At 47.9% G+C, this 57,348-nt stretch carries 57 protein-coding genes and 1 pseudogene (1 of these 58 running past the window's edge); 28 read left to right on the forward strand and 30 right to left on the reverse strand.

Annotated features, from left to right (window positions below; genetic code table 11):
* Positions 1–244 precede the first annotated feature (244 nt).
* Together AC2VDX_RS06895 and AC2VDX_RS06900 are read right to left on the reverse strand one after the other, a co-directional pair.
* Positions 245–5,059, reverse strand: a complete 4,815-nt coding sequence (locus tag AC2VDX_RS06895; protein ID WP_378177914.1) for an ATP-binding protein — start codon at positions 5,057–5,059, stop codon at positions 245–247.
* Positions 5,060–5,110: 51 nt separating this feature from the next.
* Positions 5,111–5,260, reverse strand: a complete 150-nt coding sequence (locus tag AC2VDX_RS06900) for a response regulator (RefSeq protein ID WP_378177911.1) — start codon at positions 5,258–5,260, stop codon at positions 5,111–5,113.
* 188 nt (positions 5,261–5,448) lie between these two features.
* Between AC2VDX_RS06900 and AC2VDX_RS06905 the strand changes: the two genes are divergently transcribed.
* A complete protein-coding gene (locus AC2VDX_RS06905) occupies positions 5,449–6,135 on the forward strand; it encodes a ComF family protein (protein WP_378177908.1) in 687 nt (228 codons plus the stop codon).
* Between the two features lie 261 nt (positions 6,136–6,396).
* On the opposite strand, the gene AC2VDX_RS06910 is transcribed toward AC2VDX_RS06905, so the two are convergent.
* Complete coding sequence (locus AC2VDX_RS06910) at positions 6,397–6,765, reverse strand: EamA family transporter (RefSeq protein WP_378177905.1); 369 nt, start codon at positions 6,763–6,765, stop codon at positions 6,397–6,399.
* 116 nt (positions 6,766–6,881) lie between these two features.
* Between AC2VDX_RS06910 and AC2VDX_RS06915 the strand changes: the two genes are divergently transcribed.
* Both AC2VDX_RS06915 and obgE read left to right on the forward strand, forming a co-directional pair.
* A complete protein-coding gene (locus tag AC2VDX_RS06915) occupies positions 6,882–7,568 on the forward strand; it encodes a Mo-dependent nitrogenase C-terminal domain-containing protein (RefSeq protein WP_378177902.1) in 687 nt (228 codons plus the stop codon).
* A 103-nt stretch (positions 7,569–7,671) separates the two neighbouring features.
* A complete protein-coding gene (gene obgE, locus AC2VDX_RS06920; protein ID WP_378177899.1) occupies positions 7,672–8,691 on the forward strand; it encodes a GTPase ObgE in 1,020 nt (339 codons plus the stop codon).
* A 175-nt stretch (positions 8,692–8,866) separates the two neighbouring features.
* Here obgE and AC2VDX_RS06925 read toward each other — a convergent pair whose 3' ends face one another.
* The 4 genes from AC2VDX_RS06925 to AC2VDX_RS06940 form a co-directional block, all read right to left on the reverse strand.
* Positions 8,867–9,661 (reverse strand): class I SAM-dependent methyltransferase, encoded by a 795-nt coding sequence (locus tag AC2VDX_RS06925; RefSeq protein WP_378177896.1) that lies wholly within the window; start codon positions 9,659–9,661, stop codon positions 8,867–8,869.
* A 94-nt stretch (positions 9,662–9,755) separates the two neighbouring features.
* Positions 9,756–11,366, reverse strand: a complete 1,611-nt coding sequence (locus AC2VDX_RS06930; protein WP_378177893.1) for a 2-isopropylmalate synthase — start codon at positions 11,364–11,366, stop codon at positions 9,756–9,758.
* A 96-nt stretch (positions 11,367–11,462) separates the two neighbouring features.
* On the reverse strand, positions 11,463–11,984 hold the full coding sequence (gene labA, locus AC2VDX_RS06935) for a low amplitude/bright protein LabA (RefSeq protein WP_378177890.1): 522 nt from the start codon (positions 11,982–11,984) through the stop codon (positions 11,463–11,465).
* A gap of 314 nt (positions 11,985–12,298) precedes the next feature.
* Positions 12,299–13,144, reverse strand: a complete 846-nt coding sequence (locus AC2VDX_RS06940) for a sulfurtransferase (protein ID WP_378177887.1) — start codon at positions 13,142–13,144, stop codon at positions 12,299–12,301.
* A 468-nt stretch (positions 13,145–13,612) separates the two neighbouring features.
* On the opposite strand from AC2VDX_RS06940, the gene AC2VDX_RS06945 reads away from it, so the two are divergent.
* The 4 genes from AC2VDX_RS06945 to AC2VDX_RS06960 all read left to right on the forward strand — a co-directional run bounded on the left by AC2VDX_RS06945 (position 13,613) and on the right by AC2VDX_RS06960 (position 17,816).
* Positions 13,613–14,500 (forward strand): tRNA (5-methylaminomethyl-2-thiouridine)(34)-methyltransferase MnmD, encoded by an 888-nt coding sequence (locus AC2VDX_RS06945; protein ID WP_378177996.1) that lies wholly within the window; start codon positions 13,613–13,615, stop codon positions 14,498–14,500.
* Between the two features lie 365 nt (positions 14,501–14,865).
* A complete protein-coding gene (locus AC2VDX_RS06950) occupies positions 14,866–15,906 on the forward strand; it encodes a response regulator (protein WP_378177884.1) in 1,041 nt (346 codons plus the stop codon).
* A 197-nt stretch (positions 15,907–16,103) separates the two neighbouring features.
* On the forward strand, positions 16,104–17,483 hold the full coding sequence (glmU, locus tag AC2VDX_RS06955; protein ID WP_378177881.1) for a bifunctional UDP-N-acetylglucosamine diphosphorylase/glucosamine-1-phosphate N-acetyltransferase GlmU: 1,380 nt from the start codon (positions 16,104–16,106) through the stop codon (positions 17,481–17,483).
* A 3-nt stretch (positions 17,484–17,486) separates the two neighbouring features.
* The gene (locus tag AC2VDX_RS06960) at positions 17,487–17,816 is read left to right on the forward strand and encodes a YnfA family protein (protein ID WP_378177879.1); all 330 of its coding nucleotides are present in this window, start codon (positions 17,487–17,489) and stop codon (positions 17,814–17,816) included.
* Between the two features lie 158 nt (positions 17,817–17,974).
* Here AC2VDX_RS06960 and AC2VDX_RS06965 read toward each other — a convergent pair whose 3' ends face one another.
* Entirely contained in the window at positions 17,975–18,934 is a 960-nt protein-coding gene (locus tag AC2VDX_RS06965; protein ID WP_378177876.1) for an isoaspartyl peptidase/L-asparaginase, read from the reverse strand.
* A gap of 107 nt (positions 18,935–19,041) precedes the next feature.
* Positions 19,042–19,194, reverse strand: coding sequence for a DUF2256 domain-containing protein (locus tag AC2VDX_RS06970; RefSeq protein ID WP_378177993.1), 153 nt, complete (start codon positions 19,192–19,194; stop codon positions 19,042–19,044).
* Positions 19,195–19,307: 113 nt separating this feature from the next.
* Here AC2VDX_RS06970 and AC2VDX_RS06975 point away from each other — a divergent pair, with 113 nt between their 5' ends.
* Positions 19,308–20,141, forward strand: a complete 834-nt coding sequence (locus AC2VDX_RS06975) for an RNA methyltransferase (protein WP_378177873.1) — start codon at positions 19,308–19,310, stop codon at positions 20,139–20,141.
* 182 nt (positions 20,142–20,323) lie between these two features.
* Positions 20,324–22,120, forward strand: coding sequence for a serine hydrolase (locus tag AC2VDX_RS06980; RefSeq protein ID WP_378177870.1), 1,797 nt, complete (start codon positions 20,324–20,326; stop codon positions 22,118–22,120).
* Positions 22,121–22,289: 169 nt separating this feature from the next.
* Here the strand turns inward: AC2VDX_RS06980 and AC2VDX_RS06985 are convergent, their stop codons facing one another.
* Positions 22,290–22,601 (reverse strand): Ycf66 family protein, encoded by a 312-nt coding sequence (locus AC2VDX_RS06985; RefSeq protein WP_378177867.1) that lies wholly within the window; start codon positions 22,599–22,601, stop codon positions 22,290–22,292.
* A gap of 15 nt (positions 22,602–22,616) precedes the next feature.
* Positions 22,617–22,922, reverse strand: a complete 306-nt coding sequence (locus AC2VDX_RS06990; protein ID WP_378177864.1) for a Ycf66 family protein — start codon at positions 22,920–22,922, stop codon at positions 22,617–22,619.
* A gap of 116 nt (positions 22,923–23,038) precedes the next feature.
* Between AC2VDX_RS06990 and AC2VDX_RS06995 the strand changes: the two genes are divergently transcribed.
* Entirely contained in the window at positions 23,039–24,496 is a 1,458-nt protein-coding gene (locus AC2VDX_RS06995) for a RecQ family ATP-dependent DNA helicase (RefSeq protein ID WP_378177990.1), read from the forward strand.
* 79 nt (positions 24,497–24,575) lie between these two features.
* A complete protein-coding gene (locus tag AC2VDX_RS07000) occupies positions 24,576–25,121 on the forward strand; it encodes a GNAT family N-acetyltransferase (RefSeq protein ID WP_378177861.1) in 546 nt (181 codons plus the stop codon).
* 140 nt (positions 25,122–25,261) lie between these two features.
* Here AC2VDX_RS07000 and AC2VDX_RS07005 read toward each other — a convergent pair whose 3' ends face one another.
* Both AC2VDX_RS07005 and petN read right to left on the reverse strand, forming a co-directional pair.
* Complete coding sequence (locus AC2VDX_RS07005) at positions 25,262–25,429, reverse strand: hypothetical protein (RefSeq protein WP_378177858.1); 168 nt, start codon at positions 25,427–25,429, stop codon at positions 25,262–25,264.
* Positions 25,430–25,436: 7 nt separating this feature from the next.
* A complete protein-coding gene (gene petN / locus AC2VDX_RS07010; RefSeq protein WP_190414712.1) occupies positions 25,437–25,526 on the reverse strand; it encodes a cytochrome b6-f complex subunit PetN in 90 nt (29 codons plus the stop codon).
* Positions 25,527–25,675: 149 nt separating this feature from the next.
* On the opposite strand from petN, the gene AC2VDX_RS07015 reads away from it, so the two are divergent.
* Positions 25,676–26,119 (forward strand): hypothetical protein, encoded by a 444-nt coding sequence (locus AC2VDX_RS07015; protein WP_378177855.1) that lies wholly within the window; start codon positions 25,676–25,678, stop codon positions 26,117–26,119.
* A 38-nt stretch (positions 26,120–26,157) separates the two neighbouring features.
* Here the strand turns inward: AC2VDX_RS07015 and AC2VDX_RS07020 are convergent, their stop codons facing one another.
* Complete coding sequence (locus AC2VDX_RS07020; RefSeq protein WP_378177851.1) at positions 26,158–26,787, reverse strand: class I SAM-dependent methyltransferase; 630 nt, start codon at positions 26,785–26,787, stop codon at positions 26,158–26,160.
* 82 nt (positions 26,788–26,869) lie between these two features.
* Here AC2VDX_RS07020 and AC2VDX_RS07025 point away from each other — a divergent pair, with 82 nt between their 5' ends.
* Positions 26,870–27,571 (forward strand): class I SAM-dependent methyltransferase, encoded by a 702-nt coding sequence (locus tag AC2VDX_RS07025; protein ID WP_378177848.1) that lies wholly within the window; start codon positions 26,870–26,872, stop codon positions 27,569–27,571.
* 158 nt (positions 27,572–27,729) lie between these two features.
* Here the strand turns inward: AC2VDX_RS07025 and AC2VDX_RS07030 are convergent, their stop codons facing one another.
* The gene (locus AC2VDX_RS07030; RefSeq protein WP_378177845.1) at positions 27,730–28,839 is read right to left on the reverse strand and encodes an acyltransferase family protein; all 1,110 of its coding nucleotides are present in this window, start codon (positions 28,837–28,839) and stop codon (positions 27,730–27,732) included.
* A 303-nt stretch (positions 28,840–29,142) separates the two neighbouring features.
* Here AC2VDX_RS07030 and AC2VDX_RS07035 point away from each other — a divergent pair, with 303 nt between their 5' ends.
* Entirely contained in the window at positions 29,143–29,400 is a 258-nt protein-coding gene (locus AC2VDX_RS07035; RefSeq protein ID WP_378177842.1) for a hypothetical protein, read from the forward strand.
* On the opposite strand, the gene AC2VDX_RS07040 is transcribed toward AC2VDX_RS07035, so the two are convergent.
* Positions 29,385–30,359 (reverse strand): cobalamin-binding protein, encoded by a 975-nt coding sequence (locus tag AC2VDX_RS07040; RefSeq protein WP_378177839.1) that lies wholly within the window; start codon positions 30,357–30,359, stop codon positions 29,385–29,387. The two genes, AC2VDX_RS07035 and AC2VDX_RS07040, sit on opposite strands and share 16 nt — an antisense overlap.
* Positions 30,360–30,528: 169 nt before the next feature.
* Here AC2VDX_RS07040 and AC2VDX_RS07045 point away from each other — a divergent pair.
* Together AC2VDX_RS07045 and rpsD are read left to right on the forward strand one after the other, a co-directional pair.
* A pseudogene (locus AC2VDX_RS07045) lies at positions 30,529–30,636 on the forward strand (response regulator); the annotation flags it as partial.
* 107 nt (positions 30,637–30,743) lie between these two features.
* Complete coding sequence (gene rpsD / locus AC2VDX_RS07050) at positions 30,744–31,352, forward strand: 30S ribosomal protein S4 (protein ID WP_378177836.1); 609 nt, start codon at positions 30,744–30,746, stop codon at positions 31,350–31,352.
* Between the two features lie 54 nt (positions 31,353–31,406).
* On the opposite strand, the gene moaA is transcribed toward rpsD, so the two are convergent.
* Both moaA and AC2VDX_RS07060 read right to left on the reverse strand, forming a co-directional pair.
* Complete coding sequence (gene moaA, locus AC2VDX_RS07055; RefSeq protein WP_378177833.1) at positions 31,407–32,393, reverse strand: GTP 3',8-cyclase MoaA; 987 nt, start codon at positions 32,391–32,393, stop codon at positions 31,407–31,409.
* A 45-nt stretch (positions 32,394–32,438) separates the two neighbouring features.
* Positions 32,439–33,902 carry an MFS transporter gene (locus AC2VDX_RS07060; RefSeq protein WP_378177830.1) on the reverse strand — a complete coding sequence of 488 codons (1,464 nt, stop codon included), beginning with the start codon at positions 33,900–33,902 and terminating at the stop codon, positions 32,439–32,441.
* Between the two features lie 755 nt (positions 33,903–34,657).
* Here AC2VDX_RS07060 and AC2VDX_RS07065 point away from each other — a divergent pair.
* The 4 genes from AC2VDX_RS07065 (at position 34,658) to AC2VDX_RS07080 (ending at position 38,033) form a co-directional block, all read left to right on the forward strand.
* Positions 34,658–35,863 carry a pentapeptide repeat-containing protein gene (locus AC2VDX_RS07065; RefSeq protein ID WP_378177827.1) on the forward strand — a complete coding sequence of 402 codons (1,206 nt, stop codon included), beginning with the start codon at positions 34,658–34,660 and terminating at the stop codon, positions 35,861–35,863.
* A gap of 44 nt (positions 35,864–35,907) precedes the next feature.
* Entirely contained in the window at positions 35,908–36,030 is a 123-nt protein-coding gene (locus tag AC2VDX_RS07070) for a hypothetical protein (RefSeq protein WP_378177824.1), read from the forward strand.
* A 137-nt stretch (positions 36,031–36,167) separates the two neighbouring features.
* Positions 36,168–36,383 (forward strand): hypothetical protein, encoded by a 216-nt coding sequence (locus tag AC2VDX_RS07075; RefSeq protein WP_378177821.1) that lies wholly within the window; start codon positions 36,168–36,170, stop codon positions 36,381–36,383.
* A 435-nt stretch (positions 36,384–36,818) separates the two neighbouring features.
* Positions 36,819–38,033 (forward strand): pentapeptide repeat-containing protein, encoded by a 1,215-nt coding sequence (locus AC2VDX_RS07080; RefSeq protein ID WP_378177818.1) that lies wholly within the window; start codon positions 36,819–36,821, stop codon positions 38,031–38,033.
* 307 nt (positions 38,034–38,340) lie between these two features.
* On the opposite strand, the gene AC2VDX_RS07085 is transcribed toward AC2VDX_RS07080, so the two are convergent.
* The 3 genes from AC2VDX_RS07085 to AC2VDX_RS07095 all read right to left on the reverse strand — a co-directional run bounded on the left by AC2VDX_RS07085 (position 38,341) and on the right by AC2VDX_RS07095 (position 40,841).
* On the reverse strand, positions 38,341–38,562 hold the full coding sequence (locus tag AC2VDX_RS07085; protein WP_378177815.1) for a hypothetical protein: 222 nt from the start codon (positions 38,560–38,562) through the stop codon (positions 38,341–38,343).
* Between the two features lie 94 nt (positions 38,563–38,656).
* Positions 38,657–40,150, reverse strand: coding sequence for an eCIS core domain-containing protein (locus AC2VDX_RS07090; RefSeq protein ID WP_378177812.1), 1,494 nt, complete (start codon positions 40,148–40,150; stop codon positions 38,657–38,659).
* Between the two features lie 358 nt (positions 40,151–40,508).
* Positions 40,509–40,841, reverse strand: a complete 333-nt coding sequence (locus AC2VDX_RS07095; RefSeq protein ID WP_378177809.1) for an STAS domain-containing protein — start codon at positions 40,839–40,841, stop codon at positions 40,509–40,511.
* Positions 40,842–40,966: 125 nt separating this feature from the next.
* On the opposite strand from AC2VDX_RS07095, the gene cbiD reads away from it, so the two are divergent.
* A complete protein-coding gene (cbiD, locus tag AC2VDX_RS07100; protein WP_378177806.1) occupies positions 40,967–42,127 on the forward strand; it encodes a cobalt-precorrin-5B (C(1))-methyltransferase CbiD in 1,161 nt (386 codons plus the stop codon).
* Positions 42,128–42,312: 185 nt separating this feature from the next.
* Positions 42,313–43,917: a glutamine-hydrolyzing GMP synthase gene (guaA, locus tag AC2VDX_RS07105; protein ID WP_378177803.1), complete on the forward strand. Its 1,605-nt coding sequence runs from the start codon at positions 42,313–42,315 to the stop codon at positions 43,915–43,917.
* A gap of 211 nt (positions 43,918–44,128) precedes the next feature.
* Here guaA and cdf31 read toward each other — a convergent pair whose 3' ends face one another.
* Positions 44,129–45,061, reverse strand: coding sequence for a CDF family zinc efflux transporter Cdf31 (cdf31, locus tag AC2VDX_RS07110; RefSeq protein WP_378177800.1), 933 nt, complete (start codon positions 45,059–45,061; stop codon positions 44,129–44,131).
* A gap of 152 nt (positions 45,062–45,213) precedes the next feature.
* Between cdf31 and AC2VDX_RS07115 the strand changes: the two genes are divergently transcribed.
* Positions 45,214–45,555, forward strand: a complete 342-nt coding sequence (locus tag AC2VDX_RS07115) for a hypothetical protein (protein WP_378177797.1) — start codon at positions 45,214–45,216, stop codon at positions 45,553–45,555.
* 247 nt (positions 45,556–45,802) lie between these two features.
* Complete coding sequence (locus tag AC2VDX_RS07120) at positions 45,803–46,195, forward strand: hypothetical protein (protein ID WP_378177794.1); 393 nt, start codon at positions 45,803–45,805, stop codon at positions 46,193–46,195.
* A 419-nt stretch (positions 46,196–46,614) separates the two neighbouring features.
* On the opposite strand, the gene AC2VDX_RS07125 is transcribed toward AC2VDX_RS07120, so the two are convergent.
* The 4 genes from AC2VDX_RS07125 to AC2VDX_RS07140 all read right to left on the reverse strand — a co-directional run bounded on the left by AC2VDX_RS07125 (position 46,615) and on the right by AC2VDX_RS07140 (position 49,477).
* A complete protein-coding gene (locus tag AC2VDX_RS07125; protein WP_378177791.1) occupies positions 46,615–46,857 on the reverse strand; it encodes a DUF4327 family protein in 243 nt (80 codons plus the stop codon).
* A 287-nt stretch (positions 46,858–47,144) separates the two neighbouring features.
* Positions 47,145–48,824, reverse strand: coding sequence for a glycoside hydrolase family 3 protein (locus AC2VDX_RS07130; RefSeq protein ID WP_378177789.1), 1,680 nt, complete (start codon positions 48,822–48,824; stop codon positions 47,145–47,147).
* Positions 48,821–49,219: a 30S ribosome-binding factor RbfA gene (gene rbfA, locus AC2VDX_RS07135; RefSeq protein ID WP_378177786.1), complete on the reverse strand. Its 399-nt coding sequence runs from the start codon at positions 49,217–49,219 to the stop codon at positions 48,821–48,823. Before rbfA ends, AC2VDX_RS07130 begins: the two co-directional genes overlap by 4 nt.
* A 51-nt stretch (positions 49,220–49,270) precedes the next feature.
* Positions 49,271–49,477 carry a DUF751 family protein gene (locus AC2VDX_RS07140; RefSeq protein WP_378177986.1) on the reverse strand — a complete coding sequence of 69 codons (207 nt, stop codon included), beginning with the start codon at positions 49,475–49,477 and terminating at the stop codon, positions 49,271–49,273.
* Positions 49,478–49,786: 309 nt separating this feature from the next.
* On the opposite strand from AC2VDX_RS07140, the gene AC2VDX_RS07145 reads away from it, so the two are divergent.
* The 3 genes from AC2VDX_RS07145 (at position 49,787) to AC2VDX_RS07155 (ending at position 52,735) form a co-directional block, all read left to right on the forward strand.
* Positions 49,787–50,614, forward strand: a complete 828-nt coding sequence (locus AC2VDX_RS07145; RefSeq protein ID WP_378177783.1) for a DNA adenine methylase — start codon at positions 49,787–49,789, stop codon at positions 50,612–50,614.
* Positions 50,615–50,790: 176 nt separating this feature from the next.
* Positions 50,791–51,459: an SOS response-associated peptidase gene (locus AC2VDX_RS07150; protein ID WP_378177780.1), complete on the forward strand. Its 669-nt coding sequence runs from the start codon at positions 50,791–50,793 to the stop codon at positions 51,457–51,459.
* 196 nt (positions 51,460–51,655) lie between these two features.
* Complete coding sequence (locus tag AC2VDX_RS07155; RefSeq protein ID WP_378177777.1) at positions 51,656–52,735, forward strand: DUF3616 domain-containing protein; 1,080 nt, start codon at positions 51,656–51,658, stop codon at positions 52,733–52,735.
* Between the two features lie 139 nt (positions 52,736–52,874).
* Here the strand turns inward: AC2VDX_RS07155 and AC2VDX_RS07160 are convergent, their stop codons facing one another.
* Positions 52,875–53,867 (reverse strand): SGNH/GDSL hydrolase family protein, encoded by a 993-nt coding sequence (locus AC2VDX_RS07160; RefSeq protein ID WP_378177774.1) that lies wholly within the window; start codon positions 53,865–53,867, stop codon positions 52,875–52,877.
* Positions 53,868–54,256: 389 nt separating this feature from the next.
* On the opposite strand from AC2VDX_RS07160, the gene AC2VDX_RS07165 reads away from it, so the two are divergent.
* On the forward strand, positions 54,257–54,454 hold the full coding sequence (locus AC2VDX_RS07165) for a hypothetical protein (protein WP_378177772.1): 198 nt from the start codon (positions 54,257–54,259) through the stop codon (positions 54,452–54,454).
* 108 nt (positions 54,455–54,562) lie between these two features.
* Here the strand turns inward: AC2VDX_RS07165 and AC2VDX_RS07170 are convergent, their stop codons facing one another.
* The 3 genes from AC2VDX_RS07170 to AC2VDX_RS07180 form a co-directional block, all read right to left on the reverse strand.
* A complete protein-coding gene (locus tag AC2VDX_RS07170) occupies positions 54,563–55,252 on the reverse strand; it encodes a tetratricopeptide repeat protein (RefSeq protein WP_378177769.1) in 690 nt (229 codons plus the stop codon).
* A gap of 104 nt (positions 55,253–55,356) precedes the next feature.
* Positions 55,357–56,691 (reverse strand): Nramp family divalent metal transporter, encoded by a 1,335-nt coding sequence (locus AC2VDX_RS07175; RefSeq protein ID WP_378177767.1) that lies wholly within the window; start codon positions 56,689–56,691, stop codon positions 55,357–55,359.
* A 112-nt stretch (positions 56,692–56,803) separates the two neighbouring features.
* A protein-coding gene (locus AC2VDX_RS07180; protein ID WP_378177764.1) for a cation diffusion facilitator family transporter crosses the window boundary here: on the reverse strand, positions 56,804–57,348 show its 3' portion. 373 nt of this gene lie beyond the right edge of the window; 545 of the gene's 918 nt are visible here — the last part of the coding sequence; its start codon lies beyond the right edge, outside the window; it ends in the stop codon at positions 56,804–56,806.

Genomic DNA, 57,348 nt, shown 5'->3' on the forward strand with positions numbered 1-57,348 from the left:
AGGACTGAGTGAAGAGGAAGAGGAATTTTTTCTTTCCTGATTCGCGTCTTCTACCTGACTCCTGACTCCTGACTCCTGACTTTTGACTCTTCACTCTTCACTCCTGACTCCTGACTCCTGACTCCTGACTCCTCAGTCCTCAGTCCTCAGTCCTCAGTCCTCTTCCCTCACTCCTGACTCCTGACTCCTGAGTCCTCAGTCCTCAGTCCTCAGTCCTCTTCCCTCACTCCTGACTCCTGACTCCTCAGTCCTCTTCCCTCACTCCTACTTGCATCCTCTCTACGAGGGGTAGCCGCACTGTAAAGGTGGCTCCGAGTCCTTCGCCTGGGCTTTCAGCGCCGACAGTGCCGCCATGCAGTTCTACAAGATAGCGGACAATGGCGAGTCCCAGTCCCAGTCCTCCGTGCGATCGCGTGGTTGTACTATCAGCCTGACGGAACAAGTCAAAGACATGGGGCAAAAAGTCAGGAGTAATGCCCGATCCAGTGTCGCTGATTTGGATTTCGGCATAATTGGACATGGGTGATAGGTGATGGGCGATCGGTAATTGGTGAGATTCTTCCCCATTCTTGATTGCCCATTCCCTATTCCCCATGACGATTGACAATCGCACCGTCACCCGTCCGCCGTCGTCGGTGAACTTGATGGCATTCGAGAGCAGGTTTGACATCACCTGCTGCAATCGGACGGGATCGCCTTGGACACGTCCGCAACAGGGGTCTAGCACTCTCTCTACTTGAATTTCCCGTGTCTGAGCTGTTGCCAGTACAGAATTGATGGAAGTTTGAATCACCGGCACTAGGTCAACTGAGAGGAGATTGAGGGGCAAGTTCCCCCGGATCATGCGCGAGACATCCAAAAGCGACTCAATTAGCTGCGTCTGCGCCTTAGCATTGCGCTCAATAGTTTCCAGCGCCTGCGCCGTCCTGGCTTCATCAAACTTGCGACTGCGGAGCAGCTGTGCCCAACCCAGGACGGCATTGATGGGAGTTCGCAGTTCGTGGGAGACAATCGCCAGGAACTGGTCTTTCATGCGATTGGCTTCTTGAGCTTCGCGGTAAAGTCGCGCATTGTCTACCGCCAGGGCAGCGCGGTGGGCGAGTTCAGAAGCCAAGGAGAGATCCGCCCGATTGTAGTGGCGACCTGATTCGGCAGTAATAAAGGCGATCGCTCCCAAGATTCGTCCACGGGCAATCAACGGTAAGCACATATAAGACTTGAAACCTGCCTTGCGGAGGATTTTTAAGTGTTCCGGAGCGCGGGCGATCGCGACGAGCAATTCGTCGGGAATCTCCGGAATGAGTTTTGCCTCACCCGTATGCAACACTTTCGCCAAACCACGCGGCACCTTGGGATCGAACGGGTAGCGACGCTCTACCTCCCATGCCAGCTCAACCTTTGAGGAGTCTGGGTGGGCAACCGCTCGGAGAGCGATCGAGCCATCTGGCTCAACTGTATGGACGGCGCACCAGTCGGCAAGGTGCGGCACCGCCAGATGCACGAGGCGTTCCAATGTAGCTTGATAATCCAGCGAGTCAGCCAGCACGACGCCAGCTTCCGAGAGGAATTGCCGTGACTCCTCAGCACGCTTGCGATCGTCAATGTCTGTGCAAGTCCCGAACCACTTGACGACCCAACCATTGCGATCGCGCAGCGGCAACCCCCGAACCAGATGCCATCGGAAAACTCCGTCCGACGCTCTCTTAAAGCGGCATTCAGCTTCGTAAGTCTCACCCGTATCAATAGCATTGTTCCAGCCGTCTATCGATGAGAGCAAATCGTCTGGATGGAGCGTTGGCTGCCATCCCCAGCCTTGGGCTTGTTCCAGTGTCGTTCCCGTGTAGTCAAACCAGCGCTGGTTGTAGTAATCCACTGCCCCATCTGGCTGTGCCGTCCACACCATCTGCGGAATCGCTTCTGCTAGGGAGAGATAACGCTGCTGCGCCTCTTCAGCTTGGGCACGCGCTTCCTGTTCGCGGACGAGCTGGAGTCGTTCTTTCTCAGATTTCTTGCGGTTGGTGATGTCCTCAATCACATACGCAAATTTCGGATGCAAACTGGAAGCTCCCTCAATCGGGCAGACGCTAGCAGATAGCCACTTCTTACCCAAGTCAGTCTCGTGAGGGTATTCAAAGCGGATGGTGTCTTTTGTGCGTTGAGCCAACTGATATTGATGAATCCACAATCGCCGGTATTGCGGCGGGACTCCCAAACTGCTACTGAGTCGATTTTGCATCGCTTCGGGAGTTAACCCATAGAACTTTGCTGAGGTGGAGTTATCAGAAATATGCAGGATGTCATCTTCCACTAACTCGACAATCCCCATCATCAAAGAAGCGCTATCGAAGAAGCTGCGAAGGATGGATCTTTCCCATTTGAGTTCTTCCAGTGCTTGGTGGCGTTCGGTGATGTCCTGAACTAGAGCCACGAAGTAATCAATTGAGCCGTCAGTACCGCGCACGCAGCGAGTCGAGATGCTGGCGTGGATCGTTTGACTATCTTTGCGGATAAACCGCTTGTCCATTGAGTAGCCTTGAATTTCGCCTGCTAAAACCCGCCCGAATTGCTCTACATCGGCTGGCAAATCATCGGGATGAGTTAATTCATCCCAAGTCATTTGCCTCAGTTCTTGCCGGGAATAGCCAAAGATGTCGCACAATTTATCGTTGACTTCCAGCCAACCTTTGTCCGGCGAACTGATGGCGATTCCGACTAAAGGAAGTTCAAAGTAGCTGCGGAAGCGTTGTTCGCTCTTCCGCAGTTCTTGTTCGGCTTGTTGGGCAAGGGCGATTTGTTCGCTCTTCAGTTCATTAGCTGCTTTTAACTCGGCAGTTCTTTCCCGAACCCGGATTTCTAAATTTTGATGGGAAGACTGCAATTCGCGCTGGCGGGAGGCGAGTTCGGTGGCTAAGGTGGCGAGGTCTTGATCTTGAGTTCGCAACTCCTGCTGAAGAATCTCACGGGCGCGTTTCATGGCGATCGCATTGCCCACCCGTGCGCGTAGTTCCTCGATATGAAAGGGTTTCATCAGGTAATCCTGTACTCCCTCTCGTAACATCTGTACCTGTAGCTCGTCGTCAGCTTTAGCGGTGAGCAGAACAATTGGGATAATATCGAGTTCCCTGATGGCTCTAACTTGCCGCACTAGCTGGTCGCCGGTCATTTGAGGCATCATCACATCAGTGAGGATTAAGTCGGGACGCAGGGCGATCGCTTTATCCAATCCTTCCTGTCCATTCCGGGCGGTCACGACCCGATTCTCTGGTGCTAAGCTCTCGGTGATGAACTGATTCATTTCCGGATTGTCCTCAACTACCAGCACCAGTGGGGATTGAGAATTGGGAATTGCACATTGAGGATTTTGACAAGACTGGTCTGATTGAAAAATGGCTTTGGAGTGGTAATTAAATCCCGATTCTAAATCGTTGGGCTGATACCGCAGTTCTGCCATTACAGAAAGGGCAATTTCCTGGTAATTTGTGGATGTTTCGCTGTAGAGCGATGGCGTCGAACGGGAGTGAAGATTTGTCGGAGTCAGCTTGTCTGGAAGGTCTGTATGATCTGCCAAATGCGCGATCGCAATGGTATCCCCACCCACAGTCTGGAAAAGATCGCCATTCCTACCTGCTAAATCTGACAACCCTTCTGCATGGCTGTCAATCGGCACGGGCGAGCGACTAACGCCTGAGGGTGCTGCTTGCGGCATCCAGGTCGTGAAAACTGCCCCGCCTTTTGGAGCCTGGTTAACTTCTATGCAGCCGCCGTGCAATTCGACGAACTCCTTGACAATGGCTAGCCCTAGACCAGTACCGCCAAATCCTTGCTCTTGCACGAATTCTTCTTGGCGGTACGGCTCGAAAATGACTTCCCGGAGTTCCGGTGGCACGCCTGGGCCAGTATCTTCAATGGTGAGGGTGAAGGATGAAGACGAGAGGGAGTCAAGGGGGAAGATTTGCTCCTCTCGGTCCCTGGGTTTCTGCGACTGAGGGCTGACTTCCGAAAGGATGCAGCGGATACTACCTCCGATAGGCGTAAATTTGAAGGCGTTGGAAAGTAAGTTGAAGCAGATGCGCTGCCACTTATCCGGATCGACACTCGCCCTAAGGGATGGAGGAGTTTCGACAACGAAGGATATCTGACGGTCTTCTGCGAAGGTTTCAAAGTTGGCAGCAATGAGCCGCACCAGCTCAGCCACGTCACTGAGTGCGTAGTTCACTTCCATTTTGCCTGCCTCCAGCTTGGAGACATCCAGCAAATCGTTGACTCGCTTGAGCAGGATACGGGCGTTACGCTCCACCAATTCTATGTCGTGACGCTGCTCTTGGTTGGTCAGACTCTGGGCCAGCAGTTTCTCCGTTGGTCCCAAGATCAATGCGAGTGGCGTCCGCAGGTCGTGGCTAACGTTGGCAAAAAATTGGGTTTTTAATTGGTCGAGTTCCTTGAGCTTTTGGTAGAGCGTTTCTAACTCAACGTTTGCCGTTTCTAGTTGCAGTTTACGCTCTTCAGAGGTCTTTGCAGAGGCAATCAGCGTCAGGACTTGAGGAACTAATGGCGGTAGTGCCAAGGCTGTCGTCACAGAAGCGATCGCTGTAATTAATTTAATCGTTCCCGATAGCCAATAAACGGGCATCCACAGTGTCCACACTTCTATAAAATGGGTGGCACTACAGGCAATAATGAAGACTCCAAAGGCTATAAATACCGAATGAAAGGGAATGTCTCGACGAGCTTTGTGGACTAAATAAACTAGCGTGACTGAAATCGAAACATAAGCCAATCCGATCAACGTATCTGTGGCAACATGAAGTGACACCAGCCCTGGTTTCCACAAGTAACAATGTCCGTGCGGGATAAAACCATTCGCGGCGAAAAGATTATTTAATAATTCAGGCCATAGCCACAGCCCTAGCAAAGTACAAATAGATACTGCCAGCCCGTAGCCGAGATCGGCCCAAGGTATGATGTGCATAAATTGATTTTTCCCTCCTGATACTATTTTGAGGGTTAAATCCCGACTTGTGGGATCGCGCCGCTCTAGTTCTTTGAGCCAATTGGACAAGCAGTGCGTCGTCTAGCACAGATGCTGGCGCGATAGCGAAGCGCTGACTTGTCAGTTCGCCTGCTGGCTATCTGCCTGACTGGCATACGCGGTGAGTGCTAGTGCTGGCAGCCGTCTCACTCTTTGTGTCGAATGGTTCCTGACTTTGGCAATCAGCGAATAGCCATCCTCCACCGGCATTCCGATGTCTTTTTCTGACATGATTAGAGTCAGCCATTATCCTGGAACTTTAGCTAATTTTTCGGTGTAATTCGGTGTGGAAAAAAACTCTGATTCTTAAAGTTAGATTCCTTAATTTTTCACAAAATTAAGCTGGGCGTCACTGGCGCGATCGCTCAAAAACCTATTCGTATTTTAAAGAAATCTCCCCCAAGGAGGAGGTACTGAAGATGAGGCATTGGAGTCGGACGGTAAAAGGTTTGCTAAATCTATTTTTGAAGTCCAACTGCCCACTGTGCCAGCGCCCGACTTCTAGAGAATTTTGTGAAGACTGTCAGCGGCAACTGCAACGCTGTCAGATTTCCAATCCTAACCAATTTTGGCAAGGGCAACTACCAGTATTTGCTTGGGGCGGATATGAAGGGGCAATCAAGAGAGCGATCGCTGCCCTAAAATATGAAAACCATCCCCAACTGGCTCGTCCGTTAGGTCATTGGCTTGCTCAAGCATGGCTGAATTCTTCGGTATCCGCTGAGAGCAAATTAACCGTAGTGCCCATCCCTATGCACCCCTCCAAGCTAAGTCAGCGAGGCTACAATCAGGCAGATTTATTAGCTCAAAGCTTTTGCAATTTTACCGGCTACCCAATGCGATCGCTGGGTTTGGAACGGGTACGGGCGACGGAGGCTCAGTTTAGCTTATCTGGCACCGAGCGAGAAAAAAACTTAGCTGGAGCTTTCTCACTAGGAAAAGAATTCCTTCGTAGCCGTCCATCTACATCAGTGCTGTTATTAGATGACATTTATACCACGGGAGCGACGGCTCAATCTGCTGCTCAAACGCTTGCCCAGCATGGCATTCAAGTCTATGGTTTGGTTGCAGTCGCCACTCCTAAAAGGATGAAAGATGAGAGATGATGGTTGCTACTATAGCGGTTCTCACTTTTATACGGTACAGTGCATGACCTCTGGAGGAGGAATCGGATAGAGGCTTTGAAATTAGCCCCCTTCCCAAGTAGGGAAGGGGCTTCAAGGGTTAGGTCTGACTGTACTAAACTCAACCCTTGAAGGCCTATAACCAATTACCAATTACTAATTACTGCCATGTGCAAGTTTGTGTATTTTTCCCCCGATAAATTGGGGGCTAAGAAAAAGTGGCACATGGCGTAATCACTAAATTTAATTTTTCCAAATCACCAACACCACGCCGCTGACAATCAGACCCAAACCTACCACACGGCTCAAGGGAATCGCTTCTCGGAAAATAAAATAACCCAGCAGCACAGAGAATACATAAGTCAGACTCACCGCAGGACCAGCGATGCTGAGATTCACCCGCGTCAGTAGCAAGATGTAAACAAACGCCCCTAAACCATAGCAAGCCAGACCCGCTAGAAGTTCTGGTGTACTGAGAATGCTTAAAAGATGACTGTTCCAATTAACTGCATTGACTCTGCCTAACTTCAAAGCTCCAGCTTTGAGCAAAAATTGCCCTGCAACGCTCGCTAGGATCGAAATCAGGAATAATCCAAATTCTGGTGAATTCACAGAAATATCAATAAAGTGAGGAGATCCGTCTCTAAGTTTACAGCCATCCGAGGCAGAGCCAGAGCTAGAATCGACTCAAAGCGATCGCAACGTAAATTCAAGCAAATCAGAGTGTTATGACGAGCGTACTTAAATCTCCCTACACCAGCGAGCAAATGGCGGTTTGGATACGCGGCTTGCTAATGGTTGCCTGGGCAGACGGCAATTTTGACGCCGAAGAACAAAAATTAATTTCATCGCTGACTCAGAACGAAGTAGCGCCCAAAACAGATTTGGGATCGCTCGAACCGATTACTGCCGATGAATTAGCAGCGGCTTTTAAGCAAGACGCCAGAGGCGCAGAAGATTTCCTGCGTACCGCTGTTATGGTGGCAGTAGCAGATGGCGTTTATTCCTCCAGCGAAGATGAATTGCTATTCCAATTTTGTCAGGCATTGGGACAGCAGCCAAAGGCGCTTTTATTGCTGCGGCAAACGCTTATTCCTACCCCAGAAAGCGAGATTTCTTCTGACTCGGATAAAGGAGTAGCGGCTCGCATTCGGCAGCGGGATGTGCTGCGACCAGTACGGGTATGGCTAGATGGGTTAGAAATTCACGATCCGCGATTAGCAAGATTCTTGTGCAAAATGATTCCTTCCCAGTGCCCGTTTGAGCGCGATGTCAAGCTATTTGGTCACAAAATTGTCCACATCCCACCGCTATGTAAGCTCAATCCCATCTACGAGCAATTAGTGGGTTTGCGCTTCCGAGCTTTGTCCTATTTGGCGGATGATTGTGGTGAAGATGTGTCACCGTATTGTTAATGGAAGACTGGCTAATGGCTAATGGTTCATGATTCATGGTTCATGGTTCATGGCATCCCGGAGCAAACTATCAGTAACAATTAGCAATTAGCAAAGGAAATTTATGCAATTTATCGATCAGGTAGAAGTTGAAGTTGAGGCTGGGAAAGGCGGCGATGGAATTGTCGCTTTTCGACGGGAAAAATATGTGCCAGCTGGGGGACCATCCGGGGGAAATGGCGGTCGCGGTGGTTCGCTGATTCTAGAGGTGGTTGAGAATTTGCAAACCTTGCTGGACTTCAAGTATACCCATCGTTTCAAGGCTGAAGATGGTTCGCGCGGAGGGCCAAATAATCGCACGGGTGCAGCGGGGCGCGATCGCGTGATTCATATTCCCCGTGGCACGATGGTTTATGATGCCGAAACGGATGAGTTGTTGGGCGATTTGGTCGAGACAGGGCAAACTTTCTGTGTGGCTCAGGGTGGCAAGGGAGGGCTGGGAAATCAGCACTTCCTGAGCAACCGGAATCGAGCGCCGGATTATGCTTTAGACGGGTTGCCAGGTGAAAAACGGCAGTTGCGTTTGGAATTGAAGCTCTTAGCTGAGGTGGGGATTATTGGTTTACCCAATGCCGGTAAGTCTACGCTGATTTCGGCGATTTCAGCGGCACGACCGAAGGTAGCAGATTATCCTTTTACAACGTTGGTGCCGAATTTGGGTGTGGTACGCAAACCCAGCGGCGACGGCACTGTATTTGCTGATATTCCTGGTTTAATTGAGGGTGCCCATACGGGTGCCGGGTTGGGACACGACTTTTTGCGTCATATCGAGCGCACCCGATTACTGCTGCACTTGATTGATGCGACCAGCGAAGATCCCATCGGCGCGTATCAAACCATACAGCAAGAGTTGCACTCTTACGGTCGGGGACTGGCAGATCGTCCGCAAATTGTGGCACTGAGCAAGGTGGATGCGATCGATCCAGATAATGATGTGGAAGCGATCGCGCAACAGCTTCGTCAGTTAAGTCATGCACCAGTTTTCCTGATTTCAGCAGTTGCTCGGATTGGACTAGACCCAATGTTACAGGAAGTTTGGCAAACCCTCGCTCAACTGGATGAACTAGCAACCATTAATAATTAGAAAGTAAAAATGTCCGACGACTCGCATTCGCGGCTAAACAAACAAAGCCTGCCGAAGGCAGGCTTTGTTTGTTTAGCCCCAGGCTAGAAGCCTGTGGGCGTATATTTGCTGTCATCGGGATGCTCCCCCTACAAGATTAATTAATCCCACCTTTCGTTTACCTTAGAAGTGCAGATCATTTCGTTGCGACTACAGCAAGATTCCAGGCAAAACGCTTCATTAAAGGAATCTTTTTCAAACCTGCATCCATCTTCTCTAACCGTTGATAATTAGGTGCTAATCTTTCATGTTCAATAATAATTTTCTTCCAGTAACGCTCCTGATTTGGATCGATTTTTTCAATCAAATAGAAGCGTAAAAAAATCCACAGCGTCGCCAACCAAAACGTATCGTAAGACGTTTCTGAAAACTGGGATTTTACAAAATTTACAATATTAATATCCAGCGGCGTTTCATCTTCAGTTCGCACTTTCGTAGCAATCCGCCGGTACACATTAATGACTGGATTGTGTTTCAGGGGGTCCCAAAAACAAGCTTTTCCACCTGGTTTAAGAACCCGGTGCATTTCCCGAATTGCGAGTTTCGGGTTTGGCAAATGGTGCAACAAATTCGAGGCGTAGACGATATCGAAGCTATTATCAGGACAGTCGAGAGCGATCGCATTCATGGTTCGCCCCTCAATCTCGACGCCGTTCCTCACTGCCAGTTGCAGCGCTACTTCCACCATGCCAGGAGAGTAGTCAGATGCCACGCACAGCGCCCCTTTTTTGGCAAAGTAAACGCTATTTTCTCCAGCACCACACCCTAAATCGAGAAGCCTTTTGCCTCTGATATCTCCCAGTTTTCTGAGGATGAAACGGTTTTCAGGGGCAGTACAAGCTTCAAAATAATCTTTAACTTTGATTCCATCTACATCAATGGTGGATGCCCATTGATCGTGGAATTTTTTCTCTTTGTCAAAAATATCCATGATTAAGAATTAAACGCTCTCGGTACGCAAAGGTAAGCACTCTCGGTACGCAAAGGATAATCTCACTTTGCGTACCTCTGTTGCTGTTTGCGTTTTATACTTTTTGAGAAATTACGGCTGAGCGCGTCTCTTCTTTTTCCAAGGCAGCATACAACCGATTCAGGGCGTTGACATAGGCTTGGGCGGAGGCGACGATGATATCGGTGTTGGCAGCATGACCGGAGAATACTCGATCGTGGTGCCGTAGGCGAATCGTGACTTCTCCGATGGCGTCAATTCCAGCGGTTACAGATTGAACGGAAAATTCAATCAGTTGGTTGGGGACGTTGACGACGCGATTGATTGCTTTATAAACGGCATCTACGGGTCCCGTACCAATAGCGGCGTCTGTGAGTTCAACTCCGGCAGGAGTGCGAAGTGTTACGGTTGCGGTAGGCTGGGAGTTGCTACCGCAAGATACTTGCACCAATTCTAAGCGGAAAAGTTCTGGGGCTTGTTGGATTTCATCGTTAGCGATCGCTTCCAAATCCCAATCGGTGATTTCTTTCTTTTTATCCGCTAAGTCTTTGAACTTCAGAAAGGCTTTATTTAACTCGCTTTCTGATAGTTCAAATCCCAATTCTTTCAGTCGAGCGCTAAAGGCATGGCGACCGGAATGTTTGCCCAGTACAATCTGATTATCGGTTAAGCCGATAGATTGGGCATCCATTATTTCGTAGGTGAGCTTGTTTTTCAGCACCCCATCTTGGTGAATGCCAGACTCGTGTGCAAAGGCATTTGCGCCCACAATTGCTTTATTTGGCTGCACCAACATCCCTGTTAAGTTAGAAACTAACCGGGATGTTTTGTAAATCTGCTTTGTATCAATATTCGTGAGGGGTTCTTCTGAGTCTGCTGGGCGTCCTAAAAATGGATTGTAATACTGACGCCGGACGTGGAGTGCCATCACCAATTCTTCCAGCGACGCATTCCCCGCTCTTTCGCCAATGCCGTTGATGGTGCATTCTAGCTGTAGTGCGCCATTTTTCACGGCTTCCAAGAAGTTGGCAACCGCCAAGCCTAAGTCATTATGACCGTGTACGGAAATGATTGCTTGGTCAATATTCGGCACGTTCTCTTTAATTCCCTTAATTAAGTCACCAAACTCACTGGGAGTCATGTAACCAACTGTATCGGGAATATTGACGGTTTTGGCACCCGCTGCAATCGTCCGCTCTAAAACTTGGTAGAGGAAATCTGGATCGGAGCGAGCGGCATCCATTGGGGAGAATTCTACATCATCCATGAAGGATTTAGCGTAGGCGACCATTTCTTCTGCGATCGCTAACACTTCAGCCCTTGTCTTTCTTAGCTGATATTCTAAGTGAATATCAGATGTCGATATAAATGTGTGAATCCTACCCTTTACCGCCGGTTTTAGCGATTCTGCGGCGGCTTCAATATCTGCTTTGATCGCTCTTGCCAAACTACAGATAACGGGACCCTCTTGTGTCCCTACTGTCTTCGCAATTTTCTGAATTGCCTCGAAATCTCCTGGGCTAGCATAAGCGAAACCCGCTTCAATCACATCCACGCCCAAACGAGCCAATTGTCGCGCAATACTCAGCTTTTCGTCTACATTCAGAGTCGCGCCTGGACACTGTTCCCCATCTCGAAGGGTCGTATCGAAAATAATAATCCGGTCTTGGTTAGGTTGAACTTTCATAGGTCAAAAAAAACACATCTTTCAACTTTGATTCATTAGCCGTTAGTCATTAGTTCTTGCTAATTAGTTATAGCCAAAAAAACTAAGGTTTGAGGGCTAATATTCAGTTTTTTCAATAAATTCCCGAATTTCGTTCAGGTCTATGTAGCGGTCTGTTGCATTTCTCAGCTCTCTAGCTATCATTCCTTCAGTAGACACTACTGTAATATGTGTATTTTTAGAACGTAACAATTCGATGGCTCGTTCAAAATCCCCATCTCCACTGAATAAAATTACCCGGTCGTACTGCTCTACTGTATTAAACATATCGACAACAATTTCAATATCTAAGTTTGCCTTTTGCGAATAGCGCCCGGAAGTGTCATCGTAATATTCTTTAAGAATTTTCGTGCGGACGGTGTATCCCAGGCTAATTAGTGCGTCTCGAAATCCCCGCTGATCCTGTGGATCTTTTAGCCCGGTGTACCAGAAGGCATTGATCAGATTTGTATCTGGCTGTTCCTTTCTGAAGTACTCCAATACTCGTCTAGGATCGAAAAACCAACCATTTTTTTGTTGAGCGTAGAACATATTGTTCCCGTCTACAAAAATAGAAAGACGGTTCATTAAGCAAGCCATAGAAACTAAGACCTAAAATTTGTAGGAAAGAATTTAAGCGGAATGATTTATTCTAGCAATTTGTTACGAATAGTTATTCATAAGTACTTTAGTGCAATCCCAATTCTTTTTTATCTTTCCGTACCCAAACCACACTGGCATTCAGGGGGTTTTCAGGGCAAAATCGGCGATTAAAGTCTAAAAAGGGGAACAGCACTGATAAAGTCAAACATAACTTCTTCTTTAAACTCTACCTTAGTTGAGGACTCTGTTACTGTCCTAGTGGGCACTATCTTATAGTTAGGGCAAGCATTTAGGCACTGCCTTTATAGTATTTACAGGTAGGAACACCAATCACTCCAACTACCAGCATATAGCTTGCCAGTCTGAAGTCCGGCTATTTCCAAAGACAATAGATTAACGCAGGCGGTGACGCCAGAACCGCAGTAGACTAAAACCTCCTCAGCTTGTTCTAAGCCTACCCATCGTTCGCGTTGTTCCGTCATCGGTCGTAGGTAAGATTGGCTACTCGATACTTCCTGCCAAGAATAGTTTACGGCTCCGGGGATATGACCGGCGATCGGGTCAATGGGTTCTCGTTCGCCTCGATAGCGATCGCCTTCCCGCGAATCTACCAGTACCACCCCAGGCAAGTCTTTTCTGGCTTTGACGGTTTCAATATCTACCACCCAGTCTTGTCGCACCTGAGGCACAAACTTGCCCATCTGAGGCGTTGTACGGGTGTCTGTAACGGGATATTCCTCTCTCTGCCATCCCGAAAAGCCGCCGTCTAACAAAGCCACGCGATCGTGCCCCAGGTAGCGCAGCAGCCACCAGAGACGTGCAGCAAAGGCAAACCGGGAATCATCGTAGGCGACAACCAAGGTTTCCTGACAATTCACCCCAATCGCTGCTAACTTATTCGCTAACTCATCTGGATTGGGCAAGGGATGTCTTCCCCCATGCTGTCCTACGGGTGCAGAAAGGTCTTTGTTGAGATCCAGATAGTGGGCACCGGGAATGTGACTGGTGAGATACTGCTGGTGTCCCAATTCCGGATCGGCAAGGGAAAAGCGACAATCCACTACTACAACTTGCAAAAGCTCCGCAAGAGCCGCTGCGCTAACGTTCAGGTGTTCGGAAAGCCACTGGGCGGAAACGACAAAAGGGGTATCGGTCATTGACTTGACTCTCTGCAATCAAAAACAGTGTACAAGTCTTCAGGGAGCGATCGCATCTGTAGTTGCCGATACCGAGTGGGGCAGTATGCTCAATTTACTCTCCTTCCTGGCTAAAATATATCTTTTATGTAGTTAGACACACCTTCACTACCCTCCCCATTTTTTTTAATGAATTCATCTGTTATACCATTTTGTTTTTTGTTTGCAACGTATAAGACTTCTTAGCCCCCTTTTTAAGCCCTGTTGGGGAATCGTTTCTGTAGCGCCTCATCACCCAAATGGTATTACCCGCTCACAACAAGCATCAATTTTTCCAGAAAAACAGTATGACGATTTTTTCGGCTAAATTACGCAGGATTTCCAACAACTGGAAACGGCGCTCGGATAGAAAGTTAGAAAATTTACGCCCAATTAATCTATAAGGTAAATCTCTAAACTAGGAAACAAACTATGGGTTTTATCTGCCAAATGCAAGACATAGGTATCTTTACACCCCAACTAACCGCTGATGGCTCATTCACCTTCTTTTCAGAAGAGTTTGGCGAAACTTTTCATAGTCAGCAGGGTGCGAAGAAGGAAGCCGAACTTAAGTTTGTCGAACCCACTCAACTCAGGCAGAAAGCACAGCAACCAATATTACATTTGTTGGATATTTGTTACGGTCTTGGTTACAACACGGCAGCGGCTTTGGAAACAATTTGGGCAGTGAATCCGAATTGTCGGGTGGAGTGGGTGGGGCTAGAATTAGATGTAGCGGTGCCAAAAGCAGCGATCGCGCACCATCTCCTGAACCACTGGAGCCCAGAACACGCCCCAATTTTCCACCAGCTAGCCACTTCTGGCAAAGTTCAGACCGAACGCCTCAATGCTCAGCTAATCGTGGGAGATGCCAGAGCAACGATTCAGCAGGTATATCACTCAAACTTCCGGGCAGATGCGATTTTTCTCGATCCTTTTTCACCCCCCCGATGTCCGCAACTGTGGACGGTGGAGTTTCTTGGCTGGGTTGCCAAGTGCTTAAAACCCGATGGCAGACTTGCCACTTATTCTTGTGCGGCGGCGGTGCGGACTGCCCTGATGGCAGCAGGGTTACAAATTGGCGCAACAGTACCCGTGGGAAGGCGATCGCCTGGAACGGTCGCCAGTTTCACAACCCTAGATTTAGCGGCACTTTCAGTACAAGAACAAGAGCATTTGCATTCGCAAGCTGCCATTCCCTACCGCGATCCTCATCTGTGTGACCCCGCTGATGCGATCTTGCAGCGTCGTCAAATCGATCGACAAGCCAGTGCTTTAGAGCCAACCTCTCATTGGAAAAAGCGTTGGTTATTTCCATCCCGGCTCGGAATTCAATAGCTCCACAAGAATCGTGCTTTAGAGGAAACCTCTGCTTGCAAACAGTGCTGGCTATTTCAGTCCCCGATTGGGATTCAATGCGATCGCCCACTTTGTCGGCTTCCAAACTGCGGTGTATAATCGTAGCATTCTTTGCAACCGCTCAAGTGAAATATTATTAACTTTTTAGAAGGGCTTGACAGACCCCGGACATCCAGAAAATCCCTAAAATTTTGTAGGCGATCGGAAGATTAAATCTACACTTTCATGTTTGAAGAGTGAAGCTGCAATCAAGATTTCGCATGGGTACTGTGAATATCCGTGAAAAACCCGATTTCAGGATTAAGCTATTCGCTCATACTAAAAACAAATTTATGTTGTAAATCATGCTCAATTTATCAACCGCTGCTTCTCAAACAAGGTTTTCTTCAGTGAACTTTCTAGATTCGGAGTTGCCCAAAATTCTGGTTGTTGACGATCATCCCTCCAGCCGCATGACGGCGGTAGCACTGCTGTCGGTGGAAGGCTACGAAGTTTTGGAGGCAGAAAGTGGGCCAGATGCATTGAAGCGTGTGGTCGAGTGCAACCCAGATTTAATTCTACTGGATGTAATGATGCCGGGGATGGATGGGTTTGAGGTGTGTCGGAAGTTAAAACAAGACGAACAAACCCGCCTGACCCCGGTAGTTTTCATCACGGCGCTAAATGACAGGCGATCGCGCATTCTGGGCATTGAAGCGGGTGGAGATGATTTTCTGACCAAACCCTTCGATCGCTTAGAACTCTCTGCCAGAGTCCGATCTCTCGTCCAGCAAAAGCGCTTGAATGAAGACCTGGATCACGCCGAACAAGTCCTGTTCTCGATCGCCCGCAGCGTCGAAAGCCGCGATCCCGTGACTGGCGATCACTGCGGACGACTGGTGGACATGGGTAAAGCCTTTGGTGAATTTCTGAATCTTTCTCGCAACCAAGTTCGGGATTTGATGTGGGGAGGTTATCTCCATGACATTGGTAAAGTGGGCATTCCCGACGCCGTGCTGCTCAAGACAGGGAAACTCAACGACGAAGAATGGGTAATTATGAAGCAGCACGTCGTGATTGGTGAGAGAATTTGTAAGCCACTGCGAACCATGCGGGGCGTCATTCCAATTATTCGCCATCACCACGAACGCTGGGATGGAACGGGTTATCCCGATGGTTTGGCTAAAGAGGAGATTCCCTATCTGGCGCAGGTTTTTCAAATTATTGATATCTATGATGCCCTGAGAAGCGAACGTCCCTACAAACGGGCGTTTACATCGACAGAAGCCTTAGAAATTTTTGCAGAAGAAACGGCAAAAGGTTGGAGAAATCCTCAATTAGTAGAGAAGTTTACTGAGTTTATTCAATCGGCTCACCTCGCTGAGGCGCTGCCAGAAGCCGTGTAGGGGCGAACCGACTTGTCGGCGCGCGCGCGAACTGACTTTTTCTGCGCTTCGCTATCACCTTGACTCAAAAATTAGTCGGATGCTGGCGTCGGCTGATTGTGCCAATGTTTCACCCAGAAAGAACCACGAACGCTCTTTCCGGGTTCAAGCTTCAACCTTTATTCTTGTAGCTGGTCTGATAACGCGAAAAGCTGAATATGGTAGCAGTAGCAATTCTTGCAGCAGGACGTGGAACGCGGATGAAATCGGATCTGCCCAAGGTCTTACATTCCTTGGGAGGGCGATCGCTTGTCGAACGGGTTCTCCATAGTCTGTCTGAAGTCGAACCATCGCGGTGCCTCGTCATCGTTGGGTATCAAGGCGATCGCATCCAAGACGCCTTGGTAGAGGTGATCGATCGATTGCCCCCACTTCCCGATTTGGAGTTTGTCGAACAAACCCAGCAGTTGGGCACGGGTCATGCCGTCCAGCAATTACTCCCCCATTTAGAAGGCTTCACCGGCGATTTGCTGGTTTTAAATGGGGATGTTCCTTTGTTGCGATCGCAAACCCTCAAAAATCTGCTGGAAACTCACCAAGAGCATCAGAACGCCGCCACCCTTCTCACCGCCCAAATGCCAAATCCCAAAGGCTATGGGCGGGTTTTTTGTAATGGTCAAAATCTAGTTAAAGAGATTGTAGAAGACCGGGACTGCACGCCTGCTCAAAAGCAAAATCGCCGGATTAACGCCGGTGTTTACTGCTTCAATTGGCCGCAACTGGAAAAAGTATTGCCGCAACTGGTGGCGAACAATGACCAGCAGGAATACTATCTGACCGATGCGGTTAAATTCATGGAGCCGGTGATGGCTGTGGATGTGGAGGATTACCAGGAAATTCTGGGAATTAACGACCGCAAACAACTTAGCCATGCTTACGAGATTTTACAAGAGCGAGTCAAGGATGCTTGGATGGCGGCAGGTGTGACTCTAGTCAGTCCAGACACGATCGCAATTGATGATACGGTACAGTTGCAACCGGATGTCACGATCGAACCGCAAACTCATCTGCGGGGAAATACCGCGATCGCGTCCGGGAGTCGCATTGGCCCTGGTAGCTTGATTGAAAATAGCCAGATTGGGGAAAATGTGACGGTGCTTTATTCCGTGGTGACTGACAGTGTGGTTAAAAATGGCACCCGGATTGGTCCCTACGCCCATTTGCGCGGTCATGTAGAAGTCGGGGAATCTTGCCGCATCGGAAATTTTGTGGAACTGAAAAATAGCACCTTGGGCGATCGCACTAATGCTGCCCATCTGTCCTATTTAGGCGATGCCACTTTAGGGAATCAAGTGAACATTGGGGCGGGTACAATTACTGCCAATTATGACGGCGTGAAGAAGCATCGTACCAAAATAGGCGATCGCACGAAAACCGGCTCCAACAGCGTTCTGGTTGCGCCGGTGACACTGGGAGAAGACGTAACGGTTGCCGCCGGTTCTGTGGTCACAAGAGACGTTCCAGATGATTCTTTGGTGATTGCCCGTGCCCGTCAAATTGTCAGAAAGGGCTGGCGGTTAAAACCCCAGCAGGAGTAAATAGTGGCAATTATCAAGTCTGTATTCTATTTCGTCTTAGCCGGGTTATGCGAAATAGGTGGAGGATATCTGATATGGCTTTGGCTGCGGGAAAATCAGAGTATTTGGTTTGCTTTCTTAGGAGCGATCGCGCTGATTCTCTATGGAATCATTCCGACGCTGCAACAAGCCAATTTTGGGCGAGTTTATGCAGCTTATGGAGGTGTCTTCATTGTTCTTTCTATTCTTTGGGGATGGCAAGTTGATAAGATAGCTCCAGACAAATTTGACCTGTTAGGAGGTTGGATGGCTCTACTTGGCGTGTTGATAGTTATGTATGCACCGAGAAGTTAATCCAGAATTCAGAACACACAATTCAGGAGTCAGAATACTCCACCCATAAATTCTGGGAGTGTTTTTTTGAACCCATAAGACACCAAGATAGAGAACTTCGTGTTTCCTTGGTGTCTATAGCGAAGAGAGCGCATGGCTACGCTAGAGTGACTTGGTGGTTAAGAAATAAAGCCGGATAGGGTGTCACCCGTCCATTCCAGGGTGTCGCCCATCTGTTCGCCAGTGTGAAAAGCGGCGAGGAGGACTTCGCTAGTTTTCCCAAACGCGATCGCTCCGGTTGCATCAATCCCAATCGCCCCAAAATCCCGCTGACGCCCACGCGCTTCGGTAAAGGAGCGCTCAAACGCATCTGCAAGGGACAAACCATCCGTCACCCGCACCACAATCCGCGCCGCCAGACATTCATCAATAATGTCTTCTCCAATCCCGGTACAGCTAATCGCCGCTTCAGCGGTCGCGTAGTTCCCCGCAGGCATTGCCGAATCGCTGACTCGACCAATCCGCTCAAAACCCTTGCCTCCCGTCGAAGTGCCTGCGGCTAAATTTCCCTGAGTGTCCAGAACCACGACTCCAATCGTGCCGCGTCCAGCCTCTGGGTCATCCACCAGCTCTTTTTCAGCCACAACCCCAGCAGCTTCTTTAATAAAATTCTCGCTCCGCTCTTGCAGCCACTCCTGCAAGCGAATCTCGATCATCGGATTGTAAATCGGAACCTGCAATTCCCGCACGAGTTCTGCCGACCCGTAATCTGATAGCACGCGATCGGGAGAAGCTTGTAAAGCTTGGGCCAGATCAATGGGATGTTGGACGCGCGATACATTAATCACGCCGCTCAATCGCTGAGTTGTCCCATCCATCAACGAGGCACTCATGCGAATTTGACCATCTGATTGCAGTACCGAACCTGTTCCCGCATTAAAGCGAGGATCGTCCTCCATCAAGTGACAACCATGCACCACTGCTGCTTGGGCAGTTGCTCCTGCCAACAGCAGGGTATAAACTTCTTCCACTACTTTGTAGAGTGACTTGCGGACTGCGTCAGCCCCCTCTTGACTTTTGAGGGCGCTACCGGCACCACCGTGAATAATCACCTTGGGTTGCACCTGATTCACTGACATATTTCAATCCTTTGTAATTTTTAATAAATACCAGTACTCAGCCTTGATTTCAGATTGGCGATGTTTTCAATCCAGGCATCCAAAATCTAAACTTGGGGTGCCGAGTGCTAATTGGCTTGGGTGCGGCGACGGCGACAGCGCTCCGAACAGTATTTCACATCATCCCAACAATCTGCCCATTTTTTACGCCAGGTGAAGGGACGTTGACATACCGGGCAAATTTTGCTGGGTAAGTCGGACTTGGAGCGATCGCGCTTCATGTTAATTTGACGATACATTGCCAATATTCAATTTTACGAAATAGATCGGAAATATGGTAATTATGTCCGCCCATAGAGAGATGCGCTTTTAGACTATTTTATTAATTTCAGTCATGGATGAGATTAGATTAGCTAGGGTGCGGATTGTATTGGTAGAGCCAGCAGGTCCGCTGAATGTAGGTTCTGTGGCTCGCGCGATGAAAAATATGGGATTGCGGCAGTTGGTGCTGGTGAATCCCCAATGCGATCGCCTCTCGAAAGAAGCAACGGATATGGCAGTTCATGCCTTAGACTTACTGGAATCGGCTCAGGTAGTAGCGACGATCCCAGAGGCATTACAAGGGTGCGTGAAAGCGATCGCCACCACTACCCGCCCCCGAACGTTAGAAACGCCGCTGGAAAATCCCAGAATCGCTTTACCTTGGTTGCTGGAAGAACCGCTACCATCAGCCTTGATCTTTGGCCCAGAAGATCGAGGGTTAAGTAATGTGGAATTAAACTATGCTCAGCGATTTGTACGCATTACCACCAATCCGGAGTATCCTTCTTTAAATCTGGCTCAAGCAGTTGGCATTTGTTGTTACGAGCTTTACCAAAATTGGTCAGCACTCAGCAGTCAGCCGCAAATCACTGCCAATCAACTGTACGGGCACGGAACTGCCATGCCCGTACCAACTGACAACCCACAACTGACAATTGACCCTGCCCCATTAGAAGTCTTGGATGGATATTATCAACAGATGGAAGCCGTGTTATTAAAAATGGGTTATCTCTATCCCCACACCGCCAGCAGCCGTATGGAAAAATTCCGGCGTCTGTTCAACCGAGCCAATCCCACCAAAGCAGAAGTGGCAATGCTCCGAGGCATTTTCAGCCAGATGGACTGGGCGCTACAATTTCTGCCACATTCTGTTGCTAATGAACCAGAACAGCAAGACGCACCATAAAATAAGCAAAAGTTGGTAGGAACGGTAGCGTTAGCGGTGTTGCTATACGCAAAAGCATTCGTTCCCTGATGCAAGTGATAGACCCTGGAAAAGTAAAGCCAAGGCTGAGCCAATACAGTGGTTAGTCACTCTTTATTAACAGCTAACAATTAACAATAACCATAGTGGTGGAGGAGTTAGGAGTGACTCAGCAGTCTGAAACTCAGTCAGTTGTGTCAGCGGTATCAGGAGGAAGTACGTTTAAAGATAATGGGCAAAGCCCAAACAATTCGTCCTCACCGAACCAACACAATCGTTCTGACATCCGCGAACGTCGACGGGGGCAACAAAAAAGACAACCCGCGTCGCAGAATCGACGCGAGGCACTCAAAACTACGCCCTTGAGCGTGAGCCGTGAAGCGACTGCGACGCCGCGAGGAAAGGGTCAAAGTTCAGCAAGGACGGGTTTCGGTTTGAGAAATGCGCCCCTGAAGACAGAACAAAAGAAATCTTCCCCGTCGCTACGCACTCGAAAGTCCTCCGGTGCCAGTCTGTCGCCGCGAGTGCAGTCAAATTCCGCTCCCAATCGTTCCTTGAGATCCACCACGCCAACTAGGACACCCTCGCAGTTCGGTTCCGATGTGAATCGTGGAAGACAGCGGATAGAAGCACCACTGCCCCAAACAAGCCGTCGCGATCGCTCGCGTCAAGGCGGTTCGATACTCAATCTAAGTCTGGGCGAGGCAGCGCGCCCTTACCCAGTCCCGTCACAGGGGAATGTGAGACGCTTTCAGAAACGCCCTCCTTCCCAGCCCGCAGGCACCCATAAGGGCGGGGGAACTTCACCTCAGCGCCGGACGCGATCGCCTGGACGCCCGGTTTCTCCTTGGCTGTACGGTGCCCGTCTGCTCATCTTGGGGGTGGGAATTGGCGCGATCGCTGGAACTGTTTTATCCGCTTGGGACCCGGCTACCCGCCAGATGGCAGGCGCTGCTAACAAGGAGTCAGTCCTCCTTCAGCAGTCAGCAGTTGGGGCGATTGGTAAAGCGCCAGGACAAAAATCACCTGCCCAATCTGACACGGCGATGGGTACGGCGGCGGGTACTTCCGTCCTGACGCTGAATCAAGAAATCCCATCGTTGAAAGCACAGGTACAGGCGCTGGTGACGCAAAATTCCAAATTAAATCCAGGAGTCTTTTTAGTAGAGTTGGATACAGGTGCCTATCTCGACTGGTCTGGTAACGAAACCTTCCCAGCCGCTAGCACAATTAAGGTGCCAATTCTCGTCGCCTTTTTCCAAGATGTGGATGCTGGAAAAATTCGTCTGGATGAACCGTTAACGCTAGAGAAAAATCTGATTGGTTCTGGTTCTGGCGATTTGCAGTACAAAAAACTAGGGACGAAGTACACCGCCCTAGAGGTGGCAACCAAGATGATTGCGATCAGTGACAACACCGCTACGAATATGCTGATTCATCGTCTGGGCGGTGTTGAGGCGCTGAATCAGCGGTTCCAATCTTGGGGATTGACGACAACCGTCATCCACAACGCCCTGCCCGACTTGGAAGGAACGAACACCACCAGTCCTAAAGAGTTGGCGACGGTGATGGCAATGGTCAATCAAGGGAATGTGGTGTCGGTGCCATCGCGCGATCGCATCTTGCATATCATGCAACAAACGGTGACAGATTCGTTGCTGCCACGAGGACTGGGGAAAGGTGCTAGCATCGCCCACAAAACCGGCGATATCGGCTCTGCGATCGCTGACGTTGGTTTAATTGATATGCCCACTGGCAAGCGCTACATTGCCGCTGTGATGGTGCAACGCCCCCACAATGACGGTAGCGCCTCAGAGTTGATTCGCCAGATATCTCGTGCAGCTTACCAACACTTCAGTCAACCGGCAACACCACCCAGTTCGACGGTAGCGCCTTCAGGAATCTCCAGCCCAATTCCTAAGTCTGTTACGGCTGAAAATCCTACCACTTTTGCTAATTAGTAATTAGTAAAAATGTCCGACGACTAAAGTCGCGGCTAAACAAACAAAGCCTGCCTTCGCAGGCTAATATAAAGCCTGCGAAGGCAGGCTTCGTTCTTCTAGCCCCAGGCTTCTAGCCTGTGGGCGTATATTTGCTATTAGCACTCTTTCACCGGACGATCTCGTTAATTTATCTGCGTCGCTCTATCCGCTCAATTACCATATCTTTCATCATCATATAAAGGATTAATAGAAATAAAAGAAATTGCCCAAATTGTAAAATTGGGTCTAAACGCCAACCTTGCAAAATTAAAATTATTCCGGAAACGATCAGCGAAGGCTCTATAATTGCCGATAGAACTTTATGTAATTTTAAAGCTGAAGCACTCAAGTTATTTGTTCGTCTGGATACTGCACCTCTAATTAAAATCAGGTGGCTTATAGCCAGAATAATATAAAACAAACCTAAAAAAGATGCTGAATTTAAACCAAAGTTGATCATTTCATAAACCTTTTTCTAATTTTCAATAAGATCGCTAGAAATATCTTTGATAATCATGCAAATAATCACCACAGTTAAAAGAAATTGTTCAAATTGAAGGATTGGGTCTAAACGCCAACCTTGAAATAATAAAATAAAGCCATACAAGAACATTAATATTGGTAAAAGTACGATTTGAACAACATAAAGAATTACGAACAAAGCACTCATCTGCCTTGAACGTTTAATTATTAAAATAATAGTGATAATCGGGTAAATTAAACCGATAATCCAATACATTAAACCGAGTAACGAGCCTAAATTTAAACCGTAATTTACCATTAATCGCACTCCTTCTAAAAGAAAAGTTAAAATAGACTACGCCGTATTGTGCTAGAGCTTAACATATCTTATTGCCAAGAGCAGACACTAGAAGCGATCGCATCTACATACTAATGATGAATAATTCTGAAACAACATCCTGGCAAGAAGTCCGCGACGCCTTTAAAAAAATCTGGGGATACGATGATTTTAGACCTCCACAGGGAGAAATTATTCGCAGCTTGTTGCAAAAGAAAGATGCCCTAATTGTGATGCCAACTGGCGGGGGAAAGTCGATTTGTTTTCAACTTCCAGCGCTACTGCAAACGGGACTCACGCTAGTGATTTCGCCCCTGGTGGCGCTGATGGAAAATCAAGTGCAAGAGTTGCGCGATCGCAATTTACCCGCTGCCTTGTTGCATAGCGAAGTACCGACTCACCAGCGACGGCAAACGCTGCAAACTCTAGAACATTTGAGATTATTGTACTTATCCCCAGAAACGCTGCTGAGTGCCCAAGTTTGGGAAAAGTTGTGTCAACCAAAACTAAAAATTAACGGGTTAATTCTAGATGAAGCGCATTGCTTAGTGCAGTGGGGAGAGACATTTCGACCAACTTATCGACGACTGGGCGCGATACGACCGGCGCTGCTAAAATTAAAGCCAGCTGGGACAAAAATAGCGATCGCAGCCTTCACCGCCACCGCCGATCCCTCAGCGCAGCAAACCATCCAACAAGTCTTACAACTCCAACAGCCAGCGGTTTTCAAAAATAGCCCATATCGGCAAAATCTACACCTCAAAGTGCAAACTATTTGGACACCCAGAGGACGCCGCCAAGGGTTATTCAAGTTTATTCAGGAAAGACCAAAACAAGCAGGGTTAGTCTACGTCCGCACCAGGCGAGATAGCGAACAATTAACTCAGTTGCTTAGCGATCGCGGTTATGCAACAGCAGCTTATCACGCGGGGCTGAGTCCAGAGGAACGCCGCTCGATTGAAGCGAATTGGCTGAGTGATAAAATGCCTTTTGTTGTGTGTACCTGCGCCTTCGGCATGGGGATTAACAAGTCTAATGTCAGGTGGGTAGTTCACTTCCACTCGCCTTTGCTGCTTTCCGAGTACGTGCAGGAAGTGGGGAGAGCCGGACGAGATGGTAAATTATCTGAAGCACTAACCTTGGTGAGCGAACCGACGGGGTGGCTGAACCCGGAGGATAAGCAAAGACGGGAATTTTTTGCCGGAAAGATGCGATCGCAATACCGAGACGCCCAGCAACTTGCATCCAAACTCCCGCCACAGGGGGAAGTAGCCGCCATAGCGAAGCAGTTTCGAGACGGGGAAGTAGCTCTCGCCCTCCTCCACAGTGCCGGACAATTGGAGTGGCAAGATCCCTTCCATTATGTTCGGCGTTCGGTCGGGAAATCTCGCTCTTTTGGCGAACTCAGTACCCAGCAGCAGCAAGTGCAGTCTCAGATGGCTCAATACCTGAACACGCGACAGTGTCGCTGGCAGTTTTTGTTACAGGCTTTTGGCTTCACCCAAGAGGCAGCTGGCTGGCGATGCGGACACTGCGATAATTGCGCTCGACGCTAATCTTAGGAATCTGTATCAGTCGTTAACCCCCTGTGAGTAACGTTGAAGATGAAGTTGGTTTTAACTTCGGAATTGAGTCATGCTTGTTCAAACTCATCGTCTGCTGCTGCGCGAATTTACGGAAGCCGACTGGTCTGCCGTTTTAGCATATCAATCCACCGCAGCATATCAACGCTTTTATCCAGAGGTCGGACGCACTGAGGCAGACGCTCGTGCCTTCGTTAATCGCTTCCTCCTGTGGCAGCAGGAAAAGCCCCGATGGAGGTATCAGTGGGCAGTCGCTCTACGGAGACAGGACGGACTGATTGGTAATTGCGGTATCCGCAAAAGCGATCGCGATGCCCCAGAAGCAGAGATTGGGTGTGAATTGGCTCCCGAACACTGGGGCCGAAATTATCCCGCTGAAATGGGTCGCCTGCTACTACACTTTGGCTTTACAGAGCTTGGTCTGCATCGCATTTACGCACACTGTATCGCTGAAAATAGAGGGGCGGTATCATTGGCCCAGAAGCTTGGTATGAGCCAAGAAGGTCGGTTGCGAGAGCATGTCAGCATCCGAGGACGGTGGCATGACACGCTCGTATACGGCATCTTGAAGCAGGAATGGGAGGCGATAGTTGAATAACACCGGGCTAATATCAAATGTGTATAATTGCCCATCATAAAAGAACTTCACCCCCAACCCCTTGCCGCTTGCGGGTAGGCAGCAAAAAGCAAAAGGCAAAAGGCAAAAGAAACAATTTTTACTTTTGCCTTTTCTAGACCCTAAACTTTAGTTGAGCGACGACGAGAGGGCTTATTCTCTCGCTTCTCCCGATCTTGACGACGGCGATCGCGCCATTCTATCGCTGTCAGATAGACGATACCCCCAGAAACCACCATCAACAGGGCGAAGGTAGAAAAAGCTAGAACAGTCAGGACAGAAATTTCCACGATGCTTTTAGAAACCGTTACGACCCCAAATGACCATTGAAATCGACCAAGTAAACAGAACCAAAACTGAAACCCAACCCAGCGTCAAAATATCCATAGTTGTATGTAAAGATAAATGCCCACGCATCACTCCAGCGCCTATCATAATTCAATTTGAGGCATCTATGGCAGACCTCGGCTAATGACGAGTGTGCCAAGAAAACCTTTAACTGAACTAGGAGCGATTTTCACAGGATATTGCACGAGATGGTCGATCGGCTTGAGCGAATAGAATCTATCAAGGCAGGAACTGTTGCTGCTTTGTCTTTTTTCCTGGGTTATGGCATTGCTACTCTGAGCAATATTCTCGTGCTGTCGGAGCAGTTTGAGACACTTGCCAATCTGAAAGTCACCAATGGCGTTCACTTTCTGGTGAGTGTGGCGATCGCTGCTTTGAGTGGCTTTCTCTTTGGCGTCACTTACCGCTATATTATTCGGGAAGACCGCAACCCGCACCTCAAGACTGGCGCAGTGTTTGCCTTTGGGTTGGTGCGGGGATTAGGGCAAGTGGAGGTTGGGTTGAATTTTCCCGATGCCTTCTGGTCGTTTGGGATTCTGGGAGGAGAGAGTATTTTGCTGTTTGCGATCGCTCGTCTCCTCCTCGACTGGACAATTCAGCTAGGCTGGGTAAAACCATTTAAGTCAAGCTAAATTCCTCAAACTCTGGTTGCCCATACATCATATTTCGGTCAACCGCTGATTTGAATTTTTAATTTCTTCCTCGCCACCATCACCAGCCAAGATTGAGCTTCACAGGGCAATCCTGGGGGACGATAGTAGTGGTGGAGAATCTCAAAATCAGCTTGTTCTAGACAGGGTGCCAAAGTTTCATATTCCCACCCAGAAACAAAGCGATAGCCGGTTGGACGAACGCTATAGCCCTCGCTATCTCCACGACAAATAGAGATAATAATTGCACCGCCAGGAACCAGCGCTTGATGCAAATCCTTCAGCACCTTCACCATTTGGGCATGAGGAACGTGAAGTAGCGATGCATTCGCAAAAATCCCATCAAATGTTTCTGGCGGCAGGTCAAGATTGAAAAACGACTGCTGCCAAACCTCACAACCCCACGTTCGTGCCATTTCCACAAACGCAGGCGTTGCATCCAAGCCAATTGCAGTATGCCCCTGACGTTTGAATGCCAGCAAGTCGCGTCCGGGACCACAGCCTAGATCGAGGATTTTACCTGGATTTCTAGGCATCGCCGCTACCAAGGCATCCCGATTTTGGGAAACATCGTGATCCCAAGTTCCCTCCCGGAAAGCTTCCGCCGCCGCTTGGTACTCGGCAATTGTCAGTTGCTCGTGTTCCTGCACAATCCTTCGCCTTGCTCAAAGCTAATAGAATCTTAGTATTCTCTATTTCCTGCGTGTTCTCTGTACCTCTGTGGTTTAAATTATGTTTCCTGGAGAAGTATTCGCCAACACCGCTGATTTTGACACTGGGATTCGCCAGCTGTTGCCACGCTATGACGAAATGCTGGATGCGATCGCCCGTTGTCTACCCTCTACAACCAAAACTATCCTAGAACTCGGCTGCGGCACCGGCGAACTCAGTTTAAAGATACTCAAGCGCTGCCCTGATGCCCAACTGGTTGCCGTAGATTACTCTCCTCGGATGATCCAGTTTGCACAAAAAAAACTCCACGCAGCAGGCTATGCAGAGTGGACGGGAATTGAAGCCGACTTCGGGGACTGGGCGAATCATGCGCTGGAGCTGGGAGAAAGCTTTGATGCCTGTATCTCATCCCTGGCAATTCACCATCTCACTCACGAAATGAAGTTGAAATTATTTCAGCGGATTCGTGAAAGCCTCAACCCAGGCGGTGTCTTTTGGAACGCAGATCCCATCCTACCGGAATCACCGGCGATGCAGGAAATTTACCAAACGGCGCGAGAAGAATGGACATTGCAGCAAGGAACAACGCTGGCAGAAATTCGCGACAAAATTGGTAAGAGTAATCCTCAAGGTTACTCCGGTCAAGATCAATTAGCGACTCTAACCTCCCACCTGGAAATGCTGACAATTGCTGGGTTTGGTACAGTGGCTGTTCCTTGGAAGTATTACGGTTTAGCCGTGTTTGGCGGTTTTGTAGGATAAGCTTTCAATCCCAATACGGTTCGGTTAAAGCTAGTAGGTTGGGTTGAGGTACGAAACCCAACCTACAATTATTGTTAATTATAAGGGAAAGTTTATAGCTCCTATCCGGCGAGGGAAGAGGTTAACAATCATAAGTATCGAGGTGGGCATTGCTCATCTTACTGCTGTAATGCTTGAGTGCGTTTATATGCCAAAATTGCTGAGGATAGGGCTGAACGTTTACTCAGGGAAAATAGGTAAGGAAATTTTATCTTTTTTGTTAGTTCGTATAACAGGATTGGTAATATCAAACTGAAAAAAGTTAGCAGAATGATATGTAAAACCACATGATTGATGTGAAGACCTTTTTGTAGGAAGATTCTAGTTGCTCCCATTGCTAACATATGAGCTAAATAGATGGGCATCGATAAAAAACCTAGGTAGCGAAGAATATCTAATTTTTTTATTTCCGCCAAGTAGAAGGACATTCCTAAGATAAATATGATTCCTCCAGATGCCATGAAAAATCTAGTTCCTGGTTGTTCGCTTAAACCAAAGTGCAAAATGGTCATTTGAAAAATTACAAATATCAGCGCGATCGCGCCGATTTGCTGCTTGTTCAATTTAAGCAAGGTACTCGGAATATTTCTCAAGTCATTCTGCAACCAGCGTGCCACAATTGCCCCAATGACGAAAAACACAAACATACTCATAAATTTAGTGAGAATTTCGCTGGGCGCATAAGGATTCAGCAAGTAAATTAAAATAGAGAAAGAAAGCAAAATATATATATTGATAAATTTTTGAGCAACCACAAAGACTATATAAGCAGCAAATAAAGCATATAAAAACCAAAGGGTAATCAGAGGAATGGGGTTAAAAGCAATGTAAAATGGTAAATCTTTAAACTGCAATTTGATGGGATTATTAGTATAAGCTGACATCAAAACCAAAATACTACCTTGGATAACAGACCAAAGTAAGTAGGGATAAACAATTGTATTAAATTTATCCCACCAAAATTTTTTCTTACCTTTCAATAAGCTTTTTTCTACAAATAAACCGGAAAGAAAAAAGAAAAGTGGCATATGAAAGCTAGAAATAAAATTAAAAGAGTAATCATGAAATAAATCATGCATTCCCATTCCAGCATTTTTGAGGTTTGTTAAAACATGGACATAGACAACTAAAATGATGCCGATGCCTTTGGCATAATCAATCCAGTCAAGTCTACTGCTTGATAATTCCGGCTTAGTTGGTAAAATTTGTAATTCTTCGACAGGCTTCATAATCTTGGTAGTTCCCCTTAATTGCAGTGCTGCATGATTAATGGAACCAGCGATGCCTGTTTTATCAAGTGAAGGATATGGCTTCCGTAAAGACTACAGAAACGCGATATTTCGGCTGCTACGTGCAACTTCTTTGCAAGTTCCGCAGCGAGTCAGACAAAAAAATCAACCTTCAGCTAGATGTAGACAGACACATCTTTAGGTATCAGCACTCTTAAACTACTATCTTCCTCTGGATAGTAGACCGAGGTCAGCCCAAAGATAGATTTTTTTGTGAAGAAAGTATGACGCCTATAACGTGGAATGTGGAATGACCCAATAAGCACTCCCATCCAGTACCCTCTCAGCCCTCAGACCTCAGTCCTCAGCCCTCAGCCCTCAGCCCTCAGCCCTCAGCCCTCAGCCCTCAGTCCTCAGTCCTCACTCCTCACTCCTCACTCCTCAGTCCTCAGCCCTCACTCCTCAGTCCTCACTCCTCACTCCTCAGTCCTCAGTCCTCACTCCTCACTCCTCACTCCTCAGCCCTCAGCCCTCAGTCCTCAGTCCTATAACGGGGAATGACCCAATAAGCACTCCCAGCCAGTACCCTCGTATCCAAAGTGGAAGCTTTCGGGATGCAGAATTTCGGCTAAAATTTCCAGGGAATCTACCAAGCGGGGACCGGGACGGTTGAAGTAGGCGTTGCCATCGGTGATGTAAACTCTGCCGGTTTGTATGGCTTGCAAGCTTTGCCATTCGGGACGTTGGAGTAGCGGCATTGCTTCAGAGCGAGTGCGGTTTAAATCGAAGCCACAGGGCATGAAGATGATGACAGTGGGGTCAGAGGATGCGATCGCTTCCCACTTCAACCAAGGAGAATGTTCACCCTCAACGCCGAATAGAGATAGACCTCCAGCCATTTTGACTAATTCGGGAATCCAATTTCCCGCTGCCATCAGAGGATCGATCCACTCGATACAGGCAACAGTAGGACGATCCCCCCCTAGCCCCCCCTTAGTAAGGGGAGGATGAGAGGTAAGTGCTGGCGTCTTTTGCACGCAAGCGTCGATGCGAGACTGTAAACTAGCCAGCACGGGTGGCGCTGCGACACCCAAGGCGTCGGCGACTCGTTGAATATCTGCCCAGACATCGCTTAAAAAATTAGGCTGTAAGGAAATAATCTGCGGCTGACTGCGCGTAAGCGTAGCAACCGCTTGCTCGACTTCTGAGAGGCTGACGGCACAGACTTCACACTGAGCCTGAGTCAAAATGTGGGTGGGTTGCAGCTGTTCCAGAACGTCGGTTTTGACTTGATAAACACTGAGAGCAGATTGCAACAAATCCGTAACGCGATCGTGAATTTCCGGACTGGTGCCTTCGGGGTTAAATTTGGGCTGGGTGCAGACGGGCAAATTTTGGATTTCTTTTGGATAGTCGCATTCATGCGATCGCCCGACAATCGCATCAGTTAGCCCCAAGATCGCTAAAATTTCGGTAGCACTGGGAATTAGAGACACAATTTTTAGGTTTGAATGAGTCACTTATCCAACTCCACAACAACTTTTCTCTAGAACTCATCATCAATTCTTTCTATCAAACAGTTCCAGAACGGCACTTACGCTGTATAGAAAACAGCTTTATTGGTTAGGGCTAAACCACGAATATGCCTCAATCTCATTCTCGTCTACTTTACTTTCCTACAAATAGCGTCTCCATGCCAATTTCATCAATAAGCCGATTGACCTGGATCGGTTCCTGCGTGTGGTGCAGTCAATCGAGGACTTCTGGCTCACCATCGTCAAACTTCCCCCAAAGTAGAAAAAGCGAAAGGACAAATATTTTTCTTTTCACTTTTAATTTCTCCTAGATTGGGCTTACAATGATAGTTTTGGTTAAAGTTTGAAGGGTACACAAGAGGAAGCTATATGTCCCGATATCGAGGCCCACGCCTCAGAATTGTGCGTCGTTTGGGCGATCTGCCCGGTTTAACTCGCAAGTCAGCCCGCCGTGCATATCCACCTGGACAGCATGGTCAAGCCCGGAAGAAGCGCTCTGAGTATGCTATCCGACTAGAGGAAAAGCAGAAACTCCGCTTCAATTATGGCTTGAGTGAAAAGCAGCTGCTGCGTTACGTGCGGAAAGCACGTCGCGCCACGGGTTCCACGGGTCAAGCATTGCTGCAACAGTTGGAAATGCGTCTGGATAACACCGTTTTCCGGATGGGGATGGCTCCCACGATTCCTGGGGCGCGTCAGCTGGTGAATCACTGTCATGTGATGGTGAATGGTCGCACGGTCAATATTCCCAGCTATCAGTGCCGTCCGGGAGAGGTGATTAGTGTCCGCGATAATGAGCGATCGCGCCGGTTAGTGCAACAGAACCTAGAATATCCAGGTTTGGCAAATATGCCCAGCCATCTAGAGTTTGACAAAACCAAGATGACTGGCAAAGTCAACGGCGTGATTGAGCGCGAATGGATCGCGCTGCAAATCAACGAACTGCTGGTGGTTGAGTACTACTCACGCCAAGCTTAAGAGAATTTTGAGTTTTGAATGAGTCATTAATTATTCAAAACTCAAAATTATTTGTTAGCCTCCAATTTGCGACATGGTGCGGGTATACGCACCAGTCGTGCCAGAATCTCGCTGCTTATAGTTAATCTCTGGTTTCATTAACAGCAATTGCTGCACTTTATTCCGTAGTTCGGCTGTATCAACACCGGCGCGGAGGGCGGTTTTTAGGTCAATTTGACCCGTCTCATTCAGCAGACAAGGACGCAATATGCCATCAGCAGATAGCCGCATCCGGTTACAGCGATCGCAAAAACACTCGGACATCTGACTGATAAATCCCAGCGTCCCTTTGGCTCCGGGAATCTGGAAGACATCGGCAGGACCGTTACCACGAACATAAGATTCTGTCAAGCCAAAAGTGTCGCGGATGCGTTGTCGCAAATCGGCGGATGCCACCCATCCATTGCCGACAAATAACCGATCGTTGCCAATTGGCATAAACTCAATAAACCGGACGTGCCATTGCCGGTCAATTGTCAAGGCAGCCAGATCCAGCACTTCTTGGTCGTTGACATCGGGAATGACCACCACATTCAGCTTCAGGGGATCGAACCCGACGCGATGGGCGGCTTGAATTCCGTCCCAGACTTTCTGCCACTGAGAACGACCGCGATTGCCAATAATTTTGTCAAAGGTTTCGGGATTGAGCGAATCCAGACTGATATTTAGGCGTCGCAACCCGGCGTCGTAGAGTTGTTGCGCCATCGGGGCGAGTAAAAATCCGTTGGTGGTCATTGAGAGGTCTTGAGTTTCGGGCAGGGAAGCGATCGCCCTCACCAACTCCACCACCCCCGGACGCAGTAGCGGTTCGCCCCCAGTCAGACGAAACCGAGTAAATCCTACCGGGATAAACACCTCTTCGATCAGGGTGAGCAATTCCTCATGAGTTAACAGCTGTTGCTGCAAAATGTAGTCAAGCTCAGCACCCTCCGGCATACAGTACTGACACCGGAAATTGCAGCGGTCAATTAAGCTAATCCGAAGGTAGTCTACCTGATTCATGTTTTTTTTGGGGTTGATGAGAACACCAACCCCTAACCCTTACCCTTATTCTGATCGATTTGTCAGTGGATCTACAGAAATCGGGACTGAAAGCGGTACAAGTTGGGGTTTCGTCGGAAAGAGCGATCGCCAAACCTTCCGAATCGGATGACTGCGATGCTCCTTGACAAATACTAAAGGCAGGATAGCCACAAGTCGTAAAACAGCGGACAGAGCAAACACGGTTGGCAAGCCACCGAAATTGTCCAACTCAGCCAGAAAGCCCCCTACAGTAGTTCCCAGTGCGCCACTGACACCCGCAACCGCCGCAGCGATCGCAAAGTAGGCAGATTGATGGCGTCCCGCTGCCACTGCCATTTGCAAATTGTTGGTACACAAGTCAATCGCTGCCCAGGTGCCACCCATAAACAGGTGTAAAAGCGGGAACCAAACCCAAACTGAAACTGGGTCAGCCCCAAGTCCCAGCCAGAGTAAAGGCGTCAGTGCGACCAACACCCCCACAAATACCAGAAGCGGACGATTCCCAATTCGGTCTGCCAGCTTCCCCCATACCACCATCATCACCAAGGTAGCCGCAGCCGTTAAACTGCTATAGAGCGTTACCCAGCTAACATCGATATTTAGGTTGTCCAGCAGGTAGAGACTGAAGAAAGGAGTGCAGATATTAACAGCAAATGCCCAAAAGCTAAAGTAAAACAGAAACCTTAAAAAATTGCCATTTTTGAGGAGAGCGATCGCACTTCCCCAACCCTCAGTTTCCCCTGCGTCGTCAGCAGTGCCGTGCTGCGTCAGCGGGTTCACATCCACCATAAAGAACTGACAGCCCAAACTAATTAACCCAATGATGACTCCCAAGCACAAGACCACACCGTAACCCTGAAGCGCCCCACCAGGCCAAGCCGACACGGCTAAACCGAGCAGCGGCACAGAGAGCAGAGTGGTCAAGCTGATAGCACTATTGCGAACGCCAAAATATCGCCCCCGCAACTGCTCCGGAACCAACGCCGCCATCCAACTGAGCCAGTTAGCACTGCCCAAGCTGCCAATGACATTGGTTGCCAAGACGATGGCTAATGTCCAGATGACCAGGCTGTGCGAATCGGTTTGGTGCCAACAATTCCAACCAATTCCCGCCACTAAAATCAGCCACAGCAGCCGCGACGGGCCGTAAATCCAGACATTAAACCAGTGGCGACTGGTGGTTCGTTCTGACAGATAAGCTCCCAGTGGTTGCAGCAAATTCACCAGCATGGGAACGGACGACAGCATCCCAATCTCCATTGGACTTGCACCCAATTGGAGCAAGAAATTACTGAGCAGGACGCCACCCGTAATGCCGCCAAACATGACAGCAAAGACAGCATCCCACGTAGACGCCTTCAGGCTAGACCGAATTTCCTGTTTGGAAAGTTTGGAGGGTGGATTGGAAGAAACTACCACTGGGGAAGCGGCGGTAGTTTCTAAAACCTCCAAAACTGGAAGAGATACGGTTTCAACTGGGACTTGCAACGGTAAACTCCTCGACTGATTTAGATACGCTGGAATCGGGAACCACTGACTTTCTCTCTACTAAACAGACCTCTTGCCGACAGCACGGACGACAGTCCTGTCTGTCTTGGCTCGAAGATGGACGTTTTAGAACGATAGACTGAGAAGTCTCCGTTGGGCAGCTTCCCGCAGTCAGATAACTTTCTCAATCCTTTGAAACAAACATTCAAAATAATAAAATCTCTCTGCCGCTAGTTAATAAATGGTAACAATCGTGACTTTGACCAGTGGACGTAAAACCAATACATCTTCGGTTAACATTTCCCCTTGGAAAGGGTGATTCGGTGGTTTCCCCTGCCCTTGTAAGGAAGGGTTAGGGGGAAAGGGAGTGTCTTTTCGGGAAAAGGATTCAGCGCCAGACTTTCCTCCCTTAAACATCTCTTTCCCACTTTTTCTACCCAAAGACTGACTGGTGACAGCACTTGGAATCTCGGCTCTCGTCGTCAGAGTAGAGTCGCTATCCCTTTTAGGGTTCCCAGGAAACCTCAGTAAATATCTACAAGCCGCTTAGTGAATCGATCGAACTGCCTTTGCCCAAATCCTTTTCTTTCAGAAAACGGGGATTTCAGCAGTTTTTTGAGAATTTGCTACCAGTATCATCTCTATATCAGGGCGCAGGAGAACCGATTTGAACCGCCAAGACATCGTCGGGTACCCTTTGTGGGTGCCTAACCAACAATCATCGCATCTGCCAAAAGAGAGGGGAGCTGAAGTGCATGGCAAACAAGCAACAGTGGGCTTTACTCAAGCAAGGAGTAGAAGCCTGGAATAAGTGGCGTAAATTGAGTCCTGGAATCTCGCCAAATCTAATTGGAGCCGATTTACGCCAGGAAGATTTGGGTGGAGTCAACCTGATGGGGGCGTCTCTGTGCAGTGCTGACCTGAGTGGAGTCAATCTGATGCAGGCATCTCTGCATCAAACAGACCTTCGGGGTGCGGATTTACGGGGAGCATACCTGAGTAAAGCGGACTTGTCAGAGGCAGATATCACTGAAGCTAATCTCAGCGAAGCCTACCTCTTTGAGGCGAACCTGAGCCGGGTAAACCTCGAAGGCGCAGATATGCACTGGGTCTACCTTGGTAAAGCCGATTTGTCTGGGGCGAATTTGATGGGGGCGAACCTCACAGAGGTAGATATGCGGGGAGCCAATCTAATCGGGGCGAACCTCCGCGAGGCGGATTTGTTCAAAGCGAACCTGATTGGGGCGGATTTACAAGGAGCCGATCTGCGCGGGACGAATTTAGGTGGGGCAAACTTGATGGGGGCAAGGTTGTTCAAGACTAACTTTGAGAATGCGAACCTGGAGGGTTGCTTAGTTTATGGGATTTCGTCTTGGGGGTTAAAGCTGGAAGGAGCCAACCAGTCAAATTTGGTGATTACTCCGCCAGGGGAACCGGCGATCGCGCTGGATAATCTGGAAGTAGCGACGTTTATTTACTTGTTGCTGAATCACCAGAAAATCCGCGAGGTTTTCCCCTCGGTTGCCTCCAATATCGTGCCGATCTTGGGCAGCTTCAAAGCAGATGGGCGGAAAGATTTGCTGGAGGGGATTCGGAATGCCCTTCGCCAACATGACTATTTGCCTTTGTCGGTGGAGTTAGAAAAAGCAGCTACGCCGGAACTCATAGAGGCAATCTCCACCGTAGCTGGGATGGCGAAGTTTATGATTGTGGATTTCACGGACGCCAGCAGCATCCCCCAAGAATTACTAAAAATTCTCCAGGGTATCCCTTTGGTGCCGGTGCAACCGTTAGTGCAAGTGAATAGCAAAGAGGCGGCTGTGTCGGAGGAGTTTCAGGAATATCCCTACGCTCAATCCATTTACCAGTATCAGAGCCTTGAAGATGCGATCGCTTCTGTAGAAGAAAAAATTATCGCCCCCGCTGAGGCGAGGGCGAAAGATTTACTGGGCGGAAGTTAGCAAAACTACCCAACGCTCAGGACACAGACGAACTCAATGGACGGGTGAAACGATTTTTAGCTGAGGGAGTCACACCCGCTTGGGTTGAAGGCGTTAGGACTTCCAAAGAATCAATCGTCTTAACAACGGCTTTCGGCACGGCAATCCCGTACCTCTACAATGGCTGACGCTGATTTTTTGCTGAAATAGCCATCTTGCTTAGGGTGTCTTCTGCAACTACGGAAGCAGGATTTGTATTTTAAGCTACAAAGTTCTGTCGGAATTGGCGTGGCACACCCGGTAAATTTTTCCAGAATTCGCGGGCGTGAGTCGAGAAAAATGTGGCAAGACTCTTGACAAAGCTCTGCCGACTTCTGCGGAAACTGGCTTTCAATTTTACCGGGTGGTTTTTCTAGAATTGCGTACCGATCGCATGAGTAAGTGCGAAGCCGATAACGAAGCTATAAAACCGACGACGGTTTTTTCAACTTACCCAAAAGCGGTTGAACGGCATTTAGTTTATGCTTTTCAGGCTAAATAAAACCCTTAGCACTATCGCTATCTGGCGATCGCTTTTACCCTCTTCTTCCGGAGTGCCCCCGTAATCTCACGTAGTTCAACACAAGAGAAGGCATCTGCCCTGATACATATTATGTCATTTTTGTCTGTACTCTTAGTAACATTTCCTGCAACATTTACCTTTAAGCTCAGTAAATATACTACTTATTTAAAGATTCTGTAAATACGCACTCTTAACTGTAGCCATATTCAAATCGTATTCCTTAAGATATAGATCACCAAATTAAACTATTTACGTGCAATTACGTACTTACTTAATTTGTTGAATCCAAACTTACAAGAATTAGTTGCCTGCAAAAGCGTGAAGTCGCTAGTCGCAATAACTTGAAGTATGCTTGGATATCTGAGTTCAAGTACTGAATGTTTCTGAATTTAGAGAGGATTTATGGAAAGCTATATGGCAAAAAACAACCTAGATTTTAAAACAAACCCTACAGTAATTGAGATTGTAACCGGGTTAAAAAATAGGACAAACAAGCAACAATTAGATTTGCTCAGACAAGGAGTGGAAGCCTGGAATGAGGAAAGACAACAGAATCCTCAAATCCAACCAGACCTAAAGATGGCTAACCTCAGAGGAGCGAACCTCAGCACAGCCAATCTCAGCGGGGCTGACCTCTCCTTAGTCAACTTCAGCGGGGCTAATCTGACCTCGGCTAACCTGAGCGGAGCCAACCTCAGCAGAGCCAACCTCAGCGGGGCAGACTTGAGATGGGCAAACTTGAGCGGCGCACTCCTAGACGGGGCTGACCTCAACGGCGCATTCCTGAACGCTGCCAATCTCAGCAAGGTAAAATTCAACAAAACCAACTTAAAACGGGCAGTCCTCAGCGGCACCAACTTGAGCAATTCACAAATCAGTGAAGCCAACTTCAGTGGGGCAGACCTGAGATGGGCAAACCTGAGACGAGCCGTTGTCAGCGTGGCAGACTTCCGCAAGGCAGACCTGAGATGGGCAAACTTGAGCGAGGCTCAGGTGGTGCGGACAAATTTAGAGAAAGCCAACCTTGAGGGGTGTTCAATATATGGGATTTCCACTTTGGGATTAAAACTGAAGGGAGCCAATCAGTTGAGTTTAGTCATCACTGCTTTTGGCGAACCCGCGATCGCGGTGGACAATCTGGAAGTTGCCGAGTTTATCAGTCTGCTGCTCAACAATCAAAAAATCCCCGATTTCAATAACACTATCTGTTCTAAAGTCATACTGGTTCTGGGTCGCTGCACGCAGGAGCGCCAGCCCATCTTGGATGCGCTTCGCAAATATAATTATTTGCCGGTGGTTATAGACTGCGAGACATCGACGAGTAAAGACCTGACGCAAACCATCTCGACGCTGGCTCAGATTTCGCGGTTCATCATTGCCGACCTCACCGATCCTAGAAGTATTCCTCAAGAATTGCACGCCATTATTCCCAATCTGCAATCGGTGCCGGTGCAGCCATTGCTGCACACTTCAGCCCATAAGGAATACGCGATGTTTGAAGATTTCCAGCGCTATCCTTGGGTGTTGGAAACTTACTGGTATAACGCTTTTGAGGAAGCGATCGCCTCTCTCAAGGACAAAGTTATTGCCCCTGCTGAAGCGAAGGCAAGGGCTTTATTGGGTGGTTGATTTGGATTAGCGGCAACCTGAGATAACCATCATTTGATCGATCATCATCCCCTCTCCGATACCTGAGCAGGGGATGATGATTGTATTCCTTCTCCGTTAACTTGTCTTTAACCGCTCTGGTCAATAAAAACACTTCCTTGTCTTGCCCCACAAACAGTCGTTTGTGAGAGTAAAACCAACATCCTCTAAGTTGATTTGGATTACTTAGAATAATCAGAACGAATCTACTAGCTGCCAGTTGCGATCGCTCTAATGACCAATGACCAATTGCCTTACCCCTACACGATGAGTGAAGGGGTTTTGCTGCCTATGATGCTTGTTGACGCAGTTTTGCGACATACTGCTCAAACTCTTTCTCAGAAAGATAATCTATTTCCCCGTCTCCCAAAGTAATCTTTGAAAGATACTGCATTGCACGCTTAAACTCGCCAGTATCCCACTCGTAGGCAAGAACATCCATGCCCCCGTCTTCCGTCTCGATTGCCTTAACGGGTCGATCTCCTACAATGCAGTAGAGTGGTAAGTCCATAATATGATGATCCGCTAGTTAACTTGATTCGCTGCTTGTACCGATTCTATTGAGTGCATACTGACATTACTCTGAGTTATCCAGTCAATGTCAATCATCCACCCGCGTTAGCTAAAGCCTGATCGTAAAGTGCTTTTGCTTCTGCATTAAGCTGCTCAATTTTTGCTCTTTCTTCTGAGTTCAAAGCCCGATCGGCTGTTTGAGCTGCTGCCTCTATTTTCCGAACCTCTTCATATATTTTATGCCCTGCACCTGACTTAACCTCTAGAATTTGGGTTAGATGAAGTTGCAATTCCGCAATATGACTATTTGATAGCTGAACGTTTAGAAGAATATCGCGATAGCCAGCCGGAGTGGGTTGTGCAAAGCGATTCTTTTCTCGCACCAGCGTTAAATTTCTATTGCATATATCTAGCCCACCCATTAAGTCAGCAAATGACTTGTAAACAATAGAACCGCGTGCAATATCTACTAATTTAGAAACATCCCCTTTGTAATCAGCCATTGTTTTCTCCATCGCTCGTTCTCGCCCTTTTAAGGCTTGAGGTAGCTTTGCCACCCCAGATGTCTCATTGGCAATTTGAGTGACTTTTTCGTACAGTTCCGGTTGAGCTTCTTCTGCTTGTTTGTAGAGTTTGTCTAAATCTCCTGCCACATCTCCACTAAATCCTGCTGTTGGCTGTGCCGGACTTTGATCGCCCTGGCGCTGAATAACGGACTTTTGCTGCGGTTGCAGCGATCGCTGCACTGCACTACCATTCTGCTGAACAACGTGAGTAAGTTCATGGGCAATCAACTCTTGCCCGCCCCGGCTTCCCGGCTCATACGCTCCCTGCCGGAAGAAAATATCCTGCCCAGTCGTAAATGCCTTCGCCTGGATTGAGTGATTCAACTGGTTAGATTGAGCATCCGTATGAATCTTCACCCCGCTGAAGTCAGCCCCAAACGCCTGCTCCATCGGTTCGCGGATACTCTGCGCCAGTGGCTGTCCGCTTCCTCGTGCCTGTTGGATGGTTGCTTCAAGATCCGGTGTAGCAGACATTCCACCCTCCCCAGACTGGCGCTGGAGCGTCGGCTTCATCTGGAGTTCTTTGTCCTCTTCTGGCATCACTTCGCGTTGGAGGGCGGATACATCCAACTTTCTCATCAAATTGTTTTCACGATTCGGCATTCCCTGTTGATGAATAGAGTTGGAGTTTTGCACCATGCTAGTTTTTATTGTTTGAGCCAACTTACTTTCGGGCTGGCTAATATCCCTTCCATAACTAGGCATCGGTGCATGAAGCCGCTGCACCACTTCTGCTGCTGTCTTGTCTGCCTCCTGTTCGTACTTATCCCCTGGCTCTCCAATCGTGAGCTTCCGTTGAATCGGTGGCGGTGTTGGTATTGGTATGTCAGGACTTTGGATTGAAATATTGGCGAAATTGTGACCAAAGCGCTGGGCACTTTCCAGTTGTGCCTGTAGGTCTGGTGTTTCGTGATGGGGTTTCGCCTGAACTGCGAAAGGGCGCGGCTGAAACTGACTATTGACTGGTAGGAAAGTAGAATTCTGCGGAGCTTTTTGAGGGTCGTGCGATCGCGTTGCCATAGTCAGACATAACCTCTTCTATTCAGTTCAGTTTAAAAATAAATTGAGAGCCATCAGGCTCATAGATAAAACCTAAGCGAGAACTCACGGTATAAGTAGAGTATATTTACGGATTTTCTAGTTTGGAAGAGCTAAATATAGATAGCAGCACAATTTAATAAATCGACTGTTGAAGAAGAAATCTATACCACCCGAAAGTTGAGTCGAGAACCGTTTTTCCTAGTCAATCCGTTAAGGCGATCGCTATGACCAATGCTGACGGGGTGACAACCTCGTCAGGTTCAATACACTTCACGGTAGGTTATTACAGCTAGCTCTGTGCTAACCTACCGATGTATCTCACGCTGATTGACAACTGCTATAACGCAAAGTTGTTCCGAGCTGATTCCAGAACTGTTTGCGTCGCCACATCCAGAAATTCAATCGAAAGATTCTTGCCTAGTGCTACGGCTCGCTTCATTCCCGCCAGTAAGCACTTGACGCCGTCCCTTTTCACGGCGTTGACTGACAGCAGATCCACTACAACGGTGTCAGTTGCCCATTCCAAGGCTTGCTCTAGAGACTTGCTGAAGGCGGGGCTGGTGACACTATCTAGACAACCGCTGGGTCTTAGCACTACTGTGCTGGGACGAATTTCTTGGCAGATGAATTGAGTGCGAGGCTTGGTGACTGAGTTCATAATGGCTTTCATGGGATTTTCTAAACTGTGTCGTCAATCGAGGAACACTAACCTATCTACAGACACATTCCAATAAAATCCCGAAGCTTCTGATGTCAAATGTCACTGTTGTCAGTGTTTGCGATCGCTATTAAACAATGATCTTCTCCCAACCTCGGTCTGGATATACATTGCCCGTGTTTGCCTGTGCCGCCGCTGTTGCCGCCCTGCGCTGGTTGCGGCAAGGTGAGCCACCGCTGGACGCCGTACCAGTGGATTTAATTGAACCCGCCGAAACGGTGTTGATTCCTATTGAGCAGGTTGCCGGTATCGGTGAGGGGATGGCGTTAGCGATCGCTCGCAGCGATCCCGGCGATAACCTTGACCTTACCCGCAACACGCCAGTCTGGGCGCTGGTAGAAATTAAAAATGAAACCTTAAACATTAAAAATGAACAAAAAGAGTTTTTAGATCCTCACTCCTCAGTCCTGATCAAAGGCGGTGAAGGGATTGGGCGTTTGGTGAGTGCTGATGACCAACCTGCTATTTATAGTTATGCTCAGCGGCTGATCCGAGAAAATTTGGGGCGGATGCTGGAACCTGACGAGAAAATCCAGGTGACGATTATTTTGCCAGAAGGGCGTCAACTCGCTCAACGCACCTCAAATGAAGCCTTTGGGGTTGTGGAAGGACTCTCCTTACTCGGAACAAGCGGCATTTCCCAACCGCTGAGTGCCCCCGGACAACTGGAGGCTTTCCGCGAGGAACTGCAACAGAAGGCTAGCTGTTTCGATTGTTTGGTGTTTTGTATCGGGGAAAATGGCTTAGATTTAGCCCAGCGGTTGGGGATTAACCCTGACAGAATGATTAAGACAGCGAACTGGCTGGGGCCATTGCTTGCATCATCAGGAGTGCAAAAAGTCAAGAATATTTTATTATTTGGCTACCACGGAAAATTGATGAAACTTGCGGGTGGGATTTTTCACACCCATCATCACTTGGCAGATGGACGCCAGGAAATTTTGACCGCTCATTGTGCGAATCTAGGTTTGCCGACGCCGGTATTGCAGGCAGTTTTGAAGAGTGCCACTGCTGAAGACGCCTTGAAATACCTGCGCCAATTGGATGCAGCAGGTAGCACCGATTGGGTGGAGCGAGTTTATGGCGCGATCGCTTATCAAATTGACAAGCGATCGCACGATTACATCCGTACTCACAGCGAACAACTCGTTACGGTTGGTTCCGTCCTGTTTGACCGCGATCGCCAAATTATCGTTAAAAGTAAAACAGGTACCTCGTTACTGTATCAAGTGTGTTAATTTTATATGAATACACATCAACTTAATAAATAGCAATAAAGAAGTTTTTTATCTGCCGCTGTTGTCAGTGGCTAATGGAATCACGCAAGTATGGCTAATAGCAATAAACAATTAGCCATACTTCCAGTCTTCAATCCACTAAAGACTATCTGTACATCCATACTCTACCTACTCAGGATAAGCCGGTGATCCAGACTGAAACACCGCCTCAAATCGAGTATTTGGGGCAACTAAATCGCCAAATTATTGTGATTCTTGACTTCGGCTCTCAGTATTCTGAACTGATTGCCCGTCGAATTCGGGAAACACAAGTTTACTCGGAAGTTCTTTCCTATCGCACCACTGCCGAACAGCTACGACAGCTAAATCCCAAGGGCATTATCTTCTCCGGTGGCCCAAGTTCAGTATATGACACGGGTGCCCCCCAGTGCGATCCGGAAATATGGAACCTGGGGATTCCCGTCCTGGGAGTCTGTTACGGGATGCAGATAATGGTGCAGCAATTGGGTGGAGAAGTCACCCGTGCTGACCGGGGCGAGTATGGCAAGGCGTCTCTATTGATTGACGATCCCACGGATTTGCTCACCAATGTGGAAGATGGCACTACCATGTGGATGAGCCACGGGGACTCTGTAACCAAGATGGCGTCTGGGTTTGAAGTGCTGGCACACACGATGAATACGCCAGCAGCCGCGATCGCTCACCACGAGAAAAAGCTGTACGGAGTTCAGTTCCATCCCGAAGTCGTCCACTCGATTGGGGGGATTGCCCTGATCCGCAACTTTGTCTATCACATCTGCGACTGCGAACCCACCTGGACGACAGCGGCATTTGTTGAGGAGACGATTCGAGAGATTCGGGCAAAAGTCGGCGACAAGCGGGTGTTGCTGGCGCTTTCTGGCGGGGTTGATTCTTCCACGCTTGCCTTTTTGCTGCACAAGGCAATTGGCGATCGGCTGACGTGCGTATTTATCGACCAAGGCTTCATGCGTAAGTATGAACCAGAACGATTGGTGAAGCTGTTCCACGAGCAATTTCACATTTCTGTCGAGTATGTGCAAGCACGCGATCGCTTCCTCAATCAAATTGAAGGAATCACCGATCCTGAAGAAAAGCGCCGCCGCATCGGGCACGAATTTATCCGCGTATTTGAAGAAGAATCTCGACGCCTCGGCCCCTTTGACTACCTTGCCCAAGGCACTCTCTACCCCGACGTGATTGAATCAGCTGACACGAACGTCGATCCCAAAAGTGGCGAACGGGTGGCAGTGAAAATTAAGAGTCATCACAACGTCGGCGGCTTGCCCAAAGACTTGCGCTTCAAGTTGATCGAACCTTTGCGAAAATTGTTCAAAGATGAAGTGCGAAAAGTCGGTCGCTCAATTGGATTGCCAGAGGAAATTGTACAACGGCAACCCTTCCCCGGCCCCGGACTGGCGATTCGCATCTTGGGCGAAGTCACAGCAGAACGGTTAAATATTCTCCGGGATGCTGACTTAATTGTTCGTCAGGAAATTAATCGCCAGGGGATGTACCACGACTTCTGGCAAGCTTTTGCTGTGTTGCTGCCCATCCGCAGCGTGGGCGTGATGGGCGATCAGCGTACCTACGCTTACCCGATTGTCTTGCGTTTTGTTTCCAGCGAAGATGGCATGACTGCAGATTGGTCGCGTGTTCCCTACGATTTGTTGGAAACGATTTCCACCCGAATTGTGAATGAAGTTCGGGGTGTGAATCGCGTGGTTTACGATATTACTTCTAAGCCACCTGGAACTATCGAGTGGGAATAAAAAGTTGTAGGGTGGGCAATGCCTACCCTGGTAAATTTGTAAGGATTTTTAACGCTCTCGGTACGCAAAGTTTAAGAGATGGCGCTAAAGCTCCGTCTCTTTTTGGCGTGACAGGAGCGTTTCAAATTTATTTTTAGATAAATTATGTTTTCTTTAACTTTTGTGGAAAACTCGTAAAATTCTGTGGAAAAGTCCCCTCGTCTGTGGAAAACTACCTAGATTTTGATTCTGCTTCGTAGGTAATTTGATCGGATTGGTAAGCAGGTGGCTCGATGTGAATCAAAATTCGGACTGGGCTAAATCTTTCTTTTAGGCGGTTCTCGACTTCTTCTGTAATTTGGTGGGCAGTTTCTACATCGGTGGCGTCTACAATCAAGTGCATTTCTATAAATGCCTGACGCCCGACAACGCCTCTAGAAGCAATTTCGTGACAGTTAATGACTCCTGGTACTTGGATGACGATCTCATGGATTGCTTCTGGCGCGATCGCTATCTCATCTACTAGCCAGGGCAAATTATCTTTGATAACCTTCCAACCACTGCGAAACACCAACAAGGCAACGGGAAAGGATAGAAAGATATCCAACCACTGAAGTTGTGGCAGATTGAATACCTGTCCTTGCCAGACGCCAATCAACCCCGCCAAAACAGCGATCGTTACCCAAACATCACTCATGGTGTGCTGGGCATCTGCAATCAAAATGGGGCTGCCCACCTGCTGCCCAACATGGCGCTCGTAGAAGGTGACAAAAATATTTACGCCTAGCACAATCAGCAGCAACCACAGCTGTGAGGGCGAAATTATGACGGGTTTACCGCCGCCGCTGAGGATTCGTTCAATTGCCCCTTGCAGAATTTCAAAGCAGGCAATCCCTAAGAAGGCGGCAATTCCCAGCGCTCCCACGGCTTCAAATTTCTGGTGTCCGTAGGGATGATCCCGATCGGGTTGGGGGGAAGAAAATCGGCTAGCAATTAATCCCAAAATGTTGTTGGCGCTATCGGTGACGCTATGCAATGCATCCGCTAGCAAGCTGAGCGACCCCGTCCACGACCCCAGCACTGCCTTCAACGCCATTACGAACAGATTGAGCAGTAGGGTAATGATTAAAACCTTACGCACTGCCGAGCGGTTATCTGCTACCACAGAATTTTCCTCACTCGTCATCTATAGTTCTATGGCATTCAGTCTAAAGCTTATGGCTTCACGTTGCATCTATCCCCTTGTAAATGCTGTCAGTTCTGAGTTATGAGTGATAAGTTAATTCAAAACTCAAAATTCAAAACTATTGATTGCTCATGTCTCCTTCACAACTCATCCTTAACTTGGTTGAAGGTTCTGTTTCCTTCAGCTTCACGCCCCAGGCAGCGCGGGATTTACAAGGCGCGATCGCTCAGTTGATGCAGAGTCTCAAGGTGATTGCTGGTGGCGGCGGCAAAACCAATCCTCAAAAACCAATGGAATATCGATACACCGGGGATGTCTTTCTAGAGATTTTCTGCAATCCCAATATCTGGCCCACTCCCTTTGCCGCTAAAGTTCTGATCGTCCTCCGAGATGACCGCATTCGCCTGACCACTGAGGCAGAACTCACTCGCTTAATTGAGGATGTTAATCAGTATTTGGAACAGATGGGTTAAAACTGGGCGGGCAAATGGTTTCTTTAGGTTCTTCCTTAGGAGGGATGCTACTACCCTAATAAGTAAGCAAAATGTCCCCTTGTGTGTGCTAAATGGTAGCATTAAAATTCCAGATCCGGCGCTTGTTTACTCACTTGGCGGTCAGCCGAAAGCTAGCAACTTAAAAGTGAGTTGTGCCGATCGGTTATCTATTCTTAGCGATCGCCAAGGGCTGTCTAACCTTTATTCAATCTGACTGATTTATCTAATGAACTCTAATAATCTTCTGGAGTTAGTACAAAAAGGTTTTCGCGTTACTTTGGGTGCAACCGCTTCTCTGGTTGAGAGCGTACAAGACACTCAAAAGCGAGAACAAAATCTTGAGCTGCTAAAGTCTGACGTAAATCTGGTGGTTCAGCAGTTAGCAGAAAAAGGAGAGATTACGGAGCAAGAAGCCCGCAGTTTCCTGAATTCTCTAATGGCGCAAGCCAATGATGCAGGCAGCACACAATCTTATGGAACCCCCAGCACCCCTGCCACAACGCCGGTGACAACTGTTGTCCAGCCAGATGTGCAGCTAGAGCTAGAGGAGCTAACTGCACAAATTGCTGCGATGCGAACTGAGTTAGAAAAGCTGCGCGATCCCAACTCAGGAATTTAGTCAGGGATTGCCAGCAGCTTTATCAAAACAGTTGTCGGGCTTGCTCTTAGAGGAGATCCGAAAGTTTGTGCAAAGCAAAACGAAGAGTTGAAGCGTAGTCTAGCATCTCGGTTTGAGCAGAGATCCTGCAAAGAGATCGGCGCGATCGCAGCGCAATTGTTTATGACAGCACTTACGTTAACGCTCCACGGCGTTCCGCTCAGAATGACATTTTTACTTTTCGGATAGGTCTAAGAGACGAGCTTAATTATTCGCACTTGAAAGAATCAGAATATTCACCAAACCAGTCTAAGTAAGAATCGACAGGTGAGGGAGTAAAAGCAGTCTTTCCTTAAGCTCGGACAAGCGTAGAATCAAGCTTGTCCTGAGTTTCACTGTTTCCAGTGGAACTGTAGGATTGTCTTAAAGGTAAAAAAATATCAATCGTTTTCCCATTCTTCTTGCCCCATCAGATCGCCGATGCGATCGCGGAGTAAGATATTGCATCTTTCTAATTCACACTCAACGCAAACCCACTCCCGCGCAGGGATGTACTGACACAGAACGTAGATAGGTTGCTGACGAGTCACAATTCCCTTTCCCACCAAGTGACGGGCTTCTTCTTGAAGAACGTCGATGGAGTATTGCACAGATGATTTAGGCGGCATTGTATCAACAGTCATGGTCTCAGCCTCGAAACTAACGAGCTACGACTATAACTTAATATAATCCAATACTGCTTAGCGCGGAAATAATTTTTGAACAGTATATCAAGTTACAAATAAATTTATTCGTTTAATCACAATTGCAAAAGTCAGGAAACTTTGACATAAAAATACGTCCTTATGCTGATGAAATTGTCGAAGAACGGCTTTATTTATAATTAAGGCTAGTATTTGCAAATTTAAGACACAGTAAATAATCGGTTATGACATTGATTAACCAATGTTAATCAATGTGCTGCTGAGTGCTAAATGCTTAGGGTTGGGGAACCGAACAAAACTTCAAGGGCGATCGCCTGAGCCGCTGGCATCTGCCCGTAAGAAAATACACAGGGGATATTTGGGGGCAGATGTGGGAGAAACTGTTCTAGAAGATAAGGACTGCCGTAAATTACTAGCGCTTGAAGTTCGGCGTTTCCTAATAGTTTTTTAAACAAGTCCTGAGCCAACGGCGTCAAGCCAGCACTGCCTCGGAAAGGATTCCCACGGATGAATAGCTGGAGTAGGGTAGGTTGGACATCTAGACCTGATTTATGATAAAATACCCAGCCAGGAATTAAGGTGGTGTTGGGGTCGAGCAGTTGGAGTTGATAGCCGTGCTGTTTTGGCAGAACCACAGCCGGTGCCTGTTTATCGAGAAAATCACAATTCAGGGCGTCATCCACCACGATTAAGTTGCGTAAGTTGCCCTGACTTGGAAGCAAAGGGATTTCGCCATGAACGACTAGCGCCTCTCGTACGATGTTGGCAGCTGTGGCGAGGGCGTGTGGTTGAGCCAGTTGGAGGAGATGGGGCAAGAATGGGGAACGCCCTTGCTTTTGTACTCCAGACGCGATCGCCCTTGTCTCTACAAGCGGCTGTGCTGTGCCTTGTTGGACTCGGCGCTTGGCTGTCCAGATGCGCTCGACAGAGGCACGAATTCGCGCCTCTGAAATGCGTCCCTGTGCCACCGCATCGCACACCGCTTGGATAGCACCAGTAGGATCGACTGGCATCAGCAAAATATCCGCACCAGCTTCGACGGCTAAGACTGGGGCTTCATTGGCTCCATAGCGGTTGGCGATCGCTCCCATCACCAATGCATCGGTAACAATTAATCCTTCAAATCCCAGTTGTTGCCGCAACAGTTGAGTCAAAATCGGGTGGGAAAGCGTGGCGGGGCGTTCGGCATCCCAAGCCGGGATCAGGAGATGGGCACTCATCACGGCGTCCACACCGGAGGCAGGTCTTATCGCTTCTTGAAAGGGCAGCAACTCAATCTCAGCCAGCCGCGCCGGGGAATGGGGCAAGACAGGCAAATCTAGATGGGAATCTACCGCTGTATCGCCATGTCCGGGAAAATGCTTGGCAGTCGTTAACACCGGATAAGCTTTCGCCCCCCGGATGAAAGCAGACGCCAGTTGACTCACTTCCTCTGGGGTTTCGCCAAACGCCCGGACGTTAATCACTGGATTACTGGGATTGTTATTCACATCCACAACTGGCGCAAGCACCCAGTTGATGCCAATCGCTAGCGCTTCCGAGGCGATGATGCCTCCCATTTGTTCGGCGTATTCTAAGGCTTTACAGGCATCTTTCCGGAACACTGCCCCGATTGCCATCGGTGGCGGAAACCAAGTTGCCCCAGAAAATCGTTGCCCGACGCCTTCTTCAATATCAGCCGCGATCAGCAATGGGATTTTTGCCCAAGCTTGGAGTTGTTGCGATCGCAGCGCTAATTCTCCAGCACTGCCTCCCAACAAAATTACACCCCCGACGCCCAAATCCTGCAACCAGTGTTGCAGAACTGCCGCCGGTGGTTCCCAAGCTGGATACTGAATTTGGTGGTCGAACAGGTAGCCTGACGCCCGTACCACGACCATTTGCGCTACCTGTTCTGCCAGGGAGAGAGATTCCCACTCAGGCAGCAACCCTGCCACAGATTTCAATCTTCTGCCTCAACGATGTCTTCTTCCACACTCTCAGCCGGACGCCCTTGATTGAGCTGATTCAGCAAAGACAAAATGCGATCCCCCCTTTCCAGAGAACGATCTTCCTGAAACATTAACTCTGGCGTCCGACGCAGCCGCAACCGTTGACCGAGTTCGCTGCGGACAAAGCCAGTTGCTGCTTTTAACCCAGCCATCGTTTCTTCCCTTGCTTCCTCGGTGCCATAGATGCTGACGAAGATTTTAGCGTGTTGCAGGTCGCCTGACACATCCACATCGGTGACGCTGACCATGCCAGCACCCACCCGATCATCTTTGATTTCGGTTAGCAGCATTTGGCTGATTTCGCGTTTAATCAGTGCGGCAACGCGAGAAACGCGGCGACTTGTAGCCATAATCATCTGCTGCCTTTAAGACAGTGTGAGCAATGCTTTTACTCATCCTACCTAAATCGGACTCACTCCCAGCATCGCCCGTAGGGTTAGGGTAATAAAAGTTAAGGCTGCCACCAAAAAGCCAATCAAAGCGATCGCGCTGGTTCGATTCTTGAGCAGCGGTCTCAACCACCCAAAGGTATAAAAGAATATGCCCAGGATGATGGTGACAAAGTAGCGGGGGTAGCGAGAGATATTTTCCCAAAAGCCATCAAACATATTATTTAAAGCAGCCGACACAAAAAGCGGCTATAAGTTACTGCATCTTAACTGGTAACATTTGTCTGCGAGTTCGACAAGCTCGGTATCGCCCCTAAACGGGATTTCGTTGACAGACTGTTTGTTCACGCGTCCGGTGGTAGCAGGCTACCACCCGCTATACTTGTGCCACCCCGACATTGACCCATAAGCGCGATGTCATTTTTTTCCCCTTGCCGACCCCGTTGGAAATTTTAAATTCAATTATATCCCCCCAATTCCACAACAACTGTTACAAACACTTTTGATTTTTTAGATAGCTAGAAGGCAATGTCAACTCAGGCGACACAACAAAAAATAGCGCGTCCCTTTCTAAAATGGGCTGGTGGAAAAAATCGGCTAATTCAGCAATATATTCCCTATTTCCCCCCAGAATTTACAACTTACTATGAGCCATTTTTGGGCGGCGGCGCTCTCTTCTTTCATTTGCTGCCCAAAACATCTATTTTAACGGATATTAATGCCGAGTTAGTAAATGCTTTCCGAGAAGTGAGGGATGAAGTCGAGCCGCTAATTGCATTCTTGCACAAGCATCAAATGAATCACAGTAAGGAGTATTATTACTGCATGCGCTTGATGCATATTAGCACCCCTCTAGAAAGAGCTGCTCGATTTATTTACCTCAACAAAACTTGCTTTAACGGGTTATATCGAGAAAACTCAAAAGGGGAATTTAATGTTCCTATCGGTAAATACAAAAATCCAAAAATTTGTAATGCAGCTTTACTCAGGTCAGTTTCCGCTGCACTTCAGAGTGCCCAGATTGATGTTAGACCTTTTGAAGCTGTCTTGGAATCTGCTTGGACTTGTCAAGATTTTGTTTTCTTTGACCCACCTTATCATCCTCTAAGCCCTACCAGTAACTTTACCGCCTATAGCCGTAATTCTTTTAATGAAGCTGACCAAATTCGACTCAGGGATGTCTTTGTAGAACTTGCGCGTCGTGGAGTTAAAGTTATGCTTTCTAATTCTGACTGTCTGTTTATCAGAAACATTTACGGCGATTTCAAGATTCACGAAATATCAGCTTCTAGAATGATTAACTCTAATGCTAAAAAACGGGGCAAAATATCTGAGTTATTAATTACTTCCTACTAAAAATAACTATTTTACCCCTAAAAAAGTAGATGAAAAAGCAAAATATTCGTCCTGCAATTTTCCTATTTTATTGGTCTTTGTTATAATTGTATGTATGTACCATTCGACCGTTAAAGTGGTAATCGTTCGATTGAAATAGGCTTGCCACTTCGTAATTTACCGCATGGGATAGAAGTATGTGTGGAAGATTTACCCAAAGTAAGTCCGCTGAGACAATCGCCCAAGCATTCCAGGTAAATAATGTTCCTCTCCTGATGCCTCGTTATAACATTGCGCCCACCCAGCCAGTACAGACAGTTTTACAAAATACAGAACAGTCTCAACGACAGTTCAAAATGTTGCATTGGGGGCTGATTCCCCGTTGGGCAAAAGATCCAAAAATGGGAGCAAAACTGATTAATGCACGGGCGGAAACGGTAACGGAAAAACCTGCTTTTCGGGCAGCTTTTAAACAACGGCGTTGCTTAGTAGTGGCGGATGGTTTTTATGAATGGAAGCAGCAGGACGGGAAAAAGCAGCCATTTTATTGTCGCGTGAACGATGGACAACCTTTCGCCTTTGCTGGTTTGTGGGAGCATTGGGAAGGAGAGGATGGTGAGGCAATAGATTCTTGCACGATTTTGACCACAGAACCTAATGAGATAATGCGCCCTATTCACAACCGAATGCCAGTCATTCTCGATCCAAAAGATTATGATTTGTGGTTGGATTCAAAGGTGCAAAAGCCGGAGTTATTGCAGCCTTTGTTGCGCCCATATTCAGCAGAAGAAATGGCGGCTTATCCAGTCAGCACAAAGGTAAATAAGCCAGTGAATGACAGTTCGGAGTTGATCAATAGCCTTTAAGCGATCGCACTATCATGACTCTCATGATAGTAGGATGGGTATTGACCGCCTTACTTGTGTATGATTCGGTGCGCGATCGCCTCCTTAAATACTTACAAAAATTATGTCTTCCGGTAGAGGGCAAACAACAGTCATGCGTGAGCTATGCTGGCAGTGACTTCTATCGATCCCCAACCCTTTTAGGAAAGCAGCAGTTATGCCCGAAAGTTTTTTGCTCAGTCGCGTACTAATTCGCTTCAACGGCAAAGCTGATGAACCTCTTAGTGCAGATTTATCGGCGGTTGCTGTGACACCTGATGGCAGCTTGTGGGTAGGTTCTGATGAAACAAGAACGATTGAGCGCTTATCCCCTGTCGAGCCATGTATTTTCGGCAAACATCAGCAATTTTTTGTTAAAGATTTCATCGATTTATTCGATCCGGAAGGCGAAATCGATATTGAGGGAATGGATTATACAAACCATTATCTTTGGTTCATCGGTTCCCACAGTACAAAGCGGAAAAAAATGAAGGGCAAAGACCTTGAGAAGGATCTTGATAAACTAGCAACCATAAAGTTTGAGGCAAACCGTTATTTACTCGCCCGTATTCCTGTAGTAGACGGTGAATTATCTAAATCCGCCTCGCACCCAGAACAGCCCGATAAAAAACTGACAGCAGCCTGTCTGCAAAAGATAGAAAATAGTAACGTTCTGATAGAAGCACTCAAACAAGATCGGCACTTAGGGCCATTTCTAACAAATTCTATTCCCTCTAAAGAAAATGGATTTGATATCGAAGGTTTAGCCATTCGGGGAGACCGGGTTTTTATCGGCTTGCGAGGCCCTGTACTGAGAGGCTGGGCAATTATTTTAGAGGTGGAAGTTGCAGAAACAGCGCCAGGAATTTTAACGCTGAAGAAAATAGGAAAAGATGGGCAGCAATACAAAAAACATTTTGTAGAGTTGAATGGGTTAGGTGTGCGGGAACTGTGTCTGGATGGTGAAGACTTGATTGTTCTAGCGGGACCCACGATGGATCTAGAAGGTTCGCTGAGAGTCTTCCGCCTAAAAGATGCCTTAGAGCGTGATGAAAACAGCGTATCTTGGCAGAAAGAGGGAGAGTTAGAAGTTTTGTTTGACCTGCCTTTCAGATTTGGTTCAGACCATGCGGAAGGGTTGGCACTGTTTCCCTGTTTAGGGCAACCAAATTCTCTTTTGGTGGTTTATGATTCACCTGATGAGAATAGAGTTTTGAAGCCGAATGGTATTTTCGCAGATGTCTTCAGATTGAAGTGATATTAATTTAGCTGCTAATGGCTAATTGCATTGCGGATTATTAGCCATTAGTAAAACAGAAAAATGCGAACTGACTTTTTGGAGCGCTTCGCGATCGCGTCCTTTGCATACCAGCCACTCAGGAAAAAGCGATCGCTTCTTAGGATTTGTTTTTCATCCCCTGAATGCGCTTCACGATTAACCCACCACCGACAGCACCCAAGATAATCCCGCCTAGGGCGATGGGTTCAACAGTGGTTTGAGAGCTAGAAACTGCGCGAGGTTCGGGCGTAGATTTTAGTGCTGGAAAGGCTAATTCTACAAATAATTTGTGGGCGGCAGTGGTTGGATGAATGCTATCCCAAAATAAATATTCCTTTGGATTGTTACATATTTTGGCTCTGCTGAGGCAGGCGTTGGTTACATTCGTGAAACCGAATTTTTTTGGATTGTTGGTGACTTGATGAAAGAGAGAATTGACATCAAGATAGGTGATTTTGATATCGGAGGTGAGTTGCTGACGTAAACCCTTGAGGGATGCGGCTAATCCAGAGTTATGCTTCTTCGTTAAAACGTTGAGAGAGTCGGAACGTTGAGTTGTGCGCGTGCTGGGAAGCTTTCCTAAATCTGGCAAGTTAACGACTACGATATTTTTTGCGCCAGCTGCGGATAAGGACTTCACCGCGATCGCTACATTGTTAATTGGCGCGGTAGAGTCGGTAGCACCTTTGAGGTAATCATTAGCACCAGCCCATACAATATACAGAGCCTTCGGGTTAGCAGAGGAATGGGTTGCTTTAAAGCTCTGGATTTGTGTCAGCAATCCGGGGGGAATTTGCCTAGAATTGCCTGTGGTAGCACCTCCGTAGGCGAAGTTAGTCTCTGTACTCGGTTTTAATTTCAGCTTAGAGGCGAGATAATCTGCCCAAATAGGGCCATTGGAAAAGCGTCCTCGAAAGTAAGGTGGGTTTGGCGGATATTCCCCGTTGGTAGCTTTGTACACATTGCCAACATCGGAGAGGCTATCCCCAAAAACATAAATCTGATTAAAATTCTGTGCCGAAACCGCATTCGGAAATCCCAAAACGCTGAAGAGCGTGAGAAGCGCCAGGACGCGCCTAGGCAATGCGATCGCACCTGCAACAGTAGCCATCCACAACTTTTTCATCAAATCCCTACAAACTCCGATTAGAGCTATCACCAGTCGCTTTCTCCTTGTAGCAAAGTTTCTGGAAGATGGCTGAGCGTAAGGGTAGCGATCGCTCTACGTAACTAATACTCGAAGAAGCGCAACTCGCTATGACGACGACAGACTATGGTTGTCATCTGCAACCCATGCATGAGCGCGAACTGACTTTTTGGAGCGCTTCCCTATCGCGATAGCGAAGCGCTGACTTGTCAGTTCGCGCTCAGGGACTTTTAAGGCTTTACTCTAACTCATGTTTTAAAAATGTAACTTTAGCTACTTTTTATTTAAAATGTCATTAAAATATGACTTATACGGTCTTACCCCGCACCCGTCCTATCAGCTGAGGTTTCCTTATGCCAGAACTTATCTGTACTGTTCCCGTTCCCAGAACCCCGCAAGAATTGGAACAGGCCGTTAAGCAATACATAGCCAGCGATATAAGGGGTACCGAACTCCTTTGTCAGTGGCAAGCCATCCGCGATGCATCCCTAGATCAAGACTTATACGTGCCTGCTGATAGCGACCAAGTTGCAGGCGAAGACAGCTATTAAGTTACATTTATTGACACAGACTGGGTGCTTAAGGTACCCAGTCCAGACATTTATTAATACTTTTTTCGATCGGTCTCTTAAAGCTTGGTAGACATCGGCGATCGCGCGTCAGATGTGGTCTGCCGCCTCAATACTTCTAATGAAATTCATGGTTTCTTGATAGCCAACCGCATTCCCTTGGTCTGAAAAGAGTTGTGCCGCCTTCTGTAAGTCTGCGATCGCTTTCGGCTTGTTTCCCAAGCGGTAATGCACTAATCCTCGGTTGCCATAGGCTTCAGCCAGGGTAGGATTGAGCAGAATTCCCCGATTGTAATCCGCGATCGCACCCCTTAAGTTTCCTTGCTCAGAGCGGGCTAGCCCCCGGTTGTAGTAAGCCTCGACAGAATTTGGATCGAGCCGCACAGCGATCTCAAAATCCGCCATCGCTGTTTTGAGATCGCCTAGTTCTGCATGAACATTTCCCCGTTTGTTATAGGCATCGGCATGATCGGGATCGATTTGCAGTGCTTGGTTAAAATCTGCTATTGCAGCCTGATAGTCTCCGAGTCCAACACGGGCAAGACCACGGTTGCAGTAGGCTTCCATCAACTTGGGATTTATCTCTAGGGCTTGGTTAAAGTCCTCAATCGCTCCCTGGTAGTCTCCTCTTTCAACCTTGTCTCCTCCCCGATGGAAAAAGTCCTCGGCATTCATCCGGATTACTGGTGTTTGCGGTGGTTGAGCTTGGACAGCAAAAGTTGTTCCCCCCAGTAGAGTGGCTAACGCTAAAATAGCAACATTTTTGTAAATGAAGTTCATCGTTTTACTGGCTCCACAGCAGCGAAATCGTGTTGAAATGGCAGCGAATCCCGACTCTCTAATAGTAATTTCTATTAGAACCAATCAATTACCGGAAAAACACATTACGGACTGGGAGACAACCAGCCTAAAAAAGTTTGCAAGAGCAGCCAAAGATTTAAGCCGACAATGATCGTGGTAACTAACCAACCTAAAGACTTCAACCAAAAAGGATTCACAAAATCACCCATTAAGCGGCGATCGCTCGTAAACATCACCAATGGAATCACCGCAAACGATAACTGTAAGCTTAAAACTACTTGGCTCAAAATGAGTAAACTGCCTGTACTTTTCTCACCAAAAAAAATAATTACAATCAAAGCCGGAACAATGGCAATTAACCTAGTGGCTAAACGACGTAACAATGGAGGAAGACGCAGCTGCAAAAAACCTTCCATCACAATCTGCCCAGCCAAAGTGGCAGTCAGCGTTGAACTTTGTCCTGAAGCAAGTAAGGCGATGCCAAAGATGGCACTAGCAGCACTCACTCCTAACAAGGGTGAAAGTAATTTATAGGCATCTTGAATTTCTGCCACATCCTGATTACCAGAAAAATGAAACGTGGCAGCAGATACAATTAAAATCGCTGAATTAATAAACAATGCCAAAGACAAAGCCACAGTCGAATCAATCGTGCCAAACTTAATCGCTTCCCACCTTTTTTCAGCCGTTGGCTGCCAATCGCGAGTTTGCACAATTGAGGAATGTAAATATAAGTTATGCGGCATCACCGTTGCACCTAAAATGCCTATAGCGATGTAGAGCATTTCGGGGTTTTGTAAAATCTCGGTTTTGGGCATATACCCAAGTAAAATTCCCCCAGCATCAGGTCGGGAGAAAATAATTTCTGCGGCAAAACAAACGCCTACTGTTGCTACTAGGGTAATCACCAAAGCTTCCACATAGCGAAAACCTTTACCTTGCAGGAATAGCAATACGAGTACGTCCAGTGCGGTGATGCACACCCCCCACACTAGGGGAATCCCAAATAAGAGCTGCAGAGCGATCGCGCTGCCTAGGAGTTCTGCTAAATCACAAGCAGCGATCGCAATTTCACAAAGTACCCATAAACAAAAGTTCACACGCGGGCTGAAATAGTCCCGACAAGCCTGCGCCAAATCTCGCCCAGTTGCAACGCCCAAACGCACACACAGCGATTGCAGCAAGATAGCCATCATGTTCGACAGCAGGATGACTGTCAATAATGCATAGCCAAACCTAGACCCCCCAGCGATGTCTGTTGCCCAGTTACCAGGGTCCATGTATCCCACTGAAACCAGATACCCTGGTCCCGAATAGGCAAGCATCCTGCGCCAGAAGCTTTTGACATTGGGAACGGAGATGCTGCGATGGACTTCAGGAAGGCTTGGTTTCCTTGCAGAATTCTCAGAAAAGGGCATTTATTTTAGATAACTAGCTTTTCATATTGTTTTCATAATTGTAGAGCTAGTCGTCAAGGCATCATCACTCTAAAGAAATATAAAGTGAACGACTTATGGCTGCCCTTCAAACTTAGTGGTCTGGGGCTAACGTACAGGGATGATTGGGGTCGCCAGTCTCGACTTGAAGGGTAGCGTGTTCGATGCCGAAATGGTCGTGGAGCTGCTTGCAAGTTTGGGTCAAAAAAGCATCGCCAGGGAACCCTGTTGGCATCACAAGGTGAGCTGTGAGCGCTGTTTGGGTCGTACTCATCGCCCAGATGTGGAGGTCGTGGACTTGGGCTACACCGGGAAGTTCAGCCAGATAAGTTCGCACCAGGGACGGTTCAATCCCCTCCGGCACAGCATCAAGCGCCAGGTTAATGGAGTCTTTCAGTAATTGCCAAGTACCGACAACGACGACTGCAACAATGATCAAGCTCACTACTGGATCGAACCAAAGCCAACCAGTGGCAATAATGGCGATGCCAGCCAAGACAACACCCACAGAAACCAGAGCATCAGCAGCCATGTGCAAAAAAGCCCCTCGAATATTTAAGTCTTTCTTGCGACCTGACAAGAACATTAGGGCGGTTGCGGTGTTAATAATGATTCCGACAACCGCAACTCCGATAACTG

The sequence above is a fragment of the Coleofasciculus sp. H7-1 genome, from assembly GCF_057473865.1.

Coding starts and splice junctions, on each gene's coding strand:
- moaA (WP_378177833.1), bottom strand. CDS start 32,393: ATGAATCAGGTAGACTACCTTCGGATTAGCTTAATTGACCGCTGCAAT.
- glmU (WP_378177881.1), top strand. CDS start 16,104: ATGGTAGCAGTAGCAATTCTTGCAGCAGGACGTGGAACGCGGATGAAA.
- AC2VDX_RS06975 (WP_378177873.1), top strand. CDS start 19,308: ATGGATGAGATTAGATTAGCTAGGGTGCGGATTGTATTGGTAGAGCCA.
- AC2VDX_RS06925 (WP_378177896.1), bottom strand. CDS start 9,661: ATGGATATTTTTGACAAAGAGAAAAAATTCCACGATCAATGGGCATCC.
- AC2VDX_RS07170 (WP_378177769.1), bottom strand. CDS start 55,252: ATGAACTTCATTTACAAAAATGTTGCTATTTTAGCGTTAGCCACTCTA.
- cbiD (WP_378177806.1), top strand. CDS start 40,967: ATGATCTTCTCCCAACCTCGGTCTGGATATACATTGCCCGTGTTTGCC.
- AC2VDX_RS06945 (WP_378177996.1), top strand. CDS start 13,613: ATGCAAGACATAGGTATCTTTACACCCCAACTAACCGCTGATGGCTCA.
- AC2VDX_RS06965 (WP_378177876.1), bottom strand. CDS start 18,934: ATGTCAGTGAATCAGGTGCAACCCAAGGTGATTATTCACGGTGGTGCC.
- AC2VDX_RS07015 (WP_378177855.1), top strand. CDS start 25,676: ATGGTCGATCGGCTTGAGCGAATAGAATCTATCAAGGCAGGAACTGTT.
- AC2VDX_RS07120 (WP_378177794.1), top strand. CDS start 45,803: ATGAACTCTAATAATCTTCTGGAGTTAGTACAAAAAGGTTTTCGCGTT.
- AC2VDX_RS07030 (WP_378177845.1), bottom strand. CDS start 28,839: ATGAAGCCTGTCGAAGAATTACAAATTTTACCAACTAAGCCGGAATTA.
- AC2VDX_RS07065 (WP_378177827.1), top strand. CDS start 34,658: ATGGCAAACAAGCAACAGTGGGCTTTACTCAAGCAAGGAGTAGAAGCC.
- AC2VDX_RS07025 (WP_378177848.1), top strand. CDS start 26,870: ATGTTTCCTGGAGAAGTATTCGCCAACACCGCTGATTTTGACACTGGG.
- rbfA (WP_378177786.1), bottom strand. CDS start 49,219: ATGGCTACAAGTCGCCGCGTTTCTCGCGTTGCCGCACTGATTAAACGC.
- AC2VDX_RS07080 (WP_378177818.1), top strand. CDS start 36,819: ATGGCAAAAAACAACCTAGATTTTAAAACAAACCCTACAGTAATTGAG.
- AC2VDX_RS06995 (WP_378177990.1), top strand. CDS start 23,039: ATGAATAATTCTGAAACAACATCCTGGCAAGAAGTCCGCGACGCCTTT.
- AC2VDX_RS07175 (WP_378177767.1), bottom strand. CDS start 56,691: ATGCCCTTTTCTGAGAATTCTGCAAGGAAACCAAGCCTTCCTGAAGTC.
- AC2VDX_RS07150 (WP_378177780.1), top strand. CDS start 50,791: ATGTGTGGAAGATTTACCCAAAGTAAGTCCGCTGAGACAATCGCCCAA.
- AC2VDX_RS07095 (WP_378177809.1), bottom strand. CDS start 40,841: ATGAAAGCCATTATGAACTCAGTCACCAAGCCTCGCACTCAATTCATC.
- AC2VDX_RS07160 (WP_378177774.1), bottom strand. CDS start 53,867: ATGGCTACTGTTGCAGGTGCGATCGCATTGCCTAGGCGCGTCCTGGCG.
- petN (WP_190414712.1), bottom strand. CDS start 25,526: ATGGATATTTTGACGCTGGGTTGGGTTTCAGTTTTGGTTCTGTTTACT.
- AC2VDX_RS07000 (WP_378177861.1), top strand. CDS start 24,576: ATGCTTGTTCAAACTCATCGTCTGCTGCTGCGCGAATTTACGGAAGCC.
- AC2VDX_RS06900 (WP_378177911.1), bottom strand. CDS start 5,260: ATGTCAGAAAAAGACATCGGAATGCCGGTGGAGGATGGCTATTCGCTG.
- AC2VDX_RS07155 (WP_378177777.1), top strand. CDS start 51,656: ATGCCCGAAAGTTTTTTGCTCAGTCGCGTACTAATTCGCTTCAACGGC.
- labA (WP_378177890.1), bottom strand. CDS start 11,984: ATGGCTTGCTTAATGAACCGTCTTTCTATTTTTGTAGACGGGAACAAT.
- AC2VDX_RS07140 (WP_378177986.1), bottom strand. CDS start 49,477: ATGTTTGATGGCTTTTGGGAAAATATCTCTCGCTACCCCCGCTACTTT.
- AC2VDX_RS06985 (WP_378177867.1), bottom strand. CDS start 22,601: ATGATCAACTTTGGTTTAAATTCAGCATCTTTTTTAGGTTTGTTTTAT.
- AC2VDX_RS07035 (WP_378177842.1), top strand. CDS start 29,143: ATGTGGAATGACCCAATAAGCACTCCCATCCAGTACCCTCTCAGCCCT.
- AC2VDX_RS06905 (WP_378177908.1), top strand. CDS start 5,449: ATGAGGCATTGGAGTCGGACGGTAAAAGGTTTGCTAAATCTATTTTTG.
- AC2VDX_RS07090 (WP_378177812.1), bottom strand. CDS start 40,150: ATGGCAACGCGATCGCACGACCCTCAAAAAGCTCCGCAGAATTCTACT.
- AC2VDX_RS06970 (WP_378177993.1), bottom strand. CDS start 19,194: ATGAAGCGCGATCGCTCCAAGTCCGACTTACCCAGCAAAATTTGCCCG.
- AC2VDX_RS07115 (WP_378177797.1), top strand. CDS start 45,214: ATGTCTCCTTCACAACTCATCCTTAACTTGGTTGAAGGTTCTGTTTCC.
- AC2VDX_RS06930 (WP_378177893.1), bottom strand. CDS start 11,366: ATGAAAGTTCAACCTAACCAAGACCGGATTATTATTTTCGATACGACC.
- AC2VDX_RS06940 (WP_378177887.1), bottom strand. CDS start 13,144: ATGACCGATACCCCTTTTGTCGTTTCCGCCCAGTGGCTTTCCGAACAC.
- AC2VDX_RS07125 (WP_378177791.1), bottom strand. CDS start 46,857: ATGACTGTTGATACAATGCCGCCTAAATCATCTGTGCAATACTCCATC.
- AC2VDX_RS06950 (WP_378177884.1), top strand. CDS start 14,866: ATGCTCAATTTATCAACCGCTGCTTCTCAAACAAGGTTTTCTTCAGTG.
- AC2VDX_RS07165 (WP_378177772.1), top strand. CDS start 54,257: ATGCCAGAACTTATCTGTACTGTTCCCGTTCCCAGAACCCCGCAAGAA.
- obgE (WP_378177899.1), top strand. CDS start 7,672: ATGCAATTTATCGATCAGGTAGAAGTTGAAGTTGAGGCTGGGAAAGGC.
- AC2VDX_RS06915 (WP_378177902.1), top strand. CDS start 6,882: ATGACGAGCGTACTTAAATCTCCCTACACCAGCGAGCAAATGGCGGTT.
- AC2VDX_RS07145 (WP_378177783.1), top strand. CDS start 49,787: ATGTCAACTCAGGCGACACAACAAAAAATAGCGCGTCCCTTTCTAAAA.
- AC2VDX_RS07085 (WP_378177815.1), bottom strand. CDS start 38,562: ATGGACTTACCACTCTACTGCATTGTAGGAGATCGACCCGTTAAGGCA.
- rpsD (WP_378177836.1), top strand. CDS start 30,744: ATGTCCCGATATCGAGGCCCACGCCTCAGAATTGTGCGTCGTTTGGGC.
- AC2VDX_RS06990 (WP_378177864.1), bottom strand. CDS start 22,922: ATGGTAAATTACGGTTTAAATTTAGGCTCGTTACTCGGTTTAATGTAT.